Here is a 55017-nt window from a genome sequence, read left to right on the forward strand (position 1 = left end):
TTGGCCGTGACGCGCACGTGCAGGGCCTCCAGGACGACGGTGTCCGCTCCGGTGCCCTGGACGGTGAGGGCGATCTCCTGTTCGCCAGAGGAGACCGCGCCGTAGGCGGCGGCCCAGCGCGGGGCGTCGCGCTCGGGCGCGGGCGGGCCGCGACGGGACCCCACCAGGCGGCAGACCCCAGGAAGGAGGGGCCACCGCCAGGGCGGGGCAGGAGAACAGACAGCCCCCTGTCCCCGGGGGCGGGCCGCGGCCGTGTGTGTGGTGGGTGACCGGTTTTCCCCGGGTGGGTGCCCCCGGTGGCTTCTGCCGGGTCGCGTGCGGGCCCGGTGTGCGGGCCCCAGGGCCTTTTCGGGGGTTGCGCGGGCCCGGGGGAGGGCCGGGGTGTGCGGTGGGTTCCCGGCGGGTGTCGTGCAGCCCCTGCCGGGCCGCGTGCGGGCCCGGGGTGTCCGGGCCCGGGGATGTTGGGGCCGTGGGGAGGGCGGTGGCCTGCCTTCACGAGGGCAGGTCCCGTCGGCTTCGACGCGATCGTGTCCAGGGCCGCCCGTCCGCTCACGATGTGGCCCCAGAAGACGCCGACCCGGCAAGCCGCACGGCGACGAAGCCTACGGCCACCGCTTCATCCGCTCATGCCTGCGGCGACGGCAGATACCGGCTCGTATCGCCCGCCGAGGCGTCGACTCCTCCCAACGCCTCGGCCGGCACCGGTGGGTGATCGAGAGGACTGTCGCCTGGCTCGGCGGCTTCCGTCGGCTCCACCGCCGCTACGAACGCAAGGCTGGCCACTTCGCCGCCTTCGCCAGCATCGTGGCCGCCTTGGTCTGCCACCGCCGACTCGCCGGGTGCTATGACGAAGGAGCGCCAGTACATGGTCTGTCGCCTCCCCGAGGCGCCGTTCAGGAGGCCGTGCCCTGAGCCGGGCACTGCCAGTCGGCCGCGTCGATCGCCTGGCCCGCCATGTCAGTGAGGTGGAAGCAATAGCCGTAGGCCCACACCGTGACCGAATCCCGTCGATGCACGACCTGGAAGGGCTCATCCCCACGCAACGTCCCGGACCAGGAATCGTCCGCCGCCGGCGAGTGGGTGACAACGACGCAGGTCTGCTGCCGCTGGATCTGGTAGGTATCGGCCCAGGGCTCCACCGTCAGCTCCAGCGGCGCTTCACCGTCGTTCGTGACGAGCAACCGCGCAGTTCCCCCGGCGAACATCTCCAGCACTCCTCGTTGCCTCTGGGGCCGGTCTTGCAGGCGTGCACCCCTCACAGGCACGCACGGTCTGATCCTCACACACGCGATCAGACTCGTCGGCGCCACCCCGTATCTGCCATCGCAGACCCTCCACATGAGATGACTCCTTACACCCGGATGTCCTGGTGTCCGTGGACAGGGCGGTGATCCGCGGGCTGACCGGGGGCGAGGGCCTTCACCGGCCCCTGCCGGGGCGTGCACGGGCCCCGGGGCCTCTTCGGGGGTTGCGCGGGCCCCGGGGGAGGGCCGGGGTGCCGTGCGGGTGAAGGACGTCCGGGCTGCCGGCCGAGCGCCGCAGCGCCCTGCCGCGGTCCTCGCAGGCCACGCCGCCCGTACGGCCGACGAGATGACCACCCGGGCCGGCCACGAACACCTGACTGCTTCCCGACGCGAGGCCGTCGACGCCTGCCGCCGTTACCCGTTCGGCCCGCTTCGCCCGGCTCCGTGACGACACCGCCCCCGACAGCGGCCGGCCGATCGCCACCGGCGCGATCGAGGGCGCCTGCCGACACCTGACCGCCGACCTTGACGGCGCCTGCCGCCACCTGACCGTCGATCTTGAGGGTGCCTGCCGCCACCTGGTCGTCGATCTTGAGGGTGTCTGCCGCCGTCTGGTTGCCGAGCGTTTCGACGTCACCGGCGCCTGCTGGGGCTTTCACGGAGTCGAGGACGTCCTGCGGCTGTGCACCCTCGCCTGCGGCGGCGGCCGCGACCCGTGCTGGCGCTTGCGCACCGCCTGCGGGCACCGGTGTCCCTGCCCCGCCTGCGATCAGGGCGGATACGGGCTCATGGCCTGAGCGTGAGTCTCCGGACGAAGAGCCACCACCAGGTACTCACGTCCTGCCGAACCGGAAGACCGTGTCGGTCCAGCCGGTGTCGGGTACTCCCTCGTCGAGGGCCTCGCTGATCGTCCGCTCTTCGTAGCTGAAGTGTGATTCCATGATCGCCGCCAGTCCGTCGAGTTCACGTCGGACCGCCTCCAGGGCCGGGCCGCCCGATTCGCCGGCCCTGTCGGCGAGTTCACGCACCCGGGACAGGATGGATGCGATCATGCCGTGATCCTCGACGAGATTGGCGACCGTCGTCGCGAGATCCGGGCGTTCGCGCAGCAGCTGGGAGAACATCGCGTCGTCCTCGCCCTGATGGTGTGACGTCAGCGCGGCACAGAAGGCCAGGCAATGGGCGGCGAGTGTGTCGTCGCTCGACCGGCGGTGCCCGAGACGCGTCCTGATCTCGCTGATCTGGCGGCGCAGTTCGTGATGTGCTTGTGAGAGTTGCAGGCTCAGGGCGACTACACGGTCGCCGTCGCGGGAGGCCACGGACGGTGGTCCCTTCGGTTGCGCACCTCCATGCCTGGCGCGGTCCGCCACCGGCACGCGATGCTGCCGCAATCCGATCACGTAACGGGCAGGCACGGCAAGCACGTTGCCTGCCCGCACCTGTCACCGGCTCCGGGCCCCGGCGTTCGGCCGGCTCGGCCCGTCACTGCGGAAGAACCGCACCCGAGGGACAAGCCGGCCATCGCCTGCCGGGCGGCACGTCACCTCGCGGCCGTCCTCGTCCGGGCCCGCAGACGACCAGCGCAGAAGGGGGCGGCCGTCAGGCGGCGCGGTGCGCGAGGATGAGCACATGGACGATCTGCTGAGGTTCCTGCGGGCCCGCACCACGGAGGACAACCACGCCTACGCCTACATCGCGCAGGTCTTCGGCAGCGAGGCCCTCCTCGACAGCCACCTGCCCCTGCTGGACCTGATCGACGTGCTGGCACGGGAGCACACGGCGATGGACCGCTCGGATCCGCGTTCAGTCGGCCTGGCCCATGCCCTTCGTGTCCTTGCACAGGCCTACGCCGAGCACCCCGACTTCCGCGAGCAATGGCGTCCCTGAACCGCATCGAAGGACAGTTTCTCGTCGGCGGAGTCGTCGCAGTCGGCGGGGCGCTGGTGCCCGCACGGCACGATGCCGCCGTTCTTGTCGACGACCTCAGCGTGGTTGGACGAGTTCACCCACACCGTGATGCCCTGGGCATGGACGACGACGTCGGACGGTGACTTCTCGTGCTCCGGTTCCGTCACGACAGTGAACTCCTCGCCGGGGCGCATCCGGTGATCGGTTCCCCGGGGCTCCACCCACAGGCAGTGCATGCCTTCGGTCTCGTTGCTCACGCTGGTCTTCGACACACCGCGACACACCGCGACCCTGACGAGCAGCATGGTCGCCCGGACGGCTCCTGGTGTCCGTGGACAGGGCGGTGATCCGCGGGCTGGCCCGGGGGCGAGGGCCTTCACGGGCCCCTGCCGGTGCGGGGGCGTCGCCGACGGCCTCGCGCTCGACGGCACGGTCATTCGCGGCCGTTGCCGGCTTCTGCCGCGTGGCCGGTGTCCGGGCCCGTACCGGGCGGCCGGAGGGGGCCGGGGCGGGCCGGCCGGGGCGGGCCGGGGCCGGTGTGGCGATCTTGCCGGGGCCGGCGGGTGTGACGTCGGATGCGGTGGGACGCCGGTGTCGGCAAGCGGCACCGCCGCAAGGGGGTTTGGCGTGTTCACCATGGAAGAGACGGTTTTCGATGCCGGTGAGATGCCGGGCCTCGACACGTCGGTGGGCTGGGAGGGCTGCACCGGCGATGTCGACAGGCCGCCCTGCCGGGGCCTGTGCGACTCCCATCTCGTCATCACCGCGCGGGACGGTTTGGGAACGCTCCTGGGACTGGCCCGGAACCGCCCCGACCGGCGGGAGATGACGCCGTGAAGGCTCTCGCCCGTCCCGCCCCGCCCCGGCCCGGCCGGGGCGCGGACCGCGGGTATGTCCGCCCCTGACCGGCTGACGCCGTCGCGGTGAGGGGTGTCGGCCGCGGCGCGTCCCCCCGGACGGGCCATGCCGTTGTGCCGTATCGGCGGCGGTCGGCCCGGCGATCAGCATGTGCCTGCGAAACCGGTCGACGAACGCTGTCCCTGCGGTTCTGGTCGCTCCCGCGGCCCGGGTCGCGTTGACTGTTCTGTCGGCGGGGTCGGCGGGGTCGGCGGTGTCGGCGGTGTCGGCGGTGTCGGCGGTGTCGGCCTGGGCGGTGTGGTGGGGGTGTTCGCGGGGTGGGTGGGGTGGTTCAGGGCCTTCAGGGCCTTCGCCGGTCGGAGGTGGTGGTGCCGCCGGGTGTGGGGGTGAGGAAGTGCCGGCCGGCCAGGGCGATGGTCCAGGCGGGTCTGTCGGTGGTCGCCGGGACGTCGAGGTGCCATCCGTTGGCGAAGCGGATCTGTAGGGCGCCCGTGTCGTGGGGGTGGATGTCGGCGATGACCTGGTCGAGGAGCTGGGCGGCTTGGTCGAGGTTGGTGCGTGCCGGGGCGTGGACGGGGTGGGTCTGGCGGCCGGTGGTCAGTACGGCGGGGCTGTGGATCTCGATGCCGTGCGGGCCGATGTGCAGGCGCAGCGAGGTGCCGAGGACGATCTCGCTCACGCTTACGCCGCGCATGACGCGTAGGTCCGGGCTGTGCGGGGTGGGTTCGGTCGGGTGGTGCATGGGGCGGAAGGCTATCCGCTCAGGCGGGGTGGTTTGGTCGGGTGGTGGTGGGAGCTGTCGGGCCGGGTGTGGGGGAGGGCTGGGTCCAGGCCGTTGGTGGCGGTGGTGTGTTCGGCAGTGGCGAGTGTTCGTCGGCGCGTTCGGGAGCCGTTCTGCGGAGCGGGTTGTGGGGTGCGGGGTTCGGCGGGTTCGAGGGTGTTGGTGTTGTTGGCTTGTCCTTCGGTGGTGGGGGGTGGCCGGGATCGCTGCGGGGAGTTCGGCTGCGGGTGCGGGCAGGGCGGTGTTCGGGCGTTGCCGCGGGGCCGAGCGCGAGCGCGAGGTGTGGGTGTGGGTGTGGGCGTTGGGGCGGTGCGTGTTCGGTCGGCGGGTGTGCGGGTCATCGGCCCGGGACCGTGCGGGCGGGCTCGTGCGGCGTGGCCCGCAGCGCGGTGGCGCCGGCCGGCGGCGGTGCTCGAATGGCGGTGTTTCGGCTGGTCAGCGGTGGTATTGCCCGTTGTGTCGGCGGGCTTGGTCAAGATCGCGGTGAGGCCCTACAGTGCGCGGCATGAACCTGCGTACCAAGAAGACGCTGTCCATCCTGCTCAGAGGCATCGTCGTCCTCGCCTTCCTGACCCTTTTCGGCGTGCTCAGGAACGGGTGGCACGGCCTGGGTCCGGGTTTCTACGTCTGTGTGGCCCTGAACGTGGCGGTCACCGGGTACGCGTGGTGGTGGTACGGCGATTCGCCCAAGGCGGTGGAGGCGCGGATGAAGGTGGAGGCCAAGCGGGCCGCCCGGCAGCAGACGCGCTGATCGCTTCGTCTCCTGTTCGCCGGTGTGTTCGCCGGTGTTCGTCGGCGTCCGCGCTGTCACGGGCCTTTCGTCACACCGATCCTGACGACGGGCCGTTCGGCCTGCGGGGCGCACGGCGCGCCCGCCTCGCCCGGGCCGGGCCCGGGGCGGGCCGGCGAGAACACGGGAGATCGAATCCCCGGCCTTCCCGAGAGCAGGACCGGCCGCACCCACCTCGAGTACGGTGGCTTCGCGTGATCGAATCCGAGACCGAGATCAGCGAGGACCTGCTCCGCGACCTGTTGCGGGAACAGCATCCGGATCTGGCCGAACTGCCCATCCACGAGGTGGAGGGCGGTTGGGGAAACCAGATGTGGCGCCTCGGGGACACGCTGGCCGTCCGGGTGCAGCGGATGGACCCGCTCCCCGACCTGCAGCTCAAGGAACGCCGCTGGCTGCCGGTACTGGCCCCGCGCCTGCCGCTTCCGATCCCGACCCCGGTGCGAAACGGGACACCGTCCGAGCGCTTCCCCAAGACCTGGACCGTCATGACCTGGGTCGAAGGCACACCACTGGACCACGCCTCGATCACCCGCGGCGACCACGCGGCCGACACCCTGGCGGCCTTCCTCAAAGCGCTGCACACGCAGGCGCCCGCCGACGCGCCGCCCGCCGCGGACTTCGGCGCCCACCCCCGGGAGTGCACGGACGCCTTCGAGAACCACCTACAGGCCGTCGACCTCGGCGACCTCCCAGAAGACGACGTCCGGGCCGTGTGGAACGACGCGACGACGGCCCCCGCGTGGCAGGGCCCGCGCGTGTGGGTGCACGGCGACCTGCACCCCGCGAACGTCGTCGTCGCCCACGGAACACTGGCGGGCGTCGTCGACTTCGGCGCACTCTTCGCGGGCGACCCGGCATGGGACCTGACGGCCGCCTGGCTGCTGCTCCCGGCGGGCGGTGCGTCCCGGTTCTTCGCCGGCTACGCGCGGGCGGACGCAGCGGCGCTGCGACGGGCGCGCGGGCTGGCGGTGATGAAGAGTCTGTTCCTGATGCTGATGGGGCAGAACGGGGACCGCGGCCTGCCCGGTGGCAAGCCGAACTGGGGGCCTGTGGGCCGGTCGGCGCTTGAGCGTGTCCTGAAGGGTCCGTGACGTCGGCACGTCGGCACGTCGGCATGGATCGGCCGACTGGCCCGGGCCGCCGCCGGCGTCCTGTCGCGGCGGGCGCCGGGCGTGGTGGCCGGCCGGGGCGCGAGGTGGCACGGCCCGGTGCCGGTGGCTGACGAGTTCCCGAACAGAAGGCGCGAGGCGACAGGCGGGGGCTGTTGCCGCCGGGTACCGGCCCCGGCCACCTGGTGGCGGACCACCGCACGGCCGAGGCCGAACGACGCCGGCCCCCGGCCCCGGCCCCCGGCCCGGGTCCTGAGCCCCGGCCCGGGTCCTGAGCCCCGGGCCCCGGTCCTGAGCCCCGACCCAGGCCCCGGGCTCAGGTCGCGAGTCCGGGGTCCGGGGTCCGGGTTCAGGCCGGGGGCCTGGGGAGGGCGGCTACTTCTTCAGGTGGCGGTGGTAGAAGCGGCTGGCGTCTTCTGCTTCGAACCAGGGGGTGCCGGTGTGTCCGCCGAGGTTGGCGTGGAGGGTTTTCTCGGTGCTGGCGAAGGCGTCGAACAGCTCGAGGGCGCGGTGGCGGGGGTTGCCGTGGTCGTCCCACTGCAGCAGCATCAGCAGGGGGATGGTGATCTGCCGGGCCTGGGCGCGTTGGGCGTGGGGGACGTAGCCGCCGGCGAAGTAGCCGGCGGCGGTGATGCGTGGCTCGGCGGCGGCCAGGGCGATACCGACGGCCATCCACCCGCTGTAGCCGACCGGGCCGGTGATGCCGGGCAGGGTGAGCAGGGCGTCCAGGGTGGTGCGCCATTGCGGGACGGCCTGGTCGACGAGCGGGCCGATGAAGGACTCGAAGACGTCGTCGACGCTCTCGCCGGCCTGCATCGCCCGGCGTAGCTCGGCGCGGGCCTGTTCGGTGGCGGGGGAGCGGGGCCGGTCGCCGCATTCGGGGGTGTCGATGGAGGCGACGGCGTAGCCGTCGGCGGCCAGGTGGCGGGCCCGGGCGATCAGGCGGGCTTCGCGCCTGGGCAGGGCGTTGTTGTGGGCCATGAGGACCAGCGGCACCGGGGCGGGGGCCGACGCCGGTGCGGGGGCCGGGTCGGGTGTGGGTGTCCACAGGGTGCCGGGGATGTCGCCGAGGGTGAAGTCGCGGGCGAGGACGCCGTCGTCGAGGTGCTGTTCGGAGGTGAACTGCATGGTCGTGCCTTTCGGGAGGGCTGTGAACGGCGCTCCCGGACGACCTACCGCCCGACCGTGACCCCGTAGGAGAGCACCCGTGTCGTTACTGCGTTCACGGGTATCACCTCCTTGTTCTCTCGCACGGCCGGGGGAAACGTAGCAGGGCGTGTGGTGGTGCGCCAAACGGTTTAGCCACCCGCCCCTTCCGGCCCCCGCCCACCCGTCTCCCCGCCTCCCCGCCTCCCGCGGGCCCGCGGCCTCCCAGGTCCCCGGGCCCCCTACTGCCCTCGCCCTCCTGGCCCTGGCCCTCGCGCTCCTGGCCCTCGCGCTCCTGGCCCTCGCGCTCCTGGCCCTCGCGCTCCTGGCCCTCGCGCTCCTGGTCTTCCGGGCCAGCGGCTCTGCGCTCTGCTGGCCCGGGGTGGCTCTGGGCGGGGCCGGGCGCCACCCTCGGTGCCCGGGAGCCCGGTGGCGCCCGGTGGCGCACCTCCCGGGGGCTGCGCCGGCGGGGGCCGGGGACCCACCGGGCCCGGGGTGCGGGACGGGGGTGGGGGTACCGGCCCCGGGGTGGGGCCCCGGGGTTGCCGGAGTGGGTGTCAGGTGCCGAGGAAGCGTAGGACGGCCAGGACGCGGCGGTTGGTGCTGTCATCGCGGGGCAGGCGGAGTTTGTCGAACACGGCGTTGGTGTGTTTCTCCACGGCGCTTTTGGACACGAACAGGTGTTGCGCGATGGCGGTGTTGGTGTGGCCCTGGGCCATGAGGGTCAGGACGACGTGTTCGCGGGGGGTGAGGTGGCGCAGGTCGTCGGTGTGGCGGGTGCGGGCGAGCAGGCGTCGGACGACTTCGGGGTCGAGGACGGTGTCGCCGTCGTGGATGCGTTGCAGGGCGGTCAGGAACTCCTCGACCCGGGCGACGCGGTCTTTGAGGAGGTAGCCGACGCCGCGGGTGTCGGCGGCCAGCAGGTCGGCGGCGTAGCGCTGTTCGACGTGCTGGGACAGGACCAGGACGCCGACCTGGGGGTGGGTGCGGCGCAGGTGCAGGGCGGCGCGCAGTCCTTCGTCGGTGTGGGTGGGGGGCATGCGGACGTCCACGACGGTGACGTCGGGCGGGTCGGCGGCGACGGCGGCCAGCAGGGCGTCGGCGTTTGCGACGGCGGCGGTGACGTGGTGTCCTTCGTCGGCGAGGAGGCGTTCGAGGCCGGCGCGCAGCAGGGCGGAGTCTTCGGCGATCATGAGGCGCATGGCAGCTCCGCGGTGAGGTGGGTGGGGCCGCCGGGTGGGCTGTCGATGGTGAGGTGTCCGTCGAGGGCGCCCAGGCGCCGGGCCAGGCCGGCCAGTCCGGTGCCGGTGGGGTCGGCGCCGCCGTTTCCGTCGTCGCGTACCGACACCCGTACGGTGTGGGCGTCCTGGTGGATGGTGACGTCGATGCGGGTGGCGGCCCGGGCGTGCTTGGCGGCGTTGGTGAGGGCTTCGCGGACGGCGAAGTAGGCGGCGGTCTCGATGGCGGGGGCGGGGCGGTGGGTCAGGTCGCCGTGGAGGTGGACGGGCACGGGGCAGCGTTCGGCGTCCACGGCCAGGGCCTCGCGCAGGCCGAGCTGGTCCAGGGACGCCGGGTAGATGCGCCAGGCGACCTGGCGCAGTTCCTCCAGGGCCTGTTCGTTCTCGTGCCGGGCCTGGCGGTACAGCTCCTCGGAGTCCTTGCGCCGGGCCCGGCCCAGGAGCATCGCGACGACGATCAGGCGTTGTTGGAGGCCGTCGTGCAGGTCGCGTTCGATGCGGCGGCGTTCGGCGTCGACGGCTTCGACGATCCCGGAACGGGTGGCGGCCAGTTCGTCGATGCGCCGGCGCATCAGGGCCAGTTCGTCGGGCCCCAGGTGACGCCGCACCAGACGCCGTTCGAGTTCGGCGACGGCGGCCAGACCGGCCAGGTCGAGGAAGAGCAGCAGCAGAGCGGCGGCCAGGAGGTAGCCGGCGACGGGCCAGGTCGGCCGCATGCCGTCGGCGGCGTGTCCGCTCAGCCAGGCGCCCAGCGCGCCCGCCACCGTCCACGCCCCCGCGCCGAGCAGGACCAGGGCCCCGCCGCCGAGCAGCCCGACCGGCAGACGCGCCCACAGGTAGGCCCGGGCCCGCCACACCTCCACACCGCCGCCGGCCCCGGTGACACCGCCGCCGGCCCCGGTGGCGCCGGCGCCTTCGGCACCTGCTCCGGCACCGGCGCCGGCACCTGCTCCGGCACCGGCGCCGGCACCTGCTCCGGCACCGGCGTGGGCGGACCTGCCGGTGTTGCCGTGACTCCCGCTTCTGCCGGCCTGGTCGGCCTGGTCGGGGTGGTCGGGGTGGGCGGGGGTGGTGTCGAGGAGGGCGGCGACGCGCCGCTGGTCCAGCTCGGCCAGGCGTACCACCGCCGTGCCGCGACGCGTCAGCGCGGCCGTGGCCAGGACGGCCGGCGCGGCACACGCCGTCACCGCGCCCAGCGCGATCCCGGCCGCCGCCCGCACCGCACCCACCACCCGCTCCGTGCCCGCCGCCTGCCCGGCACCTGCGGTGCGCGCGGTACCCGAGGTGTGTGCGGTTCTCACGCGCGGTGCCGGGCGCCGCGGCGCCGGCGCGCCCGTACCAGGAACCAGCGGGCGACGGCCACCACCGCCACCGCCACCACGGCCTTGGACACCCATCCCCCGTACTCCTCCACCAGGCGCCAGTTGTCGCCCAGCCAGTATCCCAACACCACGAACACCGTGTTCCACACCAGGCTGCCCGCCGCGGTCAAAGCGGTGAACACCGCCAACGGCATGCGCTGGATCCCCGCGGGAACGGAGATGACACTGCGCAGCACCGGCACCATGCGCGCCAGCAGCACGGTGATCCGCCCCCGCCGCTCGAACCACGCCTCCGCACGGTCGATCTCGTGCGCGTGGAGCAGCGGGATCCGGGCGGCCAGCGCACGGGTGCGCTCACGGCCCAGCACGGCCCCGGCCGCGTACACGATCCAGGAACCGACGACAGAACCGAGCGTGGTCCACACGATGACCGCCACGAGACTCAACCGGCCCTGCCCGGCGGCGAATCCGGCGACGGGCAGGACGATCTCACTGGGCACGAACGGCAGGACCGTGTCCACCAGGTTGGCCACCCCGGTCCCCGCGGCACCGAGGGAATCCACGACGGACAGCACCCACCCGGCCACCCCACCGGCGGGCTGCGCCGGGGCCGTTGCGGCAAGGCCGGTGTCGGCGAGGACGGCGTGGGCGGGCCCGGCCCAGAGGGCGTCGGCGGGCCCGGGTGAGGCGGTGTGCGGGTCGAGGAACGGGAGGAGGACCGTTGCTGTGATCATGCCGTTCACGCTAGGGACCGGGCCCTGCCGGTCACCATGCGGTCGACCGCCCGGTCACCCTGCGGTTTCCCGCACCCCCGCAGCCCCGCAGCCCGCGACACCCTGGTGCCGCCCCGCGCGGGCGCCGGCCACGGACACCCGGACACCCGGACACCTCGGGCGGTGGGCGGTGCGCGGTGGGGGTCGTGAGCGGGGAGCGCGGCGCAAGCAGGCGAGGAAGGCAGCCGGGCGCCGGAAGCCGTCGGGCCTCCGCCCGCCCCCGCCCGCGGCGCGCCCGGGTGCCCGTCCCGCGTCCGCGTCCGGTGCCCGGTTCCCGGTGGGGGAGTGTCCGGCGGTGTTCCACGCCCCGGGAACCGGGGGCGGCGCGAGACGAGGGGCTGGTGGTCCCGGGCTGTCCCGGGTGGCCGGGGTACGGGCCGAGGCAGGTAGCGGCGAGGGGCAGGCAGCGATGCCGAGGGGCGAAGTCGGGTGCCCGGTGGGCCCGGTGGCGCCTACGATCGCCGGCATGGACCGCCACCTACCCGCCGGCCTGGCCCCGGTGGACAGCCACGCCGCGTGGTGCCGGGAGCGCGGTGACGCCGAGCACCTGCGCAGCATCCGTCTGCACCAGGCCCATCCCGAGCGCAACCTCGCCCTGTACGTACGGCGCATCGAGGCGGCCGGCTGGCGGATGGCGGAACAGGTCTTCGGCGACGACGGGACACACCGCCGCTGCTCGATGCGTTTCGTCCCCGCCACCGGCTGAGCCACGACCCGGCCGGTCCTCGGGGCGCCGCGGCCGTGACGCGCTGCGCCACCGGGGTGTTTCGCCGGGGCCTCGCGAACGGCCCGCGCCGGCGCCCGGGTCCGCGTGGGTCTCCGCGCCCGTGCCCGCGTTCGTGCCCGTGCTGCTTGTGGGGGAGTGCCGGGGGCGGCCGGGAGTCGGCCGGGCGTGCTCAACCGTCGTCTCCGGCCCGCCCTTTCACACTGCCCGGCACCCGGCACCCGGCACCCGGCACCCGGCACCCGGCACCCGGCGCCCGGCACCCGGCACCTGGCATCCCGGGGTCCGGGGCTCGAGGAGCGGGCCCGGGCCCGGTCCCTCCGGGGGTGTGTACGGGTGCGGCCCCGCTCCTGTGCCGCGTTGCCGGGGTGTTCCGGTGGGCGGGTGGACAGGGGCGGGGCCGCGGGTCGTACGGGTGGCCGGCGTCGGGTGAGCGGGCCGGTCACCGGTACGGGTGGGTCAGTTGAGGGAGGCGAGGGCGGCCTCGTAGTTCGGCTCGTCGGCGATCTCGGCGACCAGCTCGGTGTGCAGGACGGTGTCGTTCTCGTCGAGGACGACGACGGCGCGGGCGGTGAGGCCGGCCAGCGGGCCGTCGGCCAGCGCCACGCCGTAGGACTCGTGGAAGTCGCGGCCGCGCAGGGTGGACAGCACCTGGACGTTGTCCAGGCCCTCGGCGCCGCAGAAGCGGGCCTGCGCGAACGGCAGGTCGGCGGAGATGCACAGCACCACGGTGTTGTCCAGCGAGCCGGCCTTGGCGTTGAACGTGCGCACCGAGGTGGCGCAGGTGGGGGTGTCGATGCTCGGGAAGATGTTGAGGACCTTGCGGCGGCCGGCGAAGTCCTTCAGCGACTTGTCCGCCAGCCCCTCGCCGACGAGCGTGAACGCCGGCGCCTGGCTGCCGGCCTGGGGCAGCGCGCCGCCCACCTGGACCGGGTTGCCCTTCAGCGTGACCTGAGCCATGAATAGCCTCCTACCAGCGATGTATGTGGTGACAACGCCGTCGATCCTACTGCCCGTCCGCGACCCGGACGCAGGGTGACCACCCCCTGGACACCTTTCCGAGCCCCCGGCCCCCGGGCCGGCGGGCCCCGGCCGCTTGGGCCGGCGGGCCCGGGGCTGCCTCTGGTGTTCTCGTGCCTGCGGCCCGTCCCGGCCGCGCACCCAAGGTGCCTGATCTCCGCGCGGTAGCGCTCCGGCGCGCGCGTGGGGAGGGGGGACGGGCGGGCGCCGGTCGCCGACGGCCGGGCGACCTCGACGTGTCCGACCCGGGCCCGGCGCCTGCCGCAGACGTGACGGCTTCTGCTCTGCTGCCAGGGCACGTGCTGCGCCCCCGGGGGTCCGCTCGGCGGGGCGGCTGCGCCGGTCGCCTTCGGACGGCGGCGGGCGCGGTTCGCCTTCCCCGCCCGCCCGCGCCCGGGGTGCGCGCAGGCGGTGGCGGCGGTCGACGTGTTCGCCCCGGCCGCGCCGGGGCCGCCGTGGGGCTGGCCGGGGCTGCGGGCCGCCGTCGTCTGCGCCTGGAACGCGCGCACCCCGGGGAACCGGATCCACCGGTGCGGTGCGGTGTCGTGACGGCCCGCGGGGGCGGGGTGGGGCCCGGAGCGGGTCCCGTGCGCAGGGGGACGCCGGCGGCGAGCGCGACACAGGGCCGGGGTGTCGGCGGGTGCCTGGGGTACTGGCGGCCGGGTCCGGGCTGCTGCCAAAGGCCGCCGGACGGGCGACCTTCCCCCGGTGCCCGGCACCCGGCACCCGGGGCCGGCCGCCCGGTGCCCGGCGCCGGCCGTCCTGGCCCGGTCGCGGCCGGTTGTGGCAGACGCCGGCGCCCGCCACCCCGCTCCGCCGCTGCTCCCCGCTCAGCTGCCGTCCCCGGCCGGTCGTCCCGGGCCTGCCGCCGTCTTGGGCCCGCCGCTGCTCCCCGGCCTGTCACCGTCACCCCCGCCACCCACCCCGACGAGCCGTCCCCTTCGGCGGGTTGGCGTGTTCCGTCGGGTGTTCCGTCGGCTGCGTGGTGTCGGTGTGGTCAGGCGGACCAGAACGGGTGGTCGTGGCGGGGGAGGATGTCGGGGTTGCCGTTGGGCAGGGTGGGTTCGGGGGCGTGGGGGCCGAAGGGGTCGTGGTCGCGGATGACGGGGATGGGGCCGACGGTGGCCTGGAAGGCGATGTTGCCGGCGGCGCCGAACAGCAGGGCGAGGCCGTGGCCGTGTGCGGTGGTGGCGAACATGGCGGGCTGGTGGGGGTTGACGGCGGTGATGCGGTGGCCGTGGGCCGTCCAGCCGCGTTCGGTGACGCCCAGCAGTGCTCCGTAGCGGGTGGGGGCGACGCGGGTCATGATGTGGCGTTCGCGGGTGACGGTGGCGTAGCCGAGGGAGTACTCGTCGATGCCGGGGGCGCTCTGTTCGGTCGAGCGGGGCCGGCCGGCCCGGTAGGCGAGGGCGGGGCGGATCGCGGACATCGCCTCGTCGAGGAGCGCGTCGAGGGTGTGCAGGGCCTGCTGGGGGGTCAGGAGGGCCCGGGGGGCGTGTTCGGGGTTCATGGCGGGGCTTTCAGTGCGACCAGTACGGGTCGTCGTGGTCGGGAACGACGTCGGGGTTGCCGTTGCTCATGGTCGGGTCGGGGGTGGGGGTGCCGAAGGGCGGCTGTCCCGCCTGGGGGACCGCGATGGGGCCGCTGGTCGCGCTGATGTCGATGACGGTGGTGTCGGGGTTGATGCCGATGCCCACGGTGGAGCCGTCGGGGGCGGTGGCGGACACGGCGCGCAGGGTGGGGGTGCCGGGGCCGTCCTGGACGACGTAGCCCTTGGCACGCCAGGCGGTACGGACCGCGTCCAGCAGCGCCTCGTAGCGGCCGGCGGCGACCTTGGTCATGACGTGGCGTTCGCGGCTGGTGGTGGCGTAGCCGAGGGAGTGCTCGTCCAGGCCGGTGGAGTACTTCTCGCGCCAGTTCGGCCAGGCGTCCCAGGTGCGCAGCGGGGGCTGGATGCCGGCGGTGGTCTCCTGCAGGAGGGTGTCCATGCGCTGCAGGGCCTGGGCGGGGGTGATGAGCGGGCCGGGCGCCCCCGTGCCGGTGCCGGTGGCGGGGGTGTTCCTGCCGGGGGTGGGTGCTCCGGTGGCGGAGCAGGCGGTGGCGGTGAACGCGAGCGCCAGCGCCAGGCCGACGACGACCCCACCCGGGACACCGGGAACAGCGCGGGCGCCGCGGACGGCGGCGGCGGGGGTGGGCGCGGGGCGCCCGGGGCGGGTCACCGCTGGCCCTGGTGGGTGACGTTGCCGTACTTGCCGGCAACGATCTGGCCGATGTTGTTGACCGATTCCAAGGTCGTGGAGCCCTTCTCGCTGGGGTCGGTCATGTAGTTGGAGTGGGAGTCGAACGACAGCGACGGCCCGTCGGCGACGGTGAAGCGGTTCGCGCCGAACTCCTTGCTCGCGGGGTCCTGGCCGAACCACAGCTTGTTGTCGGGTCCGAACAGCTGGTAGGCGCCGTCGGCGGCCGGTCCGATCACCGGGCCCAGGATCGCGTCGGTGGCGACGCGGCCCTTGGCCGGCAGGTGGCTGACCGGGTCGTTCTCGGCGTCGCCGACCCACACGTGGGAGGGGTCGATGTGCAGCTGGGAGGCCTTGTCGGCGCCGGTGCCGGGGGAGCCGACGAGGATGATGTCGTCGGCGCCGGTGCCACCGGGCATCTGCGCGCCCAGCCCGACGGTGGTGGAGCCGTAGCTGTGGGCGAGGGCGACCAGGTGGGCGGGCGCGCCCTCGTGGGTGGCGCGCAGCCCGGACATGAACGTGTCGTAGGCGGCGCCGCCCTTCTCGGCGCGGTCGGTGCTCATCACCTCCAGCGGGTGCGGGTTGCCGTCCATCAGCTTCTCCAGGCCCGGCGGCGGGTCGTAGCCCAGCCAGATCATCGAGGCGGTACTGGCGTTGGGGTCGGCGATGTGCGCGGCGTTCCACACGTTCAGTGCCCGGTCGGCGTCCTTGCCGCCGACCGCGGACAGGGTGGTGCCCAGGCCCGGTACGTAGGCGCTGACGTTCTGCGCGGTGTCGGGGTTGCCGTAGGACAGGATGCCGCGGCCCTGCCCCTCCTCGCTGACGCCCAGCAGGAACGCCGGCGGGACGTGGCCCTCCTGGTCCTTCAGCTTCTTGCGGATCGCCCGGAAGCCGTCCAGCTTCTGCTGCTCGGCCTCCGACAGGGCGCCCTTGTGCTCGTACACGTCGATCAGGTGCGCCAGGTTGAGCTGGTTGGCCTGGTCGCGGGCGGTGGCCGGGATGCCGTCGCGCATGCCCAGCAGGTCCGGGTGGGCGTGGATCAGGCGCTGCTGCTCGTCGGGGGTCAGGCCCTTCCACCAGGAGTTGACGTCGGTGGGGGCGGCGCCGGCCGGCGGCCAGCCCGCCGCCATCAGCCCGGTGCCCAGCTCGTCGACGGCCTTCTGGTCGGCGGCGGCCTGCTTGAGGTCGAGCCCGGTGCCGGTACGGGCCCGGGTGGTCAGGTCGTCCAGCAGCTTGGCGATCTTCTGGTCGGCGTTGTCGGCCTCGGTGACGGCGTGCGAGATCCGGTCCGCCAGCGCCCTGGCCCGCCGCGGCGTGTCGTAGTCCGGGTCGTGCCGCTCGGCCTGCGAGGGCGGCGGCCACGACACCGACCCGTCCTCACCCACCGTCAGCCCGGCCGTGGTGGCCTCCTGCAGCGCCTCCTTCAGCTTCGACTGCGCCAGCAGGAAGCTCTCCGACGCCTCGCGCAGCAGCCCCGAGACCGCCGACATCTCGGTGTGCGCGGCGTCCAGCCGGTTGCCGGTGCGCTGCAGCGCCGAGTTCGCCGCACCCGCCGCACTGCCCACCCACTGGCTGTTGAAGATGTGCTTGTTGACCTCGGTCGTCATCGCCTGCACGTGCTTGGCGAACGCACCGGACAACGTGTCGTAGGCGCCCGCCGCACCGTCCAGCCCGGACAGGTCGGCGTCACGCAGCTGCGCGAGGGTGACCATCAGTTCCCCACCGGCCCGTACAGGCCCGGCAGCTTCAGCCCGCCCGCGTTGGAGGTGTCGGTGCCCCGGTAGTTGCCCGCGGTCTGGGTCAGCTTCACCGCCACCCCGTCCACCTCCGACGCCAGCGCGTTCAGGCACTCCTCCCACGCCGCCGTGCAGTTGTGCAGCGACGCCCCCGTGCGCCAGCCCGCCAGCGCCGCGGCCGCGGTGTCCGAGGGCTGGTGGATGTGCTTGAGCTCGGTCGGCATCGCCTCACCGGTGTCCTTGGCCACCTTCGCCGCCGCGTCCAGATCCGCCGGGTTCACCCCGAACAGCGGACCGCCCGGCGACCCCGCCACGCTCACCGGCGGCGCGAACGGCCCGCCCGGCCCGTCGGAACCTGCATACGCGTTCATGGATCCCCGTCCCCCGTGTCCTCGACCAGTGCTGCGCGCCTCGCCGCACCCGCCGCCCCCGCGCGCGTGCGCCCGTGCCCGCCGTGCGCGGCCCGCCACGGGCACGCGCGCACGCGCGCAGGACCGCGTGGGGGTACGGAACACGCACGCTTGTACGGTTCGCGTCGAAGCATGGCGAAACTAGCAGATCGGACCCACCGCTCCCACCGGCCCCGTCAACCCCACCCACCCCACCCCCACCACCCCCACACCCCGGGCCGGTGCTCCGGCGGGGGAGGCCGGTGTCCGGCGCAGGCGGCGCCCCGGCGCCGACCGGGGCGGGCGGCCTCGCCGGCGCCGCCCCGCCGGCGCCGGGCCCACGGCAGCGGCCCCGTCCTCTCCGGACAGGCCACCCGGGGCCCTCCCCGCCCTGGGCGTGGTCCGGCCCCCGTCGGGACCGTGAAGAGCCGTCAGCGCACACGCCGTGCGGATGCCCGCCCGTGGCGCCGGCGGCGGTGCGCGTGGCGGCCGGCGGACCCGGCCTGCCACCGAGGCCGGCGCCGCCGCCGGTACGCCCTGACGGCGGGAACCCGGTGCCTCGACCGCCCCACCCCCGCGGAGGCCGTCACACCGGGCGCGGCCGGTGTCCGGTACAGGCAGTGGCCCGGCAGCCGCCGGTGCCCTGACGGCGCGCCTTCGGCCTCGTCGGGACCACGGAGGGACGCCGCCCGTGGTACCGGCGGGCGGTGGTGTGCGGCCGGCAGGCCTGCCGCCCCGCACCCATACCGGCACGGCCCGGCGACAGGGACCCGGCTCTTCGCCGCCCCGCCCTGCGATGGGCGGAAACCGATGGTGACGGCGCACCAGAAGTCGGACAGGCCGACTTTTGGTGCGTACGAGGCGGCTCTGGGTCCAGGGTTCTGTGGCCATGCTGCCTGTGGCGCCCGGCCCGGAGCCGAGAGGCAGGTCGGTGCCCGGAGGTGGGGGTGAGTGCCGGCGAGCACCAGAAGTCGGACAGGCCGACTTTTGGTGCGTACGAGGCGGGTCCGGGTCCAGGGTTCTGTGGCCGTGTTGCCTGTGGCGCTGGGCCCGGAGCTGAGAGGCAGGTCGGTGCCCGGGGGCGGGGATGAGTGCCGGTGAGCGCCAGAAGTCGGACAGGCCGACTTCCCGCGCCTGGTCCGTGGCCGCGGTCCGGCATGTGGAGCCCGCGGGCTGCGCCCGGCACCGCCGTGCCGGTGGTGGTGTTCACGCGTGGGACGTCGGGCGGGCCGACTTCCCGCGCCTGGCGACGCGCGTCCCGAGCACTGGAACCGGGTCAAGGACACGTACCAGGGCCTTGGCGGGCCGTGGGCGACCGGCCGCCGCCTCGCGCACGGGTCCCGCGCCGCGCGGGACCGGCGCCTGCTCCACATCGAGGACCACTGCTGAGCGAACCCGCTCAATGGACGACGGGCCCCACCGGCGGGGTGACACCGCGCCAGGCCGGACGCCGACACCGCGCACGGCCCGCCCGCCGCACCCGGCAGGCCCTCGGCACCCCGCCCGCCCCTGCGCGCGCTGCGCCCTGCAAAGGCCGCACCAGGGCCGGGCATGGGGCCGGGGCCGGGGACGAGGCCGGGGTGGACACGGCGCCGCCCGCCGCCCGCCCGCCGCGGGCGCCCCCGCCCCCCGGGGCCTACCGGGGCGGGACGGCGCCGTCGTAGACGTGGTCCGGGGTGACCAGGGCGGTGACGGCGCGGGCCAGCAGGGTGGACGGTTCCTGGCCCTGGCTGGCGATGTCCGTGTTGATCAGGATGACCAGGGTGGCCCGCTGCTCGGGCAGGTAGACCGTCACGCTCTCGTACCCCGGCAGGGAGCCGTTGTGCCCGATCCACCCGCCGGTCTCGAAGATGCCCAGGCCGTAACCCGTACCGGGGAAACCGGTCGGCAGCATCGTCAGGCGCTGTTCCTGGGTGCGGGCGCTGAGCAGTTCGCCGGTGGCCAGGACCTTGGCCCAGCGGTGCAGGTCGTGCAGGTCGGAGATCATCGCGCCGGCCGCCCACGCCCAGCTGGGGTTCCAGTCGGTGGAGTCCTCGACGTCGCCGCTGAGCGTCTGGTCGGTGTAGCCGTGCGCGTGCGGGGAGGGGAACTCGGGCCCGGCGGGGAACAGCGTGTGGCGCAGACCGGCCGGGCGCAGCACCCGCTCGTGGACGACGTCGGCCAGGCGGCGGCCAGTGACCTTCTCGACGACCAGGCCGAGCAGGACGAGGTTGGTGTTGGAGTACTGGAACTCCTGGCCCGGTTCGGCGGTGTTCGGGTGCTTGAACCCGTAGGCGAGGACCTCGGCGGGGGTGAAGGAACGACGGGGGTCGCTGAGCAGGTCGTGGACGAACCCGGGGTCGGCGGTGTACGGGAACAGGCCGCTGCGCATCTCGGCGAGTTGACGCAGGGTGATCTCCTCGCCGCAGGGCACGCCGTCGACGTAGGCGGAGATCGGGTCGTCCAGGCCGATGCGGTGCTCGTCGACGAGCTGGAGCAGCGCGGTGACGGTGAAGGTCTTGGTCTCGCTGCCGATGCGCAGGTAGGTGTCGGCGGGCATGGGGGCGCCGGTGGCGGTGTCGGCGACGCCGCTGGCCCGCACGTAGCAGCCCCTGCCGGGCAGCCACAGGCCGACGACGGCGCCGGGGATGCCGGCCTGGCGGCGCACGTCCTCGATCGTCCGGTCCAGGCGGGCGCTCAGGTCGGCGTCCAGGCCCCCGCGCGGGCAGTCCTCGCCGGGCCCGCCGACACCGGGCCCGCCGACACCGGGCCCGTCGACACCGGGCCCGCCGCCGCGCCCGTCACCCCGGTCCGCGGTGCCCGCGGCGGCGGGCGCCGGGGACCGGCCGGCGGTGTGGCCGGCGGCGGGCGCCGCCGTGACCGGGGCCAGGACACAGACCGCGGACAGTGCCGCGGCGCACAGCCGGCGATGGGTGGTACGTCGCACGTCGGGGCCGCCTCTTCCAGCTCACGGGGGTCGGACGGCAACACCACCACCGCGACCCGCGGACCACCGCCCGCGCCCGCCCGCCACGGCGGCGAGTCCACTCGTTCGGAGCCCACACCCACTCGTGCCGGCCCGCCGCCGGCCCCGCAAGCCCGCAGGCGCTGGCGCCCCGGCGGTGCCACGGCGGCGATCCGCGGGCAAGGGGCCCCGGTCCGGCTGCGCCCGCCGGAGCGGCAGCGCCCCGGTGGTGGGGCGGGCAGGGGTCAGGGCCGCCAGCGGGGGGCCGAGTCGTCGGGGGTGCGGGGGCTGGCGAAGTGGAAGGGCACCACCAGGCGTTCGGCCAGGGCCCGGCCGGCCCGTTCGGCGGCCGCGGCCTCCAGGGGCTGCGCGCCCACGCCCGCCGCGTCCGCGCCCAGGTGGTGCTCGGCGGTGGACCGGTAGACCGTCGCCAACTCGTGCTGCTGCGCGGGATCGGTGGTGATCGCGAGCAGGACCACGAACCAGTCGTGGACGGTGTCACCGTCCCAGACCGCCTCGACGGCCACGATCCGCCCCGGGCAGCCGGCCGCGCGGTGCGCCAGCGACGCCACGTCCAGGGGACTCTCCGGCGTACGGGCTATCCGGTCCCCGTAGTGGAGGTAGCGGTCACCGACGATCAGCTGCGCGGCACCGACCCCGATGTTGTGGGTGACGAACCCGACGTCGACGACGACCTTCACCGCCTGCAGGAACGAGTCCTGCAACACGTAACCGTCGACCTGGTCGCGGATCCCGGCCGGCAGGCTCTGCCACCACTTGGCCCTGGCCGCCTCGTCCATGATCATCCGGGCCCCCCTGGACTCCCGCGGCCCTCACGGCAGGGCCCCGCGCGCCACTGTACCCGGGCCCGCCCGGCCCGCACGGCGGACCATGACAAGCCCCCGCCACCGCCCGTGCGAAACCGGCCGCCGCACCGCCCCACCAGCCCCGGCCCCCACACCCGACCACCGCAACCCCTGGTCACGACCCCCGCGAAACCCGCCGCCGCACCGCCGACACACCCCCCGCCCCGACCCGCACGGGACGCCGAACGGGCCGACTCCCGCACACGCAGTGGCCGGATTCCACCACGACCACCACCCCCACCCACGCCACCACGGCCCGGGCACACCCGCACCCCACCCCCGGACGAGGCGGCCCGAACCCCCGCCACAGCACGGGAAGTCGGACGGGCCGACTTCCCGCGCGGGGCAGTCCTGATCCCCGCCGGATGCCGGCGCGCCGGTGGAGAGGAACCGGGGGCGCGGCCCGGCCGACGGGCCGGGCCGGGCGGCCGGGGGTCAGGACGGGGCCGGGCCCGGGAGCCGGCGCTCCTCGGCGTCGGCGGCGGCGACCACCGCCGACAGCAGGCCCGGGAAACGCCCCTCCAACTCGTCGGCACGCAACGCGTTCATCTTGGTGGTCCCCACGTAGTACTGGCGCAGCAGACCCGCCTGGCGCAGCACGTTGAAGTGGTGGGTGGACGTGGAACGGGAGATCGGAAGGTCGAAGGAACCACAGCTCAGATCAGCGCCGGCGTGGGCGAGCCGGCGCACCACCGATCTGCGCGCCGGGTCCGCCAGCGCTTCCAGTACCTGCTGGACGCTCAGGTCCTCCACACCAGGGTGCACGATCACCCGCGCGACGACGCGTGCCCGTCCCACACCCACCACCCCTTCCCACCATCGCCCCCGTTCCGGTTTCGGTGAAAAGCCGCGCCGCGTGCGCGACTTCGCGTCCCTGACGCTACTACGAGCACGACCCCTCCCACGCCCACCGCAACACCTCCGCAACACGCCCCGGCACAGCGCAGAACGGGAAGGAGCAGAAGGCAAGGAGCAGAAGAGGGGAGAGGAAGGCAGGGACCGGAGAAGAGGACGAGGGCGGGGCCGGGGCCCGGTCAGGCCGCGCGCACCGGCGGCCCCGCCGGACGCGGCGCCAACCGGGCCAGCGCCAGCGGCTCGAAGATGCCCATCAGCACCGGATCCACCGGCCGCACCACCGCCGGCGCCGGCGCCAGCGCAACCGGCGAGCGCAGCAGCGCCAGATACAACTCCTGCGTCTCGGCCGCCGGATCGATGCCCAGCTCCTCCGCCAGCACCTGACGCAACTGCTGGTAACAGCGCAGCGCCTCGGCCCGGTTGCCCGCCGCCGCCAGCGCCTCCATCCGGCACCGGTAGGCACTCTCCCGGAACGGCGCCCGCCGCACCGCCTCGTCCGCCCACCGCAGCGCGTGGTGCTCCTCACCCAGCGCCGACGCCGACAGACTCGCCGTCTCCAACGCCGACATCCGCAACTCCTCCACGTGCTCGCGCACCCCGCCCGCCCACTCACCCTCGTGGTCGGGCAGGAACGCCCCCCGCAGGTTCGCGATCGCCCCGGCCGCCAACTGCTGCGCCACCGCGTAGGAACGCGCCGCGTACGCCTCCCCGGCCTCGCCGACCGCACTGGCCGCCGCCTCCAGATCCACCGCCGCGTCCGCGGGCAGCCGCAGCACGTACCGCCCGCCCTGGGCGATCAACGGGGTCGCCCCCGGCCCCTGACCGGGGGAGGCGACGAAGGCCCGCACCCGGCTGACCACGCTGCGCAGCGCGGACGCCCAGGTGTCGGGCAGCCCGTCGGGCCAGATGGTGTCGGCCAGCTGGTCGCGGCTGGTGCCGGCGGAGCGCTCCAGCACCAGGCGGGCGAACGCCACCTGGGCCTGGGCGCTGGACAGGTGCTGCGGGGCGCCGTGGTCGTGCTCGATCGTCACCAGGCCCGTCAGACGGATCAGCATGCGGACGCCCCCGATCTGCCGGACGGACTGTCTTCCCGGAAGCCGTTCATCGTGCTCCAACCCCCTTGAGCCAAAGCGGAGCCGCCGGCCCGTGCGCCGGGCCTGCGGTATGGGAAACCTGGACCGGAAAAAATGCCGCCGACCAGCCGTTCGGTTTCGGCGGATTTCGACCATACATTCGGCGTATCACGCGGTGTCAACACCGGTAGGGGAAACATACCCACCGGCCGGTCCATACGTCGTGGACGCAAGGTTTCTGCACGTCAGGGTAGAACCGCAGGCCGGGAATGCGGCTATTGCGGACGCCTTGCGCTTCCTGCCGTAGAAATGTAGCCATCCTTGAGCACCTCGCGTGAAGGCTTCCAGAAAAGCCCGCCCGAACCACTGCCCGTGAAAAGCCCGGGACCGCCCCGCGCCTTTCGTCCGGCAAAAGCCGCGCACCACCGCCCGTCACACCCGCGGATAAACCGCCCGCATACCGCGGAACAACCCGCGCGAAGAATGCCGCACACCGCACCGTGCCACCGCAGCACCCGCACCGCCGCCCGAAGCACCACCACCGCCCGCACCACCGCCGCCCGTAGCACTGCCGCCCGACGCACCCGCCGACGAAGGAGACCCGTACGTGAACGCCACCGGAGCATGGGACCGCCTGGAGCCGAAGCTCGCCGCCACCCTGAACCGCGTGGCCGCACTGGAATCCGACCCCTCCCGCCGCAACAGCTTCGTCGCCTACACCATGGAACGCGACAGCGCCTACTGCGACCTCGACGGCGAACGCCTGCTCATGATGTCCGGCTACAGCTACCTCGGACTGGCCGGCGACGAACGCGTCGTCGCCGCCGCCAAGGCCGCCGTCGACGTCTACGGCACCGGCAACCACGGCGTGCGCGCCCTGGCCGGCACCATCCCCCTGCACGAGGAACTCGAAGCCGAGGTCGCCCGCTTCGCCCGCCGCGAACGCGCCCAGGTCTTCGGCTCCGGCTACGCCGCCAACGTCGGCACCGTCGGCGCCCTCGTCGGCCAGGGCGACACCGTCCTGATCGACAAGTACGACCACGCCAGCATCGTCGACGGCTGCCGCCTCTCCGGCGCCACCGTCACCCGCTTCCGCCACAACGACGTCGACCACCTCGAACGCCGCCTCAAGGCCGCCGCCCCCACCGGCGTGCGCCTGGTCATCGTCGACAGCGTCTACTCCATGGACGGCGACATCGCCCCGCTGCCCGAACTGCGCGAGGTCTGCGACCGCCACGACGCCCTCCTCATGGTCGACGAGGCCCACGCCCTGGGCGTCATCGGCGCCACCGGCGGCGGCATCGAGGAACACTTCGGCCACCGCTACCGCGTCGACATCAAACTCGGCACCCTCTCCAAGGCCATCCCCTCCATGGGCGGCTGGGTCGCCGGCAGCCACGAACTCATCGGCCACCTGCGCTACGCCGCCCGCCCCTTCCTCTTCTCCGCCGCCCTCGGCCCCGCCCAGACCGGCGCCGCCCTGGAATCCCTGCGCATCCTGCGCCGCGAACCCGAACGCGTCACCCACACCCAGACCCAGGCCCAGCGCCTGCGCGAGCGCCTCAACCAGGCCGGCATCTCCACCATGGACTCCACCACCGCCGTCCTGCCCGTCATCGCCGGCTCCGACGACGCCGCCTACGACTACGCCACCGCCTGCCGCAAGGCCGGCGTCATCGGCCTGCCCGTCGTCACCCCCGCCGTGCCCAACGACCTCGCCCGCCTGCGCATCGCCGTCACCGCCCGCCACACCGCGGCCGACATCGACTTCGCCGCCGACGCGTTCCTGACCGCCGCCGCCCAGACCGGCCTGATCTGACACCCGGCCGCACCCGGCCACCCCAGGCCGCACCAGGCCGCACCCGGCCACCCAGGCCCCACGCCGGCCACCCCAGGCCCCACGCCGGCCACCCCAGGCCCACGCCGGTCACCCCAGGCCCACGCCGGCCGCACCCGGTCACCCCCCGGCCCGGACAGGAGAGGAAGCCATGGCCCCGCACCCCCGCCCACCGATCGCCGTCACCGGCCTCGGCGTGCTCAGCCCCGCCGGCCACACCGTCCCCGAGTTCTGGCACACCGTCACCTCCGGGCACTCCACCGCCACCGCCCTGCACGACCCCGACCTCGCCCGCCACAAGGTCCGCCTGGGCTGCCGCGTCAACGACCTGCCCCACGACGACTGCCTGCCCGCCAAGGACGCCCGCCGCCTCGACCCCTTCGCCCACTACGGCACCCTCGCCGCCCTCGCCGCCCACCGCGACGCCGGAAGCCCCCACCCCGAACCCGGCCGCGCCGCCATCGTCGTCGGCAACGCCGTCGGCGGACGCACCACCAGCGACCGCGAATCCGCCCTCTACACCACCCACGGCCCCCTGCGCGTCTCCCCCCTGATGCCGCTGGTCACCATGCCCAACGCCGCCGCCGCCCAGATCGCCATGCGCCTGAACTGGAGCGGCCCCGCCCTGACCATCGCCACCACCTGCGCCTCCAGCGCCGACGCCATCGGCCACGCCGCCCTCCTCCTGCAGACCCACCGCGCCGACGTCGTCATCGCCGGCGGCTGCGAGGCCACCCTCACCCCCGTCACCCTCGCCGCGTTCGGCAACCTCGGCGCCCACTCCCAGCGCAACCACGACCCCGCCCACGCCAGCCGCCCCTTCGACACCCACCGCGACGGCTTCGTCATGGGCGAAGGCGCCGGCTTCCTCGTCCTGGAACGCCTCGACGACGCCCGCGCCCGCCACCGCACCCCCTACGCCCTGCTCGCCGGCCACGGCTCCAGCTCCGACGCCTACCACCTGGCCAACCCCCGCCCCGACGGCGCCGGCGCCGTCACCGCGATGCGCGCCGCCCTCGCCGACGCCGGCCTCACCCCCGCCGACATCGCCCACGTCAACGCCCACGGCACCTCCACCGTCCACAACGACCGCGCCGAAGCCGCCGCGCTGCGCACCGTGTTCGGCCCGCACGGCGTGCCGGTGACCTCCACCAAGGGCGTCATCGGCCACCTGATCGGCGCCGCCGGCGCCGTCGAGCTGATCGCCGCCGTCCAGGCGATGAACAGCCGCCTCGTCCCTCCCACCGCCAACCACGAGAAGACCGAAGAGGGCCTGGACCTCGACGTCGTCCACGGCGCCGCCCGCCCGATCCGCGCCGGCGCGGCCCTGTCCAACTCCTTCGGTTTCGGCGGCCACAACTCGACCCTGGTGGTGACCCCGCTATGACCACGACCGCCCCGCCCGCCCGGCGCGCCCGCCACACCCTCGGCGCCGAGGACCTGGCCGCCTACCGCGCCGCCGCCCGCACCCGCCTGCCGGCCGCCACCACCGCCGCGCCCTCGCCCGCGCAGCCCTTCGTGCTGGCCCACACCCTCGCCCAGCAGAGCGTCGCCGACCTGACCGCGGGCGACGCCGGCTTCACCGGCGTGGTCCACCTCGGCCAGGAGATCCGCACCCACCACCGCCTCAGCCCCGCCACCACGGTGCTGGTGGAGGTCGCCCTCACCGCGGTGCGCCGCGAGGCCCGCGGCACCCGCCTGGCCCTGGCCACCCGCATCAGCGACGACACCCGGGGCACCCTGCTGGCCGAACTGTCCACCGCCGCCCTGCTGGTGGGCGTCACCACCCTCGAACCGTTCGGCGCCCCGGCCCCGGCCGCCCACCCCGGCACCACCGCCGACACCGAACCCCTCACCCTCACCCACACCCTCACCCGCGCCGACGTCGCCGCCTACGCCCACGCCTCCGGCGACCTCAACCCCATCCACCTCGACGACACCGCGGCCCGCGCCGCCGGCTTCCCCGGCGTCATCGCCCACGGCATGCACCTGGTCGCCCTGGCCGCCGAGGAGATCACCGACCGCCACGCCGGCGGCGACCCGGCCCGCATCACCGCCCTGGGCGCCCGCTTCGCCGCCCCGCTCGCCCCCGGCGCCGCCCTGCGCCTGACCCTGCAGCCCTACGACCGGGCCACCGTCGTGCGCTTCAGCGTCGCCACCGACACCGGCACCGCCGTCAAGGCCGGCTGGGCCACCCTGGCGGGGGAGTGAACACCGTGACCACCACCCCCACCCCCGCCCCCGCGGACACCGCCGCCACCCCGGCCACCGCCGCCCCCACCGCCGCCACCCCGGCCACCCCCGCCACCCCCGCCACCGCGGACTCCGCCGCCGCGGGCACCGCCGGGCACGGCGCGCCGCCGCTCACCCTGGCCGACGCGTTCGCCGCGCACGCCCGCCACCAGCCCCACGCCGCCGCCCTCCTGTGGCACGAGCGGGCCGTCACCTACCGCGAACTGGCCGACGCCGCCGACGCCGAACGCACCCGCCTGCACACCCTCGACCTCGCCCCGGGCGAGCCGGTGGGCCTGGTGGCGACCAAGTCCCCCGAGGCGATCGCCCTCGTCCTGGCCTGCCTCACCGAACGCCGCCCCTTCCTGCTGCCCTCCCCCCAGCTGCCGCCGGCCCTGCTGGCCGCGCTGTTCGCCCAGGCCGGTGCCCGCCACGTCCTCGCCCCCCACGGCCAGGACACCCCCCGCCTGCCGCAGCCCCCGCACCCCGCCACCCGCCCCACCCTGGCCGCCGGCACCTCCTTCCTCCTCACCACCTCCGGCTCCACCGACCTGCCCAAGATCGTCCCGCTCGCGCAGAGCGCCGTCGACCGCTTCACCACCTGGGCCCACGACACCTTCGACCTGGGCCCCGGGCGCACCGTCGCCAACTACGCCCCCCTCAACTTCGACCTGTGCCTGCTCGACGTGTGGGCCACCCTGGCCGCCGGCGGCACCGTGCTGCTCGTCGACCCCGCCCACGCCCTCAACGGCCGCCACCTCCTGGACCAGCTCACCCGCCACCGCCCCCACGTCCTGCAGGCCGTCCCGCTGGCCTACGCCCTGCTGGTCCAGGCCGCCGCCCGCGACAACCGGGCGCTGGAGAGCGTCGAACACGCCGCGTTCACCGGCGACGCCATCGACCCGCGCACCCTGGCCGCGCTGCCCGCACTGCTGCCCCGCGCCGCGCTGTACAACATCTACGGCTGCACCGAGACCAACGACAGCTTCCTGCACCGCCTGGACCGCCTGGACGCCACCGCCGCGCTGCCCGTGCCCATCGGCACCCCGCTGCCCGGCGTGCGCACCCTGCTCGCCGCCCCCGACGGCACCCCGGTCACCGGGCCCGGCAGCGGCGAACTGTACGTCTCCACCCCCTTCCAGGCCGCCGGCTACCTGGACCGCTCCCGTGACGCGGGCCGCTTCACCACCCAGCCCGCCGGCGCGGGGCAGGGCCGGCGCTGGTTCCGCACCGGCGACCTCGCCGTCCGCGACGACCAGGGCCGCCTGCACCTGCGCGGACGCGCCGACTTCCAGGTCAAGGTCCGCGGCGTCGCCGTCAACACCGCCGAGGTCGAACGCGTCCTGCTCGCCCACCCCGAGGTGCGCGAGGCCGCCGTCGCCGCCGCCGACGACCCGATGACCGGCAAACGCCTGCACGCCGCCGTCCAGCGCGCCCCCGGCAGCACCCTCAACAGCCTCGTCCTGCGCGAGCACCTGGCCCGCAACCTGCCGCGCGCCGCCGTGCCCGAGCGCCTGGCCATCCACGACGCCCCGCTGCCCAAGACCCCCACCGGCAAGGTCGACCGCAAGGCCGTCCTGCCCCCCACCTGAACCGGCCCCGCCTGAACCGGCCCCGCCTGAACCCCCCGGCCTGACCCCCGCCTGAACCCCCTCGGGCCTGAACCGGCCCCGCCTGAACCGGCCCCATCCGCATCCGATTCCTTCTTCGATTCCTCACTCTTGCAAGGGAGTTGCCACCATGAGCAACATCGCCCAGATCAAGCGGTTCCTCATCGAGGAGTTCCTGCCCGACGTCACCCCCGAGCAGCTCGCCGACGACCACGACCTGCTCTCCGACGGCGTCATCGACAGCCTGGGCGTCCTCAAGCTCATCGCCTGGGTCGAGGACCACTTCGCCCTGCCCGTCGACGACACCGACCTGGACCCGAACAACTTCCGTTCCGTCGCCGCCATCGACGCCTTCATCACCGCCCGCCGCGCCGCGGCCACCGCCACGGTGGGCGGCTGATCCCATGCACCCGGCCCTCACCGCACTCCTCGCCGGCCGCCCGGTGCCCCTGGAGGCCTGGCGCTCGTGGTGGGACCAGCTGGAGCAGCGCACCTTGGGCCCGGCCCGCGACAGCGACCGGGCCCAGGCGGCGGCCCTGCTGGCCAGCCTCACCACCGGCCTGCCCGAGCCCGCGACCCTCGCCGCCCTCACCACCTCCCTCACCGAACGCGCCCCCGACCCGGGCCCCGCCCACCCCGGCAGCGTCAACATCGTCGGCACCGGCGGCGGCCCCGCCACCTTCAACCTCTCCACCGCCGCCGCGCTGACCGCCGCCAGCATGGGCATCCCCGTCGTCAAGACCGGCTCGCGCGCCTACACCAGCGCCGCCGGCTCCATCGACCTCCTCGAACGCCTGGGCATCACCCTCACCTCCTCCCACGCCGCCACCGGCGAGGACCTCGCCCGCCACGGGATCGCCTTCGCCGGCCCGCACGTCTACCCGCCGGCCCTCACCCGCCTGGCCCGCATCCTGTACCCGCTCACCCTCAAACCCTTCGGCGCGTTCCTCAACACCCTCGGGCCCCTCCTGGCGAGCGTGCCCGTCACCGCCCAGCTCACCGGCGTCTGCGCCGCCGCCCGCCTGGACGCCCTGCGCGACCTCGCCGCCCGCACCGCCACCCGCACCGTGTGGCTGGCCACCAACAGCGCCGGCGCCGACGAGCTCCTGCCGTTCGCCGACAACACCCTGCACACCCCCGGCGGCGCGATCCACCTGCCGGCCGGGTCCGTCGCCCCGGACCGCGGCACCCTCGCCGACCTCGCGCCGCACCCCGACGACCTCACCGGCCACTTCCTGCGCGCCCTCGCCGGGCAGGGCGGCGACACCGCCACCCACACCATCGCGCTCAACGCCGCCGCCCTCGCCCTCGCCTCCGGCCGCCACACCCGCTGGCACACCGCCCACGCCGCCGCGCTGGACGCGCTCGCCGACGGCGCCCCGCGCGCGCTCGCCGAACGCCTGCGCGCCCGCCCCCGGGAGGCGGCCGGTGTCTGAGCCCCTCTTCCCCGACGGACGGCTGGGCCTGGCGCTCTTCCTCAACGCCGGCGACCCCGCCGGGCGCCTGGCCGACCTCGCGCACATGCTCGACGCCCACGGCGTGGACGTCCTCGAACTCGCCGTGCCCTTCCCCCACTCGCCCACCGACGGCCCGGTCATCCGCCGCTCCGCCGCCCGCGCCCTGGCAGCCGGCACCACCCTGGACACCGTCCTGGCCGAACTCGCCGACCTCACACCGCGGCTGACCCGCCTCAAGGTCGCCCTGCTCGCCGACTGGAGCCACAGCCTGCGCCACCGCGACCCCGCCGCCACCGCCCGCGCCGTCACCCGCGCCGGAGCCGCGGCCCTGCTCGTCCACGCGCTGCCCCCACGGGTGCGCCCCGCCTGGCAGCAGGCCCTGCACGACGAGGGCCTGCCCGAGGTCACCACCTGCTACCCCGCCTCCACCCCCGAGGTCCTCACCGCCGCCGCCCGCGGCGCAGCCGGCGCCTACGTCTACCTCGTCGCCCACTACGGCCGCTCCGGCACCACCCCCGCCCACGGCCACCGCGCCCTGGCCGACACCGTCACCGCGCTGCGCACGGCGGCCCCCGCCGTCCCCGTCGCCGTCGGCTTCGGCGTCAAGAGCGCCGCCGACCTGGACGCGGTCGCCGCCGCCGGCGCCGACGCCGCCATCGTCGGCTCCGCGGCCGTCGCCCGCATCGAACACGCCCACACCGAAGGCCTCGACGCCGTCGAGGAGTTGCGGGCCTTCCTCACCGACCTCCGCCCCACCCGTCCCCCACACCCGGACGCACCCGGCGGACGCACCACCATCACCCTCACCCCCGCCAGCACCACCACCCGAGAGGAACAACCGGCATGCTGATCCGCGACATCGCCGACGTGAAGACCGTCGAGTGGGGCAACGGCGTCTCCCGCCGCTTCCTGCTCGCCGGCGACGGCCTCGGCTACAGCCTCACCGACACCGTCGTCAACGCCGGCACCAAGTCCCGCCTGGAGTACCGCAACCACCTCGAGGCGTGCTACTGCATCGCCGGCTCCGGCGAGGTCGTCGACATGGACGGCAACTCCCACCCCATCACCCCCGGGCGGCTGTACGCCCTCGACCAGCACGACGCCCACTACCTCATCGCCAGCCCCCACGAGGACCTGCGCCTGGTGTGCGTGTTCTCCCCGGCCCTGCGCGGCGACGAGGTCCACCAGCTCGACGCCCACTCCTCCTCCGCCTACTGAGGCGAAAGGTCCACGCACACGCCCCCAGGCGTGCCGGGCACGCCGCGGGGCGCCTGCGACCCGCCCCGGGGCGGGCCCCCCGCCCCGAGCCACCCACCGGCGCGCCGCCCCGCGCGCCGGCCCTGCCACCCCGGGCCCCCACGGCGGGCCCGGGAGGAAGGCGGCAACGTCATGATCCGCTGGGACGCCGACCAGAACGCCCTGCGCGAGGGCCTGGCCCGCTTCGGCGACGACCTGAGCGCCGGCCACATCGAAGGCGACGAACAGGCCGCCTTCTCCCACGACAAGTGGCGCCTCATCCAGAAGACCGGCATCCTCTCCCTGCCCTTCGACGAGCGCTACGGAGGCCTGGGCCAGTCCCTGCTCACCACCATGTACGTCCTCGAGGGACTGGGCCACACCTGCCGCGACGGAGGCCTCAACTTCTCCGTCACCACCTCCATGGCCTCCACCGGCGTACCCCTGCAGGCCTTCGGCTCACCCGCCCTCAAGGAGGCCTACCTGCCGCGCATCGCCTCCGGCGAGGCGATCGGCGCCCACGCCATCACCGAGTCCGACGGCGGCTCGGACGCCATGCAGATGCGCACCCGCGCCGTGCGCGACGGCGACCACTTCGTCCTCAACGGCGCCAAGACCTTCGTCTCCAACGGCCCCGTCGCCGACGTCATCGTCGTCTACGCCCGCACCCACCCCCAGGGCGGCGCCCTGGGCGTCACCGCGTTCCTCCTGGACCGCGACACCCCCGGCATCACCACCGGCAACCCCATCAAGAAGATGGGCCTGCGCACCTCCCCGCTGTCCGAGCTCTACCTCGACGACGTGCGGGTGCCCAAGGACCGCGTGCTGGGCCGCGTCGGCGGCGGCTTCCTCGTCCTGGACCACGTGATGAAACGCGAGATCCTCTACTCCTTCATCGTCAACACCGGCGAGATGCAGCACCGCCTGGCCCGCTGCCTGGACTACGCCAAGACCCGGATGTCCTTCGGCAAGCCCATCGGCTCCTACCAGTCCGTCGCCAACAAGATCGTCGACACCAAGATCCGCCTCGAGACCGCCCGCAAGTGGCTCTACGACACCGCCCAGCGCCTGGAGGCCGGCGAGAACGTCACCGTCGACATGGCCATCGCCAAACTCCTCACCAGCGAGTCCAACCTCGCCACCTCCCTGGCCGCCGTCCAGGTCTTCGGCGGCAACGGCTACATGTCCGAGTACGGACTGGAGAAGGACGTGCGCAACGCCGTCGCCGGCACCATCTACTCCGGCAGCAACGAGATCCAGTACAACCGCATCGCCGCCATGCTCGGACTGGGCAAATGAGCGCCCCCGCCCCGCCGCGCCCGGCCCCCGCCCGGCCCCGCCACCTCAAGGTGTGCGGGGCCCGCACCCGCGCCGACCTCGCCCTGCTCGCCGAATCCGGCCCCACCCTGGTCGGCCTGTGGCACGGCGTCCCCGACGGCCCCGCCGACCTCACCGAACAACGCCTCGCCGACCTCGCCGCCACCGCCATCCGCCTGGGCCTGGAACCCGTCCTGGTCACCTTCCTCGACGACGCCCACCGCCTGGCCGCCCTGGCCCGCGCCACCGGCATCCGCTGGATCCAGCTGCACGCCTACCAGCCGCCGTCCCTGGTCGCCGAGCTGCGCGAGCGCCTGCCCTACGCCGTCCTCGTCAAGGTCCTCCACCTCTCCCGCGGCCGCTGCCTCGAACGCCCCTTCATCGGAGCCTTCGAACGCGCCGGCACCGACCTGTTCCTCCTCGACACCGTCACCGCCGACGGGCGCGTCGGATCCACCGGCCACCCCCTGGCCCCCACCGACGTCCACACCCTGCTGCCCCGCCTGGGCATCCCCTTCCTCCTCGCCGGCGGCCTCAACGCCGCCAACCGCGACACCTACCGCACCGTCACCGACCACCCCCTGTACGCCGGCGCCGACATCGACACCGCCGCCCGCGACCACGCCGGCCGCTTCACCCGCGAAGCCGTCACCGCCCTCACCCACGCCTGGCAGCACACCCGGCGCACGCCCCACCCGACGGAGGCCTACGCATGAGCAGCGCCCACCCCCAGCGCTTCACCGACGCCCTCCTCGCCGCGCAGCGCCCCCTGATCATGGAGGTCAAACTTCGCGACCCGCACGGCACCGACCTGCTCGGCCCGCGCACCGTCACCGACCTCGTCACCCGCTACGAACAGGCCGGCGCGCCCTGCCTGTCCGTCGTCACCGGCCGCTGGTTCGGCGGCACCCCCCGCCTGCTGCGCGAGGTCACCGCCGCCACCCGCCTGCCCGTCCTGCAGAAGGACTTCCTCACCCGCCCCGCCCAGCTCGAGGCCTCCGCCGCCCTCGGCGCCAGCGCCGTCCTGCTCACCGCCGCCCTGCTGCCCGCCGTCTCCCTGCGCCGCCTGGTCGCCGCCGCCCTCACCCTCGGCCTGACCCCCTTCGTGGAGATCACCGACGCCCGCGAACTCGACCTCCTGGACGACCCCGCCGACTGTGTCATCGCCGTCAACAACAAGGACATCCGCACCCGCGAACGCGACCCGGGCGACCTCACCCGCAGCCTGCGCCTGCTGCCCGCCCTGCGCGCCGCCGCCGTGCGCGCCCCCGTCTCCGCCTCCGCCATCACCGACCCCGCCGACGCCGCCCGCCTCCTGGACGCCGGCTACGCCGGCCTGCTCGTGGGCACCACCCTGATGCGCACCGGCGACCTCACCGGCTGGCTGGCCGGCCTCGACACCGCCCGCGCCGGAGCCGCCGCATGAACACCGCCACCCGCTCCCTGGTCCTGGACGCCGACGGCATCCCGCTGTCCGTCCTGGTCGCCGAACCCCGCGACCGGGCGCCCAAGGCCGTCGTCCTCGCCATCCACGGCCGCGGCATGCGCGGCGCCTACTTCGCCGGCCCCGCCCACCCCGACACCGACCTGCTCACCCTCGCCGCCGACCTCGGCTACACCGTCCTGGCCCCCGACCGCCCCGGCCACGGCGCCTCCGCCCACCGCCTGCCCCACGGCCAGCTCATCGCCGACCAGGCCGCCACCCTGCACGCCGCCCTCACCGACTACGCCCGCGCCCACGACACCGGCGCCGGCGTCCAACTCCTCGCCCACTCCTTCGGCGGCAAGATCGCCCTGCAGCTGGCCGCCCACTGGCCCCACGACCCGCACCTGCCCCTGCTCGGCGCCGACATCTCCGGCCTCGCCCAGCACTACGCCCCCGGCGCCTGGGACCGCCCCGACGACCTCGCCGGCGGCGGCCGCCTCAACTGGGGCCCCCTCCACCTCTACCCGCCCGGCACCTTCCACGCCGCCCGCACCCTGCTCACCCCCGTCCCCGCCCTCGAATCCCGCGAACTGGCCACCTGGCCCGCCCGCTACCGCGCCCTCGCCGCCCGCGTGCGCGTGCCCGTGCGCCTGACCCTGGCCGACCACGAGCACTGGTGGCGCCTGGACCCCGCCGCCCGCACCGCCCTCACCACCGCCTTCCCCGACGGCCTGGCCCACCTCGTCACCGCCCACCGCGCCGGCCACAACCTCTCCCTCGGCCACGCCGCCCGCCCCTACCACCTGCGCGCCCTCGCCTTCACCGACGACTGCCTCACCCGCGCCCCCCACACCCCCGCCACCGCGGCCCCGGCCCTGGCCACCGTCTGACCCGCCCCCGCCCCCGGCACCGTCCGCACCCCCGGCACACGCGAAGGCCCGGCACGCGCGAGGGCCCCGCCGCCCCCGGCGCGCGGCCGGGAAGCGACGGGGCCCTCACACCGGATCAGGCCTTGCGGATGTTGTACGCCCAACCGGAGCCGTAGCAGCTGCTGGTGCTGTACGAACCGCTGACCACCCACCCCGACGGGATCGGCGAGAACGAACACACCGTCGCACCCGTGCGCCCGGCCGTGTCGGCGATCGTGTACGCCACGCCGGTGCCGGCGCAGCCCGCGCTGCTGTAGGACGTGGTGACGACCCACCCGGCGGGGATCGGCGACATCGAGCAGACGGTGGCGCCGGTACGCCCGGCCGTGTTGGAGATCGAGTAGGCGACGCCGGTGCCCGCGCAGCCCGCGCTGCTGTAGGAGCTGGTGACGACCCATCCGGTCGGGATCGGCGACATCGAGCAGACGGTGGCGCCGGCGCGCCCGGCCGTGTTGGAGATGGAGTACGCGACGCCGGTGCCGGCGCAGCCCGCGCTGCTGTAGGAGCTGGTGATCACCCACCCGGTGGGGATCGGGGACATCGAGCAGACCGTCGCACCGTTCAGGGTGGCTGTGTTGGCGATCGAGTACGCGACGCCGGTGCCCGCGCAGCCCGCGCTGCTGTAGGAGCTGGTGATCACCCACCCGGCGGGGATCGGCGACATCGAGCAGACCGTCGCACCGTTCAGCCCGCTCACGTCCGCGATCGTGTACGCGACGCCGGTGCCCGGACAACCGGAGCTGCTGTAGGAGCTGGTGATCACCCACCCCGGCGGGATGGGGGAGTTGGAGCAGACGATCGAAGCGGCGGTGCGCTGCGGGGCCGCCTGCGCGGTCGCGGCCGTCGCGCTCACCATGCCCAGCAGCATGAGCACGACCGTCACCACGTGGGGTATGCGGGTACGTAGGGTCTTCACAACAGGCCTCGGAATCTTCTCGGCGCTCGACGGCGACGCTGATGCAGACGAGGTGAACGCTTGGCACACGGTCCCTTCACCTCGGCTGAGATGGTGTCAGAGTCACGCCGGTGACACCAGAACGTCGCGAAGATCGCCCACCACCCCCGACAAGGCCGCCACCGCACCCACCCGCATCGGCGCCGCAACGAAGAACACCGCCGCCGCCCCCCAGGCCGAAGAAAGGGGGGCGACGGCGGTGCCGGGCCGAACGAAGGGTGACGTGCCGTCAAGGCACGGCCCGTCGGGGCTACACCTCCGGCTCCCAGGCCGCCAGCTGCTCGAAGATCCGCACATCGCCCTCGACCTTCAGGTCCGACACCGGGATCCGCCCGTACAGGGCCAGCACCAGCTGGCCGGCCGTGCCCAGGGCACTGAAGGCGGCCGCACCCGCACCGGCCTGCGCGCCGCCCGCGGGCAGACGGGTGGTGTGCGCGCCGGCGGCGGACAGCGCCAGGCGCCACGAGCGGCCCTCACTGGCGTGGTAGTCCACGACGCACGGCTCGTGCGGCCAGGGCGCCGTCGTCGCACAGCAGGTGAACAGGAAGTCCTCGACGCCGTCCAGCGCCACCTCCTCGGGCAGCGCGGTGGCGCCCGTGCCCGCGGCGAGCTGGGCGTCGTAGGTGTGCACCGCCAGCTGCTGGAGCTGGTGGCGGGCCACCGCGCCGCTGGTGGGCGGGGACTGCGGGCCCCACCACGTCCAGCAGCCCCGGTCGGGACCGGCCTGACCCAGCGCGTCCAGCAGCAGACGGGTGGACTCCGCCAGCCACTGCGACAGCTCCTCGCGCCCGCGCGGGGCGCCACCCTCCCACACCGAGGCCGGCGGCGGGGCGTCGGCCGGCCCGGCGGCGACGGTGGCGGCCCAGCGCCGCCGCCCCTCGCCGATGTGCTGCGCCAGGTCGAACAGCGTCCACTCGGGGCAGGTCGGCACCTGCGCGTCGAGGTCGGGGGCGGCGGCGACGGCGGCGCGGAAGGCGTCCGAGCGTTCGCCGATCAGCCGCAGCAGGGCGGGGAAGTCGAGAATGGTGTCCACGCGGGTTGTCTATCACCCCACCGCGGGGGCGGGGCAACCGAATTTCCGCACGCCGCAAGCCCTGCGGGCAGGCGTGCGGCGGCGCGCGCGGGACGCGAGGCCCCGCCCCGGGGCCGGCCGGCCCGGCCGATCGGGGAAGGGGCGGTGGCGCCCCGCGCGCGCCCGGGGGCCGCGCCCGAAGAGGGGGACGGCGCTCAAGCGGTCGAGCGGTCAGGGATTCAAACGGTCAGGGGCTCAGGCGGTCAGGCGCACGTTGCGCCGGTGCTCCGTCATCCCGGTGACCAGCTGGTCACGGATGCGCGCCGGCACCTGGGGGGCGAACCGGGCCAGGTAGTGCGCCAGATGCGCCTGGTCGTCGACGAGGAACGGCAGATCGAAGACGAGGAGCTTGCGCACCGCCAGCAACGGCACCGGAGCGCGCAACGGCCGGAACGAGCGGTTCCACAGACCGCCCTCCTCGCACACCGGATGGAACTGACCGATCATCAGCCCCTGCTCGACGAACTCGTCCTTGGCCTTGCGCTGCAACTCGTCCAGCACCGTGGAATCGGCCCGGTCCAGCTGGGGCAGCACCAGCAGCACCGTCAGCAGCTCCCGGTCCGACTCCTCCGTCAGAGCACCCACCAACTGCTCGTACCAGGACCGCAGTTCACCCACCAGCGCGGGCAGGTCGGCCCCCGTGCCGCCGCCGTCACCGGCCGCGCCACCGGCGGCCACCGCGACGTGGAACAGACCACGGCGCAGCGAGGGCTGGGTGTAGGGGCACACCGGGCCGCTGCGCCCCAGGTCGGGGTGGGCGGTGGTGAGGAACTGCCGGCTCCAGGCGAGGATCTCGGCGACCTCGGGGTGGGCGTCGGCGGCCCCGGCGTCGATCTCGTCGGCGGCGAAGACCCGCAGGCCGGCCTCGGCGGCGGCGGGCGCGTTCACCGGGGCCCCCGCCACACCGGGGTCAGCTGCGGCCCGCCGGCGGGCAGGGCCAGGGCGTCGCCGAAGCGGGTGAAGCCGTTGCGGGCGCACAGGTGCGCACCGCCGGGGGAGCTGGTCTCGGCGTAGGCGGCCTGCCCGGCCGCGTCGACCTCGGCGAGCAGGGTCCGCAGCAGGGCCGCGGCGGTCAGGTCGTGACGGCGCTCGGGGCGCACGCCGATGAACGCCAGGTAGTAGTGCGGGCGGTGGCGGGGGTGACGGCGCGCCTGCAGGCGGGTGATCGCCGCCAGCCGCAGCACGCTCTGCGGGTGGGCCGCCGCGTCCACGGCCTCGTCCAGCGCGCGGGCCGCGTCCTGGCCGTGGTGGTCGGGGTGCTCCCACACCCCCGGGGGCAGGAAGAGTAACGCCGCGTCCAGGTCCTCGGTGGTCAGCACCCCCCGGTGGGCCAGGCACTGGTCGACGTAGACGCGGAAGAACGCGGGCAGGACACGGGCCCGGTAGGTGGCGTCGGGGAAGGCCCAGCGGGTGAGCGGGTCGTCCTGGAACGCGGCGGCGAGCACCCTGGACAGGGCGGCCTCCTCGCCGGGCCGGGCGGCCCGCACGACGGGGTGCCCCTCGGGCCGGGCACTGGGGATCTCGGCCGGGCGGGCGGCGGGGGCGCCCGGCGGGACGGTGGCGGTGGTCAACGGACACGCTCCTCGGCAGACAAGCGGACAACGGGCGGGCGGTGGGGCAAGGCGCGGCCCGGCGGTGCGGGCACGCCGTGCCGCGCGTGCAGGGCGCGCGGCGGGTACACCGGTGCGGCGCGGCGGTGCGATCGGACACGGGCGGTGCCGCGCGGTGCAGCTGTTCTCCGTGCGGTGGCGCTGTGCAACGGCGGCGGCGCTTGTGCAACGGCGACGGCGCCGTTGCGGCAGGACGGCGGCGCCCGCACGCAACGGCGCGGCACGCCACGCGGGTACGGCGACGCCGCCCCCGGTCAGCCCCCGGCGGCCAGCGCCGCCACCCGCGCGTGCAGCGCCGGCAGGAACTCCCGCGCCTCGGGCTTCATCAGCACGCTGCGCAGCACCCCCGCCGTAGCGGCGTCGGCGAGCGCACCGCGGTGGCGGCGCGTGAAATCGGCGGCGTCCACCCGCAGCAGACTCAGGTAGACCGGATCGTCCTCCGCCGCCATGCCCCGGCGCAGCACCCGCTCGCTGGCGGCGTCCACACCCGACATCGACAACGGCCCGTCCGGGGTGGGGAAGTAGGTGACGATGTCCAGCTGCGGCTCCTGGTACGCCGTCAGCCTCCCGTCCGCACCGACCAGGCGCGACCAGTCCAGCGCGCTGCGCCGCGCACCGGCCAGCACCGCGCCCAGCCCGTCGGGCGTCAGCGGCAGCAGCTGCAGGGTCAGCCACAGCGCCGCGGCCGAGGCACCGGCGCGCGAGCACTCCAGACTGATCTCCCCCAGGTGCAGTTCGGCGTCGGTGAAGTAGGTGTACGGCGAGTCGTGGGCGAAGTGGCGCCCGATCCCGGGGTCCGCGAACAGCACCGCCCCGCACCCGTAGGGCTGCAGGCCGTGCTTGTGCGGGTCGACGGTCACCGAGTCGCAGCCCGCCACCGCCCGCCACGGCGCCGGGTCCAGCTCCAGCTCCGCCGCCAGCGCGTCGTCGGCGGCCAGCAGCGCGAAGAACCCGCCGTAGGCCGCGTCCACGTGCACCCGCACCCCGTACCGGCGGGCCAGCGCCAGCACCTCGTGCACCGGATCGACCGCACCCGCCCCGGTGGTCCCGGCGGTGACGACCACGGTGCCCACCCGCCCGGTGCGCAGCACCTCCTCCAACGCGTCCACGTCCATCCGCCCGGCCGCGTCGGCCGCCACCGCGTGGCCCGCCACCCCCAGCACGTGACACATCCGGCTGTGCGTGTAGTGGGCCTGCTCGCTGTAGGCCACCCCGAGCCCCGGATGGCTCTGGCGGGCCACGTACAGCGCCTCCAGGTTGGCGATGGTGCCGCTGCTGGTGAGGTGGCCCACGTGCCGGGGCAGGCCGAACATGGCGGCGAGCTGCTCCACGCACTCGCGTTCCATGTCGTTGGTGGCCGGCCCACCCTCGTAGGCGTGGTTGTTGGGGTTGAACCGCATCGCCGTCAGATAGCCCACGACCGCCGCCGGGTGCGGCGGCTTGACCATCTGCCCGGCGTAGCGCGGATGGAAGAACGGGTAGTTGTGCTCCAGGCGCTTGGCGAAGCGCTCGAACGCGACGGCGAAGTCCGCGTCCTCCACCTGGTGCGAGGGGTGCGGGCGGAAGGGCCCGAACCGCTCGCCCCACCGCTCGGCCACCTCGGCCGCCCTCGGCAGCCAGTACCGCAGGTCCACGCTCCGGCCCCTTCCCTTCGAGGGATCCTCCAGTGCTTCGCGAGCCACGGTGACCTGCGCCCGCAAGCCGGCCGCAACACCCGCAGCTCACCCGCACCCGCCCCGCCCCCGCCCGCACCCACCCCCCGTACCGGCCGGTAGGGCCAGCCCCTGCGCGGCCCGCCGCACACCCCCCACGCCTCAGCCGGACCCCAACCGCGCGCTAGGAACCGCTGCTGCAATCACCCCCTGGAAGACGGCGAAGACGGCCCCGGGGCGCCACCGGCCCGGACCGCACCCGCCCGGGCAGCGGGCGGACAGGCGAACGGGCCCCGGGCACCCGGCCGCCCCCCGGCAGCGAGCAGGAGGACACACCATGGTGACCAGACGCAGGATGATCGGCGCCGCCCTGGCGACCGGGGGAGGGGTCCTGCTCATGCGCACCACCGTGCGCCCGGCCGCCTCCGCCCAGACCGTCGCGGCCCGCACCCAGGACCAGGCCGACGCCCACACCCACGGCGCCACCCCCCAGGACGACCCCGGCCCCGACGCCGGACCGGCCCTCGCCCCCAAGTTCACCACCGCCATGCCCGTGCCCCCGCTGCTCACCCCGGTCTCCACCGCCGGCGGCACCGACACCTACACCATGACCATGCTGCGGGCCTCCGCCCGCATCCTGCCCGGCCTGCGCACCGACGTCCTCACCTACAACGGCTCCTTCCCCGGCCCCGTCATCCGCGCCCGCTCCGGACGCCCCGTCGTGGTGCGCCACACCAACCTCCTCGACGAGGGCGTCTCCGTCCACCTGCACGGCGCCCGGGTGCCCACCGACAGCGACGGCGACCCGATGAACCTCCTCGCCACCGGCCGCACCCGCACCTACACCTACCCCAACGACCAGGCCCACGCGAGCCTGTGGTTCCACGACCACGCCCACCACCTGGAGTCCGAACACGTCTACCGGGGCCTGGCCGGCTTCTACCTGCTCACCGACGAGACCGAACGCGCCCTGCCGCTGCCCTCCGGCCAGTACGACCTGCCCATCGCCCTGCGCGACGCCCGCTTCGACACCGACGGCAACCTCGTCTACCGCATGGACGACCCCTTCAACCGCACCACCATCCTCGCCAACGGCCGCCCCTGGCCCAAGGTCGACGTCGCCGCCCGCAAGTACCGCCTGCGCCTGCTCAACTCCTCCAACCTGCGCTTCTTCTCCCTGCGCCTGGCCGACGGCGGCCCCATCACCCAGATCGGCTCCGACGGCGGCCTGCTCGAACGCCCCCACCTGACCGACACCGTCGACCTGTCGCCCGGCGAACGCGCCGACGTCGTCATCGACTTCTCCCGCTACCCGGTGGGCAGCAGCATCGCCCTCACCAACACCCTGCCGCCCGGCCCCACCGAACACGTCGGCCAGGTCCTGCGCTTCGACATCACCCGCCCCGCCCACGACCCCAGCTCCGTCCCGGCCGTGCTGCGCACCCTGCCCGCCCTGCCGGCGCCCGCCCGCGAACGCACCGTGGTGCTGCAGGTCGACGAGGACGGGCGCGCCGAACCCCGCGGCCTGATCGACGGCAAGGTCTACGACCCGGCCCGCGTCGACGCCCGGGTGGCCCACGGCACCTCGGAGATCTGGACGGTCGTCAACGCCAACAAGGACGTCCCGCACAACTTCCACCTGCACCTGGTGCAGTTCCGCGTCCTGGCCCGCAACGGCGCCGCCCCCTCACCCGCGGAGGCCGGCCTCAAGGACACCGTGCGCCTGCTGCCCGGCGAGAGCGTGCGCCTGCAGGCCGTCTTCGACTCCTACCGCGGCCGCTACCCCTACCACTGCCACCTGCTCGACCACTCCGCGATGGGCATGATGGCCCAGATGGAGATCGCCTGACCCGGCCCCCGGCCCCCGGGCCCCGGCCGCCCGGGCCCCGGGCCGGCCCGCCCCCCGGGGCCCCGACCGCGCAACACGGCCGGGGCCCCGGCACCGACGTCGCCGCCTCAGGACACGTGGATCCCCTGACCCGGCGTCAGGATCCCCGCCGGATCCCACCGCCGCTTGGCCTCCACCACCCGCCCCCACAACCCGCCGTAGTGCCGCCGCCAGTCCGCCCCCGTCATCCCCGGCACCGCCCCGATCAGATACCGCTTCCCACCCAGCTCCACCGCCCGCTCGTACAACCGCCGGTTGCGCTCCAGCATCGCCCCCGTGTCCGCCCCCGGCCCCGGGAACGCCAACAGGTCGAAGTGCCAGCCCACCTCCTCCCGCGGCAACACCGCCAACGGCGCCCCCACCCGCGAACGCGCGTACGGGTAGAACAACAACAACCCCGCCCCCAGGTCCTGCGCCGACAGCACCCGCGCCGCCTCCTCCATGAACACCCGCGCCCGCGACGCCGGCAGGAACAGGCTCAGCCACGGCTTCGCCAGCCCCCACAACCCGGCCGCCCGCAGGTACCCCGCGAACGCGTCCACCCGGAACGCGTACTCCCGCCAGCTCTGCTCCACCACCTGCGTCTCACCCGCCACCGGACGCAGCCCCGCCAACAACGCCCCCGCATCCACCGGCCGCCCCGCGTCCGCGAACGCCACCAGCTCCGCCTTGTACCGCCACCGCGACCCGTCCGCGCTGCGCTGCACGTCACCCACCTGCAGGTCGAACCGCCCCTGCGCCATCACCCGCTCCTGGTCCGCCAGATACGCCCCCAGATCGTCGTAGAACAGCGAGAACACGTGCGCCCGCTCCCGCGCCGGCACCAGCCGCAGCTGCGCCCGCACGATGATCCCCACCTGCCCGCCACCGGCCAGCACCGCCTCGAACAGCTCCCGGTTCACCGCCCGCGAGGCCGTCACCAGCTCACCCGTGCCGGTCACCACGTCCACCGACTCCACCGTGTCCACCTGCAACCCGTACCGCTGCACCCCACCGCCGATCCCGCCCACGCTCAGCGTCCCCCCGACCGACAGGTGCAGGTAGTCCGTCAGACACGGCGGCATCCACCCCACCGCCAGCGCCGCGTCCGTCAGCTGCGCCCACGTCGCCCCGGCCTCCACCACGGCCCGCCCCGGGCCCACCGACACGATCCGCGACAGGCCGCGCGCGTCGACCGCGATCCCGCCGCGCGGGTTGGCCTGCCCGAAGCTGGAGTGCGACTCCAGCCCCGCCGCCCCGGCCGTCCCCGCGTCCCCGCTCTGCCCGTTGACCGCCACCGGGATCCCGTGACGGCGCGCGAACGCCACCACCCGCTGCACGTCGCGCACCGAGCCCGGCCGCAGCACGGCCCGCGGCCGCTGGGACACCAGGTGCCCGAAGTCCCCGGCGAACCGCTCCAGGCCCTCGCCGGACAGCGTCACCGACCCGTCCAGCACGGGCAGCCGCGCGACGTCGCCCCCCTCCTCCACCGCCCAGGCCCCCCGGGCGGTGCTCCACCCGATCACCGCGGCCCCCGCACCCGCGAGCACCGCCCGCCGCGACAGTTGCGACCCGCTCATACCAGACTTCTCCGATCAGTCGTCAAATACGGATTGTTGTACCGCAATCACCCCGCAACCACCTACCACCCCGCCCGCCCCTGCGACCCCTGCCGCCCCTGCGGCCCGTGCCGCCCCTGCGGCCCGCACTGCTCCTGCGGCCCCTGCGGCCCCTGCCGCTCCTGCTGCTCCAGTGCGGCCAGCGCCTCCAGCGCCCGCCCCAGCACCTTCGCCCGGAACGGATGCCCCACCTCCAGCACCCCCGCCGCCGCCACCGCCTCCTCCAGCAGCGCCCGCCGCGCCGCCGGCCGCCCCGCCACCTGCGCCCACCCGCTCGCCTCCACCAACACGTGGGCGAGCTTGGAGCCGTACACCTGCGGGCTCACCCCGAACAGCACCCGGTACACCCACAGGCCCTCCCGCCCCCGCAGCACCCGCCCGTCGTGACTCAACAACCGCATCCGCGCCCTCAGCACCAGATCCCCGTGCACCGACACCCGCACAACCCCCTTCGTCCGCCCACCGCCCACCGCCTGCCGCCCGGGCGCAGCACGACACGCACGCACACCGGCCCCCCGTGGACGGGGTGGCCGGCGCGTGGCCGCAGGAGTGGATGCCGACGAGTCTGCGGCCGGCGCGCCCCCGGCGACAAGACACGATCCGCGTGCGCTGCGTCCTACCGAAACCCCCCGCGACCTGCCAGGATGGGACCCGGCACCCTCCCGCCGCCCCCGCACCGCACCGCACCGCCCTGCGCCGCCTCACCACCCTCCCGCGGCCGCCGGTTCGCTTGCGAGTGATCCGCGCACGTCCTTGCCGCGTAAAGAGGGTGAGGACATCCGAAGGCGATCGGAGCAGAGGAAAACCCGAGGGCCTGTAAAGCCGCTCGCCGAGAACTCGGTCAAGTCTCAGCGATTCGCCCGTGAGTGGACGAAGGTCACCGTCTGACTCGAAACCACGGGGCTTCGATGCGGAGTGGACGCTTCTTGCCCCTGGCGGGAGATTGCGCCGTCTGCGAGGCAGAGTCTCGTCTTACGTCGGCTCGGCGATCCGTTTCCTGTCTCCGGGCCGCTCCCGGCGACGCGCCGCCCTATCATCGCGGCAAGGTTGAGCGCGGCGTTCTCGTCCCGGTCGATGACCAGGCCGCAGCGCTCGCAGACGAACGTACGCACCCGAAGGGGCAGCTTGGATTTCACTGCCTGGCAGCCGGAGCACGTCTTGGAGCTGGGAAACCACCGGTCGGCCACTTCCAGCTGGCCGCCGTTCCATGCGGTCTTGTAGGAGAGCTGACGGCGGATCTCGCCGAACCCCGCGTCGGCCACCGCGCGGGCGAGCCTGTGGTTCTTGAGCATTCCGGCGACGTTGAGGTCTTCGACCACGATGGTGCCGTACTCGCGGGCCAACTCTGTGGTGAGCTTGTGGATCGCGTCCCGTCGTAGTGCGGCTACGCGGTGGTGGACCCGGTTGCGAGCGTCGTTGGCCTTGAGCCAGCGTTTGGAGGGCCGCTGGCCGGCAATGCGGTCGGGTCCGACGCGGCGGGCGACGGTGCGGGACAACCGGGCGAGCTTCCTGCAGGCGGCGTCGTAGTGCTTGGGATTCTCCATCGCGGGGCGGCCGTCGGAGAAGACGGCCAGGGTCCTGATTCCGAGGTCCACTCCGACCACCGCACCCGGACGGGACGGCTGATGGTTGCCCCGCTCGACCTCGACCGTGAAGGAAACGTGCCAGCGACCCGCGTACAGGCGCACCGTCGCGGACTTGAGCCTGGCGGTTCCGTTCGCGATGCGGCGATGCAGCTTGCGGGTGTTCTCGTGCGTCCTGAGGGTGCCGAGCACTGGCAGCGTGACGTGCCTGCGGTCGTCCTCCAGACGTATGGCTCCGGTCGTGAACCGGCAGGACTTCGCCGCCTTGTGCTTGGACTTGAAGTGAGGGAAACCCATCACAGGGCCTCTGCGTTTGCCCCTTCTCGAGTCGGACCAGTTCCTCAGGCCGGTGGCGAGCTGCTCCAGACCAGTGGCATACGCCTCCTTTGAGCACTCACGCCACCACGGTGCGGCGTCGTCCTTGGCCAGATTCCAGGCCTTGCGCATCGAGTACATCGACCAGCCGAAGACCGGTGTCAGATCGTCCCCGGCGAGGCCGTATGACCGCTCTGCCTCTCGCTGGGAGAGGTTCGCCTTCACCTGCGCCAGGGCCCAGTTGAACGCCACGCGGGCCGCTCCGCAGTGCCGCAGAAGTTCGTGTGCCTGGCGCGGTGTCGGGTCGAGGGCGAATCGGTAGGCATGGGTGACGATCACGCGGCGCCCTCGCGGACGGCAGCTGCTGCCGTCCGCGAGGAGCGGCCGAGTGCGGTCCGCTTCCCGTACGGGCAGCCGCACACCGAGGTGAGCGTGTCGGTGATGTGGTTGCGGGTCGGGGCTCCGGCCGACTCGTTCTGATCGGGGACTGCGAGGCGTCGGCCCGTCACCTCCGGCACCACCGGGAGGTGTGCGGTGTCGAGCCTGACGAGAGACGGTCACGACGTTTCACGAGAACGACGATAGTGGCAGGGAGTCGACGACCATGACAGACCATCAGGCAGGGCGACCCTTGATGAACCGTCGGCTGCTGAGATCCCCCGCTCCGGCTGTGGCGGTTCGAATCCGCCCTCGCCCACCGCGCGTTCACCACCTCGCGCCGCCGCGTCCGCACCGCCGCGTCCGCGCCCCCTGGTGCCCGGGGCGCACGGGGTGCTGGCTAGCCTGGTCGCATGTTCGTACTGGAGCTGACGTACACCGCCCCGCTGGAGCGCATCGACGCCGTCCTGCCGCAGCACGTGCAGTGGCTGCACGCGCACTACGAGGCGGGCACCTTCCTCGCCTCGGGCCGCAAGGTGCCGCGCGAGGGCGGGGTGATCATCGCCCTGGGCGAGGACCGCGCCGCGATCGAGGAACTCACCCGCACCGACCCGTTCTCCCGCGAGGGCCTGGTCGCGTACACCGTCACCGAGTTCCTCGCCACCACCACCGCCCCCGCCCTGGACGCCTTCCGCCAGCAGCTGCCGGCCTGACACCCGGGCCGCACCACCCGGGCCGCACCACCCGGGCCGCACGGCCCGGCACGCACGGCCCCGCGCGGCCCCGCACGGGTACGGACGGCCCCGCACGGGCCCTGCGGGGCTGCGTCCGCATGCCCGTCGACGCGCCGTCCGCGTCCCGTTCGCGTCCCGTTCGTGTCCCCGTCCCGCCCGCCGGGTACGGGGCACGGTCGCGTTCTGGCTACGATCGGTGAGCACGGGGCAAGGACGCGACCGGGAAGTTGGCGGGAGAAGACGGATGGCACACGCACGGGCCGGGCAGCCGGCGCAGCCGGAGGACCTGGTGGATGTGGCGCGGCTGGTGACGGCGTACTACGCGCTGCACCCCGACCCGCAGGAGGCCGCCCAGCGGGTGGCGTTCGGCACCTCCGGGCACCGCGGCTCCTCGCTGGACGCCGCGTTCAACGAGGACCACATCGCCGCGACCACGCAGGCGATCTGCGAGTACCGCACCCAACAGGGCATCGCCGGGCCGCTGTTCCTGGGCGCCGACACCCACGCTCTGTCCGAGCCGGCCAAGGTCACCGCGGTGGAGGTGCTGGCCGCCAACGGCGTGCACGTCCTGCTGGACGCCGCCGACGGCTACACGCCCACCCCCGCGGTCTCGCACGCGATCCTGGCCCACAACCGCCGCAGCCCCAAGGCGCTGGCCGACGGCATCGTGGTGACCCCCTCGCACAACCCGCCGCGCGACGGCGGCTTCAAGTACAACCCGCCCAGCGGCGGGCCGGCCGGCTCCGAGGCCACCGGCTGGATCCAGGACCGCGCCAACGAGCTGATCCGCGAGGGCCTGCGCGGCGTCAAGCGCGTCCCCTACGCGCGGGCGCTGGCCGCCGCGACCACCGGGCGCCACGACTTCCTGGGCACCTACGTCGAGGACCTGCCCGCCGTGCTGGACCTGGACGCGGTGCGCGCCGCGGGCCTGCGCATCGGCGCCGACCCGCTCGGCGGTGCCTCGGTGGACTACTGGGCGCGCATCGCCGAAACCCACCGCCTGGACCTCACCGTCGTCAACCCGGTCACCGACCCGACCTGGCGGTTCATGACGCTGGACTGGGACGGCAAGATCCGCATGGACTGCTCCTCGCCCGCCGCGATGGCCTCCCTCATCGGGCGCCGCGCCGAGTACGCCATCGCCACCGGCAACGACGCCGACGCCGACCGCCACGGCATCGTCACCCCCGACGGCGGCCTGATGAACCCCAACCACTACCTCGCGGTCGCCGTCGACTACCTCTACCGCCACCGCCAGGACTGGCCCGCCGACGCGGCCGTCGGCAAGACCCTGGTCTCCTCCTCGATGCTCGACCGCGTCGCCACCGACCTCAAGCGCGACCTGCTGGAGGTGCCGGTCGGCTTCAAGTGGTTCGTCGACGGCCTCCTGGAGGGCTCCATCGCCTTCGGCGGCGAGGAGTCGGCCGGCGCCTCCTTCCTGCGCCGCGACGGCGGCGTGTGGACCACCGACAAGGACGGCATCCTGCTGGCCCTGCTCGCCTCCGAGATCACCGCCGTCACCGGCGCCACCCCCAGCGCCTACTACCGCGAGCTGACCGCCCGCCACGGCGCCCCCTCCTACGCCCGCGTCGACGCCCCCGCCGACCGCGAGCAGAAGGCCCGCCTGGCCCGGCTGTCCCCGGAGCGCGTCAGCGCCGGCGAACTCGCCGGCGAGGCGATCACCGCCGTCCTGGCCGACGCCCCCGGCAACGGCGCGCCCATCGGCGGCATCAAGGTCTGCACCGACAACGCCTGGTTCGCGGCCCGCCCCTCCGGCACCGAGGACGTCTACAAGATCTACGCCGAGTCCTTCCTCGGCGACGACCACCTCGCCCGCGTCCAGGACGAGGCCCGCACCCTGGTCGGCGAGGTCCTCGGCGCCTGACCCGCACCGCGCGTTCCCCGCGGCGCACCGCGTCTCCTGCACCGCACCGCGCACCGCTTACCGCCCGTGCCCCGGACCGGACCCCCGGCCCGGGGCACGGGCGCACCCGGGCCCGTACGCCGGCCCCGGCCCCGGCCCCTACGCCGCTGCCGCGCCCGCCTCCGCCGCTGCCGGCGCCCCCGCCGCCGCGTCCCGCGTGGTCGCCGCCGCGACCCCCGCCGCGACCAGCGCCAGCCCCGCCGCCGCCAACGGGAACCACCGCCCGCCCAGCACCGCGATCGCCCAACTGCCCGCCACACCCCCGGCCGCCGTCCCCAGGTACAGCGCACTGCTGTTCAACGAGATCAGCAGCGGCGCACTGCCCGGATCGATCGACGCCAACCGGTGCGGCAGCGCCACCGACACCGCCCACCCCGCCAACGGCACCACCACCGCGTACACCAGCGCCCCCGGCATGCTGCGCCCCAGCCACGGCAGGGCCGCGAACGTCGCCGCGGCCGCCGCCGAGCCGGCCAGCAGCACGCGGCGCACCCCGACCCGGTCCACCAGGCGCCCGCCCAGCCAGCTGCCCGCCACCGACATCACGCCCGCGGTCAGCAGCACCAGGCTCAGCCGCCCCGCGTCGCCGCCGGTGGCGCCCGCCACGGCGGTGGACAGGTAGATGTAGACGCACTGGAAGGCCAGGAAGAACACCAGGGTGGTGGCCGCGGCCCCGAGCACCCGGGGCCGGCCGAGCGGCGCCAGACGGTCGCGCAGCCCCACCGCGGCGCTCGGTGCGGGCAGCTCGCGCAGCAGCAGCGCGATCCCGGCCAGCGCGGCCGCGCCCAGGGCGGTGACCAGCCACATCGTCAGCCGCCAGTCGGTGCGCCCCACCCAGGTGCCCAGCGGCACGCCCAGCGCGGTGGCCACCGTCATCCCGCCCAGGACGGTCGCCAGCGCCCGTCCGCGCCGTTCGGGGGCGACCAGGGCGGTGGCCACGGCGTTGGCGGTGGGCGTGTACAGCGCGGCACCGGCCGCGGCCAACACCCGGGTGGCCAGGAGCAGGTCGTAGGTGGGGGCGAGCGCGCTGAGGGCGTTGGCCGCGCCGAACACGGTGAGTCCGGTCAGCAGCAGGCGCCGGCGCGGCCAGCGGGCGGTGAGTGTGGCCAGGACCGGGGCGAGCAGGGCGTAGCCGAGGGCGAAGACGGTGACCAGCTGGCCGGCGGCGGGCACCGACACGCCGAGGTCGGCGGCCACCGGGGCGAGGATGCCGGCCACCACCATCGAGTCGGTGCCGACGGCGAAGGTGCCGAGGGCGAGCAGGAGCAGGCGTACGGGCACGGAAGGAACCCCCCGGATCGTTTGATCACCATGCAACAGTTTGATGCTCGTCAAACAATCAGGGACGGGTGGATGATTGTCAAACCATCGCCACCCGCCGGCCACCGCCCGCCACCGCCCCGTGAGGACCACCGCCATGCCCGACGACGAGCGGCTGCCCCAGCCCGACACCGCCGACATCGACCTCGTCACGGTCCTGCACGCCCTCGGCGACCCCGTCCGCATGACCCTGCTGCTCAGCTACGCCGACGGCGCCGAACACTCCTGCGCCCCCCGCGACCTCGGCCTCGAACACCTCCACAAGTCGACCGTCTCCCACCACATGCGCGTCCTGCGCGAAGCCGGCGTCACCACCACCCGCGTCGCCGGGCGCAACCGCTTCGTCAGCCTGCGCCGCACCGACCTCGACACCCGCTTCCCAGGCCTCCTCGACGCCCTCCTCGCCGCCACCCCGCGCGCCTGAGCGCGCCACCCGCCTGAGCGCGCCGCCGGCCTGAGCGCGCCGCCCGCCCGAGCGCGCCGTCCGACGCCGCCTCGGCCCCGGCCGGCCGCCGCCCTGGCAGGATGGCGCCATGGAACACGTGCTGGGCATCGGCGGCTACTTCCTGCGCGCCGCAGACCCCTCCGCCCTCAACGCCTGGTACCGCGACTGCCTGGGTCTGGACACCGACGAACACGGCCTGTGGCACCAGGAGGCGGGCCCCACCGTGCTGGCCACCTTCGACGCGGGCACCGACTACTTCGGCTCCCGCGCCCAGCAGACCATGCTCAACTTCCGCGTCCGCGACCTCGACGCCATGCTCGCCCAACTGCGCGCCAAGGGCGCCGACGTCGCCGACGACATCCAGGACATGGACGGCATCGGCCGCTTCGCCTGGGTCACCGACCCCGAGGGCAACCGCATCGAACTCTGGCAACCCGCCTGACCACCCCCGCAGCCGCATCGAGGCGCGCACGCCGGGCCGCGCCGGAGCGGCGATCGCCCTGCGACGCCGATCGCCATCGCGAGCGGGCTCCCGCCCCCGGGGGCCGCTTCCGTAACTGTGGCAGCCTGCGGGCATGTCGGAGCTTCGAGAGCACGCAGGCCGTCACTACGCCGTCCGGTTCCACTACGCCCTGCCGGACGACGCCTGGTGCGTGGAACTGAGCGAGGCCGTGCCCGCGCCGGCCTCGTGGGCCGGGATCCCCGGCGCCGAGACCCACCTGCCCGGGGCCGCCTTCCTGGTGGCCGTCATACCCGACGAGGATCCCGACCTGGAGCCGACGGTCCACGTGCACGGCCATGACGAGCACGTCATCCCGTACGAGGTCATGCGCTGGTTCATGGACCTGGTCGCCGAGCAGGTGGCCCGCTGCCGCACCGCACTGACGCAAGGCACTCCCGACCCGGTGCAATGATCCCGGCGTGACCGGCGTGACCGGCGTGACCGGCGTGACCGGCGTGACCGGTCTGACTGGTGCGACCGGCGACGGCGGGGTCCGGGCCCGCGCCGAGCACGTCCCTCCCCGGCCTCCTCCCGGCCGGGGAGTGCGCCCCGGCAGCCGGCCGGCCGTGCACTGATCCCCTGGAAGGCCGATGACGGACGGCTCCAGGGCGGCGGGGGAGCGGGAAGTCGGCGGGGCCGACTTCCCGTGCCGCAGGTGTCGGCGGGCGGCTGGGCATCGAGCGAGTGGTGGTCCTGCCGGACCGGCAGCGGCCCCGGCCCCGGGGGAGTCGCCGGGTGAGGGGGCGTCAGGCCTGCTTCTCGGCCAGGGTGTGGGCGACCAGGGCGTTGGCGTGGCCGTGGCCGAGGCCGTGCTCGGACTTGAGCCAGGCGACGAGCTCCATGTGCTTGGTGAGCGGGGAGGTGCGGACGAGGTCCTGCCAGTAGGCGATCGGCCGGCCGTACTTCTTCTCGATCGAGGGGAAGTAGCTGGCGGGGCCCTTCACGGTGTTGGTCATGATCAGATGGTCCCATCGGTGTCGAGCGAGAAGATCTCCGCGGTGGCGGCGTTCCACAGATAGGACCGGGACACCGACCGGAACTCATCGCCCCCGCGGTGTGGCCTGAGTCACACCCGACCGGAGTCCGTACGGCCGGCCCCGGCGGCCTTGACCTCAAGGGCGCTTGAGCTCCTACGGTCGGGTACGTGATCTTCACCGAGACAGAACGCGCCTACCTCACCGCCCAGCCACTGGCCCGCCTGGCCACCACCGGCCCCGACGGCGGCCCCCAGGTCCGCCCGGTGGGCTTCCGCCTCAACGCCGACGGAACCATCGACATCGGCGGGCCCGCGATGGCCCGCAGCCGCAAGTACCGCAACGCCCAGGCCCGCCCCGAAGTCTCCGTCCTGGTGGACGACCTCGCCCCCGCCGACGACCCGGTCGCGCCCGGCTGGGGCCGCGGCGTCGAGATCCGGGGCCACGCCGAGACCCTCACCGTCGACGTGCCCCCCGTGGCACCCGACCACTTCAGCCACGACATCCTGCGCATCCACCCTCGACGGGTCATCACCTGGAACCTTCAGGCCCGCGGCAGCACCACCCGCACCGTCGACTGACCCGCGCGAGGACCGCGCGAGGACCGCCCCTTCAAGGCCTCGTCCCCGCACCGGCGCCGTCCGTCCGCACCGCTGCGTAGGGTGCGGGGCATGACCGGGGCCTTCGACATCCACACCCGCCTGCCCGCAGCGCTGACCGACCGCGCCCAGACCGGGCGGTTCATCGCCGACTTCGCGGCCTCCTGGCACCAGCCCCTGCGGCCAGGGGACGGCTGGAGCGCCGAGCAGCTCGCGGCCTGCGAGCACCGCCTGGGCCTGGCCCTGCCGGCCGCCCTGCGCGAGACGTACCTGCTCCTGGGCCGGCGCAGCGACCTCACCGCCAACCACGACACACTGCTGCGCCCCGACGAGCTGCACGTCCTCGCCCCGGCACCGTGATCCGCGCGGACCTCGCCGACACGACGCGCGAGCGGTGGGAGCCCTGGGAGCCGAGCCTGACCGTGGCCTGCATCGCCATGGTGATGACCGAGACGGTGCTGTTCGACGGCGGCTTCACCGACTTCCTGGAGGCCGATGCCGAGGAGACCGGCCTGACGCAGCGGTTGCGGGAACTCCCGGCCGTGGGACGCGGCGCGCGCTGGTTCGCCGACGACGACGTCCTGATCCGCGCACTCGACGGCCACGGCCTCAACGCCCGAGCCCGAACGCAGGCGGCTCTGGAACGGCTGCGCACCGCGGTGCCCGGAGACCGGCTCGACGGGTGATCACGCTGCCCAGGGCCCCTCGGGAGTGGGAAGTCGACGGGGCCGACTTCCCGTGTCGCGTCGGCCGCGCCCCGGCCCGGCCGCCCGTCACCCGTTCGAGTCGTAGCGGCTGCGCCGCGCATCCGGGCTTTGTAGCGTCGGGCCCGTGAAGATCATTGCGAGCGCACGCGTGGCCGGCACCGCCGCCCTCGTCGGCGCGGTCCTGACGGCCGGCACCGGGACCGCGGTGGCCACCGGCGCCGTCGCGGCCACCTCGGTGCCCTTCTACGCCCAACAGCTCAACAACGACTGCGAGGCGACGGCCCTGCGCATGGTCCTGGCCGCACGCGGCGTGAAGACCGACGACCAGGACGTCCTGGACAAGATCGGCGTCGACTTCGAGCACCCCGAGTTCGGGCACTCCGGCCCGCGCTCCGGCGACCCGAACGTGGCCTTCGTCGGCGACCCGGACGGCTCCGAGGTCGACGGGACCGGCTTCGGCGTGTACGCCCCGCCGGTGGCGAACGCCGCCCGCGCCTACGGGCTCACCGTGGACCAGTCCGGTTCGGGCATCGCGGTCCAGACGCTCAAGGACGCCCTGGCGGCCGGGCACCCCGCCATCGTCTGGGTCGACTACCTGTGGCGCCACCTCAGGTCGACCACCTACACCGCCTACGACGACGTCAAGGTCCTGTACGCCGGACCGGCCGAACACGCCGTCGTCGTCACCGGGTTCGGCAACGGGACGGTGTCGATCAACGACCCCGCCCGCGGCCGCACGACCGTCTCCGAGCGGGACTTCGAGAACGGCTACGCCACCTACGGCCGGATGGCCGTCGTCGTCGACTGACGAACGGCCCGGACTCCGGCCCGGAAACCCGGTTGACCTGTGGTGAATGACGAGGGCGTGATCTCCGAGGAACGCGCCGTCGAGCTCGTCGAGTCGCTGTTGGCCGACGAGCGGCCGACATGGGCGGGGCCGCTCTCCGAGCCGGTCGTCTGCGAGATGGAGGAGCACGCGGTCGGCTGGCTCGTCCTCTGGAACTCGGCCCAGTACGCGCGCACCCGCGATCCGCGCGACAGCCTGGCCGGCAGCGGGCCGCTACCTGGTGGACCGGTACGACGGCAGCATCCACCACGTCCCGGCCACCGCGACGGGTGGGGACTGGGAGGAGCTCTACCTCCGGCAGCTCCGAGGGGCAACGCCGTCCGACCCGCTGGTCATCGCTCTCCAGGAGCTCCTGCGTTCCTCCGGACCGACAGCGGCCATGCGCCACCTCCGCCGCCAGGCACCGCTACTCGGACTGCAGGACGTCCGGGCGTTCGTGTCGGCGGTGTCGCGCGGGGTGCCGCCTTCGGACGCGCTGGTGCGCCTCACGTGGCAGCGTGAGGCCGGTTCGCTCCCGGACATCGAGACCCTCACCGGCCCGGCCGGTTGACGACCGCGGCGGGATGACAGCGCTTGCCGTGCGTCGATCGCGTGTGTCCCCGGTCGAGGCCGTGGCCGCACGGGCGGCATGACGACCGCCCGAAAGGTCCGTGCCGCGTAACCGGCCCGGACGGATCCGGGCCGGCCTCCCGCGCCGGCGCCGTGAGCAGAACACCAGGACCGCCATCGACGGGCTGTCCCCGCGAGTTCCGAAAGGTCGTCGCCTACCTCGACGGCCGGCTCCATCGCCGCTCACTACCGCCACCGGCAACACCATGAAGCACAAGGCGGGGAGCGGGAAGTCGGCGGGGCCG

The 55017-nt window shown here is 74.5% G+C and carries 56 protein-coding genes and 3 pseudogenes; 30 read left to right on the plus strand and 29 right to left on the minus strand.

What is annotated here, in order from left to right; genetic code table 11:
- A pseudogene (locus AB0N04_RS04845) lies at nucleotides 1–155 on the minus strand (transcriptional regulator); the annotation flags it as partial.
- A 475-nt stretch (nucleotides 156–630) separates the two neighbouring features.
- Between AB0N04_RS04845 and AB0N04_RS04850 the strand changes: the two are divergent.
- Nucleotides 631–828: pseudogene (locus AB0N04_RS04850) on the plus strand (transposase); the annotation flags it as partial.
- 65 nt (nucleotides 829–893) lie between these two features.
- On the opposite strand, the gene AB0N04_RS04855 reads toward AB0N04_RS04850, so the two are convergent.
- Nucleotides 894–1205 carry a hypothetical protein gene (locus AB0N04_RS04855; RefSeq protein WP_360207169.1) on the minus strand — a complete coding sequence of 104 codons (312 nt, stop codon included), beginning with the start codon at nucleotides 1203–1205 and terminating at the stop codon, nucleotides 894–896.
- An 872-nt stretch (nucleotides 1206–2077) separates the two neighbouring features.
- On the minus strand, nucleotides 2078–2563 hold the full coding sequence (locus AB0N04_RS04860) for a hemerythrin domain-containing protein (protein ID WP_360206680.1): 486 nt from the start codon (nucleotides 2561–2563) through the stop codon (nucleotides 2078–2080).
- Between the two features lie 310 nt (nucleotides 2564–2873).
- On the opposite strand from AB0N04_RS04860, the gene AB0N04_RS04865 reads away from it, so the two are divergent.
- Nucleotides 2874–3131, plus strand: a complete 258-nt coding sequence (locus tag AB0N04_RS04865) for a DUF6221 family protein (RefSeq protein WP_360206683.1) — start codon at nucleotides 2874–2876, stop codon at nucleotides 3129–3131.
- On the opposite strand, the gene AB0N04_RS04870 is transcribed toward AB0N04_RS04865, so the two are convergent.
- On the minus strand, nucleotides 3089–3457 hold the full coding sequence (locus AB0N04_RS04870; RefSeq protein ID WP_360206686.1) for a hypothetical protein: 369 nt from the start codon (nucleotides 3455–3457) through the stop codon (nucleotides 3089–3091). The two genes, AB0N04_RS04865 and AB0N04_RS04870, sit on opposite strands and share 43 nt — an antisense overlap.
- A 322-nt stretch (nucleotides 3458–3779) precedes the next feature.
- Here AB0N04_RS04870 and AB0N04_RS04875 point away from each other — a divergent pair, with 322 nt between their 5' ends.
- Nucleotides 3780–3989, plus strand: coding sequence for a hypothetical protein (locus AB0N04_RS04875; protein ID WP_360206689.1), 210 nt, complete (start codon nucleotides 3780–3782; stop codon nucleotides 3987–3989).
- Nucleotides 3990–4350: 361 nt separating this feature from the next.
- On the opposite strand, the gene AB0N04_RS04880 is transcribed toward AB0N04_RS04875, so the two are convergent.
- Nucleotides 4351–4752 (minus strand): DUF6188 family protein, encoded by a 402-nt coding sequence (locus tag AB0N04_RS04880; RefSeq protein WP_360206691.1) that lies wholly within the window; start codon nucleotides 4750–4752, stop codon nucleotides 4351–4353.
- Between the two features lie 544 nt (nucleotides 4753–5296).
- On the opposite strand from AB0N04_RS04880, the gene AB0N04_RS04885 reads away from it, so the two are divergent.
- Together AB0N04_RS04885 and AB0N04_RS04890 are read left to right on the plus strand one after the other, a co-directional pair.
- Complete coding sequence (locus AB0N04_RS04885) at nucleotides 5297–5542, plus strand: hypothetical protein (RefSeq protein WP_360206694.1); 246 nt, start codon at nucleotides 5297–5299, stop codon at nucleotides 5540–5542.
- A gap of 233 nt (nucleotides 5543–5775) precedes the next feature.
- Nucleotides 5776–6675: a phosphotransferase gene (locus AB0N04_RS04890; RefSeq protein ID WP_360206697.1), complete on the plus strand. Its 900-nt coding sequence runs from the start codon at nucleotides 5776–5778 to the stop codon at nucleotides 6673–6675.
- A 393-nt stretch (nucleotides 6676–7068) separates the two neighbouring features.
- Here the strand turns inward: AB0N04_RS04890 and AB0N04_RS04895 are convergent, their stop codons facing one another.
- The 4 genes from AB0N04_RS04895 to AB0N04_RS04910 form a co-directional block, all read right to left on the minus strand.
- Nucleotides 7069–7821: an alpha/beta hydrolase gene (locus AB0N04_RS04895; protein ID WP_360206700.1), complete on the minus strand. Its 753-nt coding sequence runs from the start codon at nucleotides 7819–7821 to the stop codon at nucleotides 7069–7071.
- Nucleotides 7822–8396: 575 nt separating this feature from the next.
- On the minus strand, nucleotides 8397–9041 hold the full coding sequence (locus tag AB0N04_RS04900) for a response regulator transcription factor (protein WP_360206703.1): 645 nt from the start codon (nucleotides 9039–9041) through the stop codon (nucleotides 8397–8399).
- Nucleotides 9029–10306: a histidine kinase gene (locus AB0N04_RS04905; protein ID WP_360206706.1), complete on the minus strand. Its 1278-nt coding sequence runs from the start codon at nucleotides 10304–10306 to the stop codon at nucleotides 9029–9031. Before AB0N04_RS04905 ends, AB0N04_RS04900 begins: the two co-directional genes overlap by 13 nt.
- Before the next feature lie 68 nt (nucleotides 10307–10374).
- Complete coding sequence (locus tag AB0N04_RS04910; protein ID WP_360206709.1) at nucleotides 10375–11133, minus strand: DedA family protein; 759 nt, start codon at nucleotides 11131–11133, stop codon at nucleotides 10375–10377.
- Nucleotides 11134–11638: 505 nt separating this feature from the next.
- Here AB0N04_RS04910 and AB0N04_RS04915 point away from each other — a divergent pair.
- Nucleotides 11639–11878: a hypothetical protein gene (locus AB0N04_RS04915; protein WP_360206712.1), complete on the plus strand. Its 240-nt coding sequence runs from the start codon at nucleotides 11639–11641 to the stop codon at nucleotides 11876–11878.
- A gap of 477 nt (nucleotides 11879–12355) precedes the next feature.
- On the opposite strand, the gene tpx is transcribed toward AB0N04_RS04915, so the two are convergent.
- From tpx to AB0N04_RS04960, 9 genes are all read right to left on the minus strand, one after another.
- Nucleotides 12356–12856 carry a thiol peroxidase gene (tpx, locus tag AB0N04_RS04920; protein ID WP_360206715.1) on the minus strand — a complete coding sequence of 167 codons (501 nt, stop codon included), beginning with the start codon at nucleotides 12854–12856 and terminating at the stop codon, nucleotides 12356–12358.
- Between the two features lie 1057 nt (nucleotides 12857–13913).
- Entirely contained in the window at nucleotides 13914–14426 is a 513-nt protein-coding gene (locus AB0N04_RS04925; RefSeq protein ID WP_360206718.1) for a hypothetical protein, read from the minus strand.
- Nucleotides 14427–14436: 10 nt separating this feature from the next.
- Complete coding sequence (locus AB0N04_RS04930; RefSeq protein WP_360206721.1) at nucleotides 14437–15135, minus strand: hypothetical protein; 699 nt, start codon at nucleotides 15133–15135, stop codon at nucleotides 14437–14439.
- Nucleotides 15132–16865 (minus strand): alpha/beta hydrolase, encoded by a 1734-nt coding sequence (locus AB0N04_RS04935; protein WP_360206724.1) that lies wholly within the window; start codon nucleotides 16863–16865, stop codon nucleotides 15132–15134. Before AB0N04_RS04935 ends, AB0N04_RS04930 begins: the two co-directional genes overlap by 4 nt.
- Nucleotides 16865–17260, minus strand: coding sequence for a WXG100 family type VII secretion target (locus AB0N04_RS04940; RefSeq protein WP_360206727.1), 396 nt, complete (start codon nucleotides 17258–17260; stop codon nucleotides 16865–16867). Before AB0N04_RS04940 ends, AB0N04_RS04935 begins: the two co-directional genes overlap by 1 nt.
- 1654 nt (nucleotides 17261–18914) lie before the next feature.
- Nucleotides 18915–20204 (minus strand): serine hydrolase domain-containing protein, encoded by a 1290-nt coding sequence (locus tag AB0N04_RS04945; RefSeq protein WP_360206730.1) that lies wholly within the window; start codon nucleotides 20202–20204, stop codon nucleotides 18915–18917.
- Nucleotides 20205–20467: 263 nt separating this feature from the next.
- Nucleotides 20468–21028 (minus strand): hypothetical protein, encoded by a 561-nt coding sequence (locus AB0N04_RS04950; RefSeq protein ID WP_360206733.1) that lies wholly within the window; start codon nucleotides 21026–21028, stop codon nucleotides 20468–20470.
- Nucleotides 21029–21523: 495 nt separating this feature from the next.
- Nucleotides 21524–21886, minus strand: coding sequence for a helix-turn-helix domain-containing protein (locus AB0N04_RS04955; RefSeq protein WP_360206736.1), 363 nt, complete (start codon nucleotides 21884–21886; stop codon nucleotides 21524–21526).
- A 236-nt stretch (nucleotides 21887–22122) separates the two neighbouring features.
- Nucleotides 22123–22998 carry a bacterial transcriptional activator domain-containing protein gene (locus tag AB0N04_RS04960; RefSeq protein ID WP_360206739.1) on the minus strand — a complete coding sequence of 292 codons (876 nt, stop codon included), beginning with the start codon at nucleotides 22996–22998 and terminating at the stop codon, nucleotides 22123–22125.
- Nucleotides 22999–23623: 625 nt separating this feature from the next.
- On the opposite strand from AB0N04_RS04960, the gene AB0N04_RS04965 reads away from it, so the two are divergent.
- From AB0N04_RS04965 to AB0N04_RS05020, 12 genes are all read left to right on the plus strand, one after another.
- A complete protein-coding gene (locus AB0N04_RS04965) occupies nucleotides 23624–24835 on the plus strand; it encodes an aminotransferase class I/II-fold pyridoxal phosphate-dependent enzyme (RefSeq protein ID WP_360206742.1) in 1212 nt (403 codons plus the stop codon).
- A 169-nt stretch (nucleotides 24836–25004) separates the two neighbouring features.
- On the plus strand, nucleotides 25005–26240 hold the full coding sequence (locus tag AB0N04_RS04970; protein ID WP_360206745.1) for a beta-ketoacyl-[acyl-carrier-protein] synthase family protein: 1236 nt from the start codon (nucleotides 25005–25007) through the stop codon (nucleotides 26238–26240).
- A complete protein-coding gene (locus AB0N04_RS04975) occupies nucleotides 26237–27064 on the plus strand; it encodes a MaoC/PaaZ C-terminal domain-containing protein (protein WP_360206748.1) in 828 nt (275 codons plus the stop codon). The genes AB0N04_RS04970 and AB0N04_RS04975 overlap by 4 nt, the downstream gene beginning before the upstream one ends.
- A 5-nt stretch (nucleotides 27065–27069) precedes the next feature.
- On the plus strand, nucleotides 27070–28677 hold the full coding sequence (locus AB0N04_RS04980; RefSeq protein WP_360206751.1) for an AMP-binding protein: 1608 nt from the start codon (nucleotides 27070–27072) through the stop codon (nucleotides 28675–28677).
- A gap of 148 nt (nucleotides 28678–28825) precedes the next feature.
- Complete coding sequence (locus tag AB0N04_RS04985; protein WP_360206754.1) at nucleotides 28826–29095, plus strand: phosphopantetheine-binding protein; 270 nt, start codon at nucleotides 28826–28828, stop codon at nucleotides 29093–29095.
- Nucleotides 29096–29099: 4 nt separating this feature from the next.
- A complete protein-coding gene (locus tag AB0N04_RS04990; RefSeq protein ID WP_360206757.1) occupies nucleotides 29100–30131 on the plus strand; it encodes a hypothetical protein in 1032 nt (343 codons plus the stop codon).
- A complete protein-coding gene (gene trpA, locus AB0N04_RS04995; RefSeq protein ID WP_360206760.1) occupies nucleotides 30124–31002 on the plus strand; it encodes a tryptophan synthase subunit alpha in 879 nt (292 codons plus the stop codon). The genes AB0N04_RS04990 and trpA overlap by 8 nt, the downstream gene beginning before the upstream one ends.
- Complete coding sequence (locus tag AB0N04_RS05000) at nucleotides 30996–31370, plus strand: ectoine synthase (protein ID WP_360206763.1); 375 nt, start codon at nucleotides 30996–30998, stop codon at nucleotides 31368–31370. Before trpA ends, AB0N04_RS05000 begins: the two co-directional genes overlap by 7 nt.
- Before the next feature lie 171 nt (nucleotides 31371–31541).
- Nucleotides 31542–32687 carry an acyl-CoA dehydrogenase family protein gene (locus tag AB0N04_RS05005; protein ID WP_360206766.1) on the plus strand — a complete coding sequence of 382 codons (1146 nt, stop codon included), beginning with the start codon at nucleotides 31542–31544 and terminating at the stop codon, nucleotides 32685–32687.
- Nucleotides 32684–33421, plus strand: a complete 738-nt coding sequence (locus tag AB0N04_RS05010) for an N-(5'-phosphoribosyl)anthranilate isomerase (protein ID WP_360206768.1) — start codon at nucleotides 32684–32686, stop codon at nucleotides 33419–33421. Before AB0N04_RS05005 ends, AB0N04_RS05010 begins: the two co-directional genes overlap by 4 nt.
- Nucleotides 33418–34131 (plus strand): indole-3-glycerol-phosphate synthase, encoded by a 714-nt coding sequence (locus tag AB0N04_RS05015; protein WP_360206770.1) that lies wholly within the window; start codon nucleotides 33418–33420, stop codon nucleotides 34129–34131. Before AB0N04_RS05010 ends, AB0N04_RS05015 begins: the two co-directional genes overlap by 4 nt.
- On the plus strand, nucleotides 34128–35021 hold the full coding sequence (locus tag AB0N04_RS05020) for an alpha/beta fold hydrolase (RefSeq protein ID WP_360206773.1): 894 nt from the start codon (nucleotides 34128–34130) through the stop codon (nucleotides 35019–35021). Before AB0N04_RS05015 ends, AB0N04_RS05020 begins: the two co-directional genes overlap by 4 nt.
- 115 nt (nucleotides 35022–35136) lie before the next feature.
- Here AB0N04_RS05020 and AB0N04_RS05025 read toward each other — a convergent pair whose 3' ends face one another.
- The 5 genes from AB0N04_RS05025 to AB0N04_RS05045 form a co-directional block, all read right to left on the minus strand.
- Nucleotides 35137–35943, minus strand: a complete 807-nt coding sequence (locus AB0N04_RS05025; RefSeq protein WP_360206775.1) for a hypothetical protein — start codon at nucleotides 35941–35943, stop codon at nucleotides 35137–35139.
- A gap of 322 nt (nucleotides 35944–36265) precedes the next feature.
- A complete protein-coding gene (locus tag AB0N04_RS05030; protein WP_360206777.1) occupies nucleotides 36266–37048 on the minus strand; it encodes a maleylpyruvate isomerase N-terminal domain-containing protein in 783 nt (260 codons plus the stop codon).
- 234 nt (nucleotides 37049–37282) lie between these two features.
- On the minus strand, nucleotides 37283–37975 hold the full coding sequence (locus tag AB0N04_RS05035) for a DUF6875 domain-containing protein (protein WP_360206780.1): 693 nt from the start codon (nucleotides 37973–37975) through the stop codon (nucleotides 37283–37285).
- Nucleotides 37972–38658 (minus strand): hypothetical protein, encoded by a 687-nt coding sequence (locus AB0N04_RS05040; protein ID WP_360206783.1) that lies wholly within the window; start codon nucleotides 38656–38658, stop codon nucleotides 37972–37974. The genes AB0N04_RS05035 and AB0N04_RS05040 overlap by 4 nt, the downstream gene beginning before the upstream one ends.
- A gap of 293 nt (nucleotides 38659–38951) precedes the next feature.
- Nucleotides 38952–40331: an aminotransferase class V-fold PLP-dependent enzyme gene (locus tag AB0N04_RS05045; RefSeq protein WP_360206786.1), complete on the minus strand. Its 1380-nt coding sequence runs from the start codon at nucleotides 40329–40331 to the stop codon at nucleotides 38952–38954.
- A gap of 355 nt (nucleotides 40332–40686) precedes the next feature.
- On the opposite strand from AB0N04_RS05045, the gene AB0N04_RS05050 reads away from it, so the two are divergent.
- On the plus strand, nucleotides 40687–42198 hold the full coding sequence (locus tag AB0N04_RS05050; protein WP_360206789.1) for a multicopper oxidase family protein: 1512 nt from the start codon (nucleotides 40687–40689) through the stop codon (nucleotides 42196–42198).
- Between the two features lie 107 nt (nucleotides 42199–42305).
- On the opposite strand, the gene AB0N04_RS05055 is transcribed toward AB0N04_RS05050, so the two are convergent.
- From AB0N04_RS05055 to AB0N04_RS05070, 4 genes are all read right to left on the minus strand, one after another.
- Nucleotides 42306–43796: an FAD-binding protein gene (locus AB0N04_RS05055; RefSeq protein WP_360206792.1), complete on the minus strand. Its 1491-nt coding sequence runs from the start codon at nucleotides 43794–43796 to the stop codon at nucleotides 42306–42308.
- Between the two features lie 62 nt (nucleotides 43797–43858).
- The gene (locus AB0N04_RS05060; RefSeq protein ID WP_360206795.1) at nucleotides 43859–44227 is read right to left on the minus strand and encodes a hypothetical protein; all 369 of its coding nucleotides are present in this window, start codon (nucleotides 44225–44227) and stop codon (nucleotides 43859–43861) included.
- 456 nt (nucleotides 44228–44683) lie between these two features.
- Nucleotides 44684–46072 carry an IS607 family element RNA-guided endonuclease TnpB gene (tnpB, locus tag AB0N04_RS05065; protein WP_360206798.1) on the minus strand — a complete coding sequence of 463 codons (1389 nt, stop codon included), beginning with the start codon at nucleotides 46070–46072 and terminating at the stop codon, nucleotides 44684–44686.
- Nucleotides 46069–46242: a hypothetical protein gene (locus AB0N04_RS05070; RefSeq protein WP_360206801.1), complete on the minus strand. Its 174-nt coding sequence runs from the start codon at nucleotides 46240–46242 to the stop codon at nucleotides 46069–46071. The genes tnpB and AB0N04_RS05070 overlap by 4 nt, the downstream gene beginning before the upstream one ends.
- Nucleotides 46243–46524: 282 nt before the next feature.
- Between AB0N04_RS05070 and AB0N04_RS05075 the strand changes: the two genes are divergently transcribed.
- The gene (locus AB0N04_RS05075) at nucleotides 46525–46824 is read left to right on the plus strand and encodes a YciI family protein (RefSeq protein ID WP_360206804.1); all 300 of its coding nucleotides are present in this window, start codon (nucleotides 46525–46527) and stop codon (nucleotides 46822–46824) included.
- A 265-nt stretch (nucleotides 46825–47089) separates the two neighbouring features.
- Nucleotides 47090–48730, plus strand: a complete 1641-nt coding sequence (gene pgm, locus AB0N04_RS05080; RefSeq protein ID WP_360206806.1) for a phosphoglucomutase (alpha-D-glucose-1,6-bisphosphate-dependent) — start codon at nucleotides 47090–47092, stop codon at nucleotides 48728–48730.
- Between the two features lie 138 nt (nucleotides 48731–48868).
- On the opposite strand, the gene AB0N04_RS05085 is transcribed toward pgm, so the two are convergent.
- Nucleotides 48869–50050: an MFS transporter gene (locus AB0N04_RS05085; protein WP_360206809.1), complete on the minus strand. Its 1182-nt coding sequence runs from the start codon at nucleotides 50048–50050 to the stop codon at nucleotides 48869–48871.
- 136 nt (nucleotides 50051–50186) lie between these two features.
- On the opposite strand from AB0N04_RS05085, the gene AB0N04_RS05090 reads away from it, so the two are divergent.
- The 3 genes from AB0N04_RS05090 (at nucleotide 50187) to AB0N04_RS05100 (ending at nucleotide 51448) form a co-directional block, all read left to right on the plus strand.
- Entirely contained in the window at nucleotides 50187–50513 is a 327-nt protein-coding gene (locus AB0N04_RS05090; RefSeq protein ID WP_360206812.1) for a transcriptional regulator, read from the plus strand.
- 109 nt (nucleotides 50514–50622) lie between these two features.
- Nucleotides 50623–50976 (plus strand): VOC family protein, encoded by a 354-nt coding sequence (locus AB0N04_RS05095; RefSeq protein ID WP_360206814.1) that lies wholly within the window; start codon nucleotides 50623–50625, stop codon nucleotides 50974–50976.
- Between the two features lie 133 nt (nucleotides 50977–51109).
- Nucleotides 51110–51448 carry a hypothetical protein gene (locus AB0N04_RS05100; RefSeq protein ID WP_360206817.1) on the plus strand — a complete coding sequence of 113 codons (339 nt, stop codon included), beginning with the start codon at nucleotides 51110–51112 and terminating at the stop codon, nucleotides 51446–51448.
- A gap of 334 nt (nucleotides 51449–51782) precedes the next feature.
- Here the strand turns inward: AB0N04_RS05100 and AB0N04_RS05105 are convergent, their stop codons facing one another.
- Entirely contained in the window at nucleotides 51783–51992 is a 210-nt protein-coding gene (locus AB0N04_RS05105) for a DUF4287 domain-containing protein (RefSeq protein ID WP_360206819.1), read from the minus strand.
- Nucleotides 51993–52180: 188 nt separating this feature from the next.
- On the opposite strand from AB0N04_RS05105, the gene AB0N04_RS05110 reads away from it, so the two are divergent.
- The 6 genes and pseudogenes from AB0N04_RS05110 to AB0N04_RS05135 all read left to right on the plus strand — a co-directional run bounded on the left by AB0N04_RS05110 (nucleotide 52181) and on the right by AB0N04_RS05135 (nucleotide 54713).
- A complete protein-coding gene (locus AB0N04_RS05110) occupies nucleotides 52181–52591 on the plus strand; it encodes a PPOX class F420-dependent oxidoreductase (protein WP_360206822.1) in 411 nt (136 codons plus the stop codon).
- A 90-nt stretch (nucleotides 52592–52681) separates the two neighbouring features.
- Entirely contained in the window at nucleotides 52682–52969 is a 288-nt protein-coding gene (locus AB0N04_RS05115; protein WP_360206825.1) for a hypothetical protein, read from the plus strand.
- The gene (locus tag AB0N04_RS05120; protein ID WP_360206828.1) at nucleotides 52966–53295 is read left to right on the plus strand and encodes a hypothetical protein; all 330 of its coding nucleotides are present in this window, start codon (nucleotides 52966–52968) and stop codon (nucleotides 53293–53295) included. The genes AB0N04_RS05115 and AB0N04_RS05120 overlap by 4 nt, the downstream gene beginning before the upstream one ends.
- Nucleotides 53296–53440: 145 nt before the next feature.
- Nucleotides 53441–54124, plus strand: coding sequence for a C39 family peptidase (locus AB0N04_RS05125; RefSeq protein WP_360206831.1), 684 nt, complete (start codon nucleotides 53441–53443; stop codon nucleotides 54122–54124).
- Nucleotides 54125–54181: 57 nt separating this feature from the next.
- Nucleotides 54182–54319: pseudogene (locus tag AB0N04_RS05130) on the plus strand (hypothetical protein); the annotation flags it as partial.
- A 64-nt stretch (nucleotides 54320–54383) separates the two neighbouring features.
- A complete protein-coding gene (locus AB0N04_RS05135; RefSeq protein WP_360207185.1) occupies nucleotides 54384–54713 on the plus strand; it encodes a hypothetical protein in 330 nt (109 codons plus the stop codon).
- Nucleotides 54714–55017 lie beyond the last annotated feature (304 nt).

Origin of the sequence: Kitasatospora sp. NPDC051702 (genome assembly GCF_040681575.1) — a bacterium.
Taxonomy (GTDB): Bacteria; Actinomycetota; Actinomycetes; order Streptomycetales; family Streptomycetaceae; genus Kitasatospora.

What these genes read in the sequence shown, in the direction of transcription:
- AB0N04_RS04855 (WP_360207169.1), bottom strand. Translation starts at nt 1,205, where the DNA reads ATGTTCGCCGGGGGAACTGCGCGGTTGCTCGTCACGAACGACGGTGAA.
- AB0N04_RS04865 (WP_360206683.1), top strand. Translation starts at nt 2,874, where the DNA reads ATGGACGATCTGCTGAGGTTCCTGCGGGCCCGCACCACGGAGGACAAC.
- AB0N04_RS04870 (WP_360206686.1), bottom strand. Translation starts at nt 3,457, where the DNA reads ATGCTGCTCGTCAGGGTCGCGGTGTGTCGCGGTGTGTCGAAGACCAGC.
- AB0N04_RS04880 (WP_360206691.1), bottom strand. Translation starts at nt 4,752, where the DNA reads ATGCACCACCCGACCGAACCCACCCCGCACAGCCCGGACCTACGCGTC.
- AB0N04_RS04885 (WP_360206694.1), top strand. Translation starts at nt 5,297, where the DNA reads ATGAACCTGCGTACCAAGAAGACGCTGTCCATCCTGCTCAGAGGCATC.
- AB0N04_RS04895 (WP_360206700.1), bottom strand. Translation starts at nt 7,821, where the DNA reads ATGCAGTTCACCTCCGAACAGCACCTCGACGACGGCGTCCTCGCCCGC.
- AB0N04_RS04900 (WP_360206703.1), bottom strand. Translation starts at nt 9,041, where the DNA reads ATGCGCCTCATGATCGCCGAAGACTCCGCCCTGCTGCGCGCCGGCCTC.
- AB0N04_RS04910 (WP_360206709.1), bottom strand. Translation starts at nt 11,133, where the DNA reads ATGATCACAGCAACGGTCCTCCTCCCGTTCCTCGACCCGCACACCGCC.
- AB0N04_RS04915 (WP_360206712.1), top strand. Translation starts at nt 11,639, where the DNA reads ATGGACCGCCACCTACCCGCCGGCCTGGCCCCGGTGGACAGCCACGCC.
- tpx (WP_360206715.1), bottom strand. Translation starts at nt 12,856, where the DNA reads ATGGCTCAGGTCACGCTGAAGGGCAACCCGGTCCAGGTGGGCGGCGCG.
- AB0N04_RS04925 (WP_360206718.1), bottom strand. Translation starts at nt 14,426, where the DNA reads ATGAACCCCGAACACGCCCCCCGGGCCCTCCTGACCCCCCAGCAGGCC.
- AB0N04_RS04935 (WP_360206724.1), bottom strand. Translation starts at nt 16,865, where the DNA reads ATGGTCACCCTCGCGCAGCTGCGTGACGCCGACCTGTCCGGGCTGGAC.
- AB0N04_RS04940 (WP_360206727.1), bottom strand. Translation starts at nt 17,260, where the DNA reads ATGAACGCGTATGCAGGTTCCGACGGGCCGGGCGGGCCGTTCGCGCCG.
- AB0N04_RS04950 (WP_360206733.1), bottom strand. Translation starts at nt 21,028, where the DNA reads ATGATCATGGACGAGGCGGCCAGGGCCAAGTGGTGGCAGAGCCTGCCG.
- AB0N04_RS04960 (WP_360206739.1), bottom strand. Translation starts at nt 22,998, where the DNA reads ATGCTGATCCGTCTGACGGGCCTGGTGACGATCGAGCACGACCACGGC.
- AB0N04_RS04970 (WP_360206745.1), top strand. Translation starts at nt 25,005, where the DNA reads ATGGCCCCGCACCCCCGCCCACCGATCGCCGTCACCGGCCTCGGCGTG.
- AB0N04_RS04975 (WP_360206748.1), top strand. Translation starts at nt 26,237, where the DNA reads ATGACCACGACCGCCCCGCCCGCCCGGCGCGCCCGCCACACCCTCGGC.
- AB0N04_RS04985 (WP_360206754.1), top strand. Translation starts at nt 28,826, where the DNA reads ATGAGCAACATCGCCCAGATCAAGCGGTTCCTCATCGAGGAGTTCCTG.
- AB0N04_RS04990 (WP_360206757.1), top strand. Translation starts at nt 29,100, where the DNA reads ATGCACCCGGCCCTCACCGCACTCCTCGCCGGCCGCCCGGTGCCCCTG.
- AB0N04_RS05000 (WP_360206763.1), top strand. Translation starts at nt 30,996, where the DNA reads ATGCTGATCCGCGACATCGCCGACGTGAAGACCGTCGAGTGGGGCAAC.
- AB0N04_RS05005 (WP_360206766.1), top strand. Translation starts at nt 31,542, where the DNA reads ATGATCCGCTGGGACGCCGACCAGAACGCCCTGCGCGAGGGCCTGGCC.
- AB0N04_RS05010 (WP_360206768.1), top strand. Translation starts at nt 32,684, where the DNA reads ATGAGCGCCCCCGCCCCGCCGCGCCCGGCCCCCGCCCGGCCCCGCCAC.
- AB0N04_RS05015 (WP_360206770.1), top strand. Translation starts at nt 33,418, where the DNA reads ATGAGCAGCGCCCACCCCCAGCGCTTCACCGACGCCCTCCTCGCCGCG.
- AB0N04_RS05020 (WP_360206773.1), top strand. Translation starts at nt 34,128, where the DNA reads ATGAACACCGCCACCCGCTCCCTGGTCCTGGACGCCGACGGCATCCCG.
- AB0N04_RS05050 (WP_360206789.1), top strand. Translation starts at nt 40,687, where the DNA reads ATGGTGACCAGACGCAGGATGATCGGCGCCGCCCTGGCGACCGGGGGA.
- AB0N04_RS05055 (WP_360206792.1), bottom strand. Translation starts at nt 43,796, where the DNA reads ATGAGCGGGTCGCAACTGTCGCGGCGGGCGGTGCTCGCGGGTGCGGGG.
- AB0N04_RS05075 (WP_360206804.1), top strand. Translation starts at nt 46,525, where the DNA reads ATGTTCGTACTGGAGCTGACGTACACCGCCCCGCTGGAGCGCATCGAC.
- pgm (WP_360206806.1), top strand. Translation starts at nt 47,090, where the DNA reads ATGGCACACGCACGGGCCGGGCAGCCGGCGCAGCCGGAGGACCTGGTG.
- AB0N04_RS05090 (WP_360206812.1), top strand. Translation starts at nt 50,187, where the DNA reads ATGCCCGACGACGAGCGGCTGCCCCAGCCCGACACCGCCGACATCGAC.
- AB0N04_RS05095 (WP_360206814.1), top strand. Translation starts at nt 50,623, where the DNA reads ATGGAACACGTGCTGGGCATCGGCGGCTACTTCCTGCGCGCCGCAGAC.
- AB0N04_RS05100 (WP_360206817.1), top strand. Translation starts at nt 51,110, where the DNA reads ATGTCGGAGCTTCGAGAGCACGCAGGCCGTCACTACGCCGTCCGGTTC.
- AB0N04_RS05105 (WP_360206819.1), bottom strand. Translation starts at nt 51,992, where the DNA reads ATGACCAACACCGTGAAGGGCCCCGCCAGCTACTTCCCCTCGATCGAG.
- AB0N04_RS05115 (WP_360206825.1), top strand. Translation starts at nt 52,682, where the DNA reads ATGACCGGGGCCTTCGACATCCACACCCGCCTGCCCGCAGCGCTGACC.